This window comes from Pseudogemmobacter sp. TB195, from assembly GCF_058313095.1.
In genome coordinates this window covers 56001-111252 of sequence record NZ_JBZEGG010000009.1, presented here as the reverse complement: position 1 = coordinate 111252, position 55252 = coordinate 56001, and the positions used below count along the sequence as shown (strand labels likewise).

Genomic DNA, 55252 nt, shown 5'->3' with positions numbered 1-55252 from the left:
TTCCTGCGGCGAAATGCGGCGCCATAGCCTGGGGCTCCGGCGCTTCGATATGACTGCCGATCCAGGCCAGAAGCGCCATCCGCCTGAGCATGACAAATGTGTCGATCTCGCGCTCCTCCTCTTCCGACAAGGGCGCGATGTCGCGATACCCCTCCACCCAGGCCGCGCGCAAAGCCGGAACCTGCGGGTGATCCTCCATAAAGCTCACCGCCGCCGCAAAGTCGTAAAGATACCAGCCGAGCCCGGAATCGTCGAAATCAATCAACACGGTACGTGACCCGTCGATCAGCAGATTGGTCAGCCGCATATCGCCATGGATCAGCCCATAGCGCGCCTGCCCCTTGCCCCAGGCCGCCAGCCGCTGGCAGACCATCTGCTCTGCCTCCTCCAGCACATCGCGAATCTCAGGCGTGACATTCGGGCCTGCGCGCCAGTCTCCCCAGGTGGCGCCCTCGCCGAACACTGCTGCCTCATCCCAGACCAGCCGCTCCAGCGGTTGCGCCGATTGCCAGCCCCGCGCATGGATATGGGTTCTGGCCGCAAGCGCCCCGAGGCTGCGAAACGGCGCCACCAGATCATCATCCGGCCCCGGCTGTCGGCCCGGCGCGAATTCGAACATCACCATGTAGCGCCCGCCCGGCTGGCCCGGCGCAGAGCCCGGCACCTGCGCCTCCTGCACCAGTGCGCCATTCACCCCGGCAATCACGGCGGGCGTATCTATCCCGGCGTCGCGCGCCAGCGCCTGGCTCCAGTCCAGTTCCTGGCATATGCCGGTCCGCGTGTGATAGCCTGGCCGATGCACCCGCAGCACCGCACGAAACACCCCCGCCTCCACCAGCCAGGTCAGGTTTTCAGCGATGTTCAGGAGGCTCACTTCCGCTCCAGCCGGCACCGGCCAGAGCGGCAAAGCCGCTTCCACCATCTGGCGGATCACCACCAGCTCGTCTTCCAGCGCCATATTGGTCCTGGCCAAAACCCGTATCCCCCTGCGCGGTCCCACCGTCTCATGCGGCTCTCACGACTCACAGGTTTCGCCGCATGGGCAGCACTCTTCAAGCGCGAATCCCCGGGGCCCATGTGGTTTCCGCCGCGCGCGCGCCGCCTCACCTCGGGCAAAGCCATACCCCACCGCCCTCGCCCGACCGGCACCTCGCTGCGTGCTGGCTGAGAGTGCCCCCAGCTCAGACCGGCCAGAAAATCGCGGCGCCGCAGCTGGTCGGCATTGGTGCCAAAGCCCAAGGACGCGGGATGCACATGGGGAAACCATGAGACAAGTGGTCTCAGCTGATAAGACCTGCCCCTGCCCGCTGCCTGAGGAAGACCTGGAAAAGCCACAGCGGTGCGGGCTCCTGCTGATCTGGCCGGACAGGGACATGGTGCGGGTCGCGCCAGAGCCCGGAGCCAATGGCCGACCGGCGTTATTCAGCGCGGAGGACGATCACAAAACCGTCCGGGCGACTGTTTTCCTGACGACAGCTTGCCAGTTTGGTTTGATGGTGAAGCTTCTGTTCGGGTTGCCATTTCGACAGATCAAGCCAAGGTCCGCCACGGGTTCGGGGCCCCCTGGCGCGGCGGCGGGCTGACGCGTATTCTCTCGATGGCCTGCCCTGCCGCGCGCACCCGCTGCGAGACCCTCAAAGCCACACAGCGCCCGGGACGACTTCGTCGGACTTACTCGGTGCGACTGGCGCCATGCGTCTTTGGCGCCATGTGTCTTTCTCGACCAGGAAAACCCGGTCCGGATATCACGCCCGAAGCAGGATCCGAGTTGCATCAGGTCAGCGGGGAAAGGGGCATGTCCGGCTGGTGGCCGACATCTGCAAAAACGCCCAAAGACCATCCCGATAAGCAGGGCCGCAATCACCGGCCTTCACAGACTTCCGGTCAGGTGGCGGATCGCACAAAACGTCGCCACCCCGACCGGCATGACGCAAATCGTCGTGACAGGCGAGCGCTTCGACAGCCGCGCATTGCCGCAAATGCCGGCCATGCACCCGCTGAGGAGAATCCAGGGCCAGGACGCCAGCCTGTCAAACCCGCAACCAGACCCACAATGCCTAACGCAAAGGTGAAGCCCATTGCCGCCAGCACCGCGCCCGTCACACCCTCCCGCGACGATCCCCCCTGCCCCGGGGATCCGCTTGTGCAACGTCATCAGATGGATCATCGCAAGCCCGATCAGCCCACTACCCGTAAGGCTCGCCCAAAGGCGGAAGCCGGGCTTGCCGGCCTGCCGTCTTTGTCGGGCATGGCGGTCACTCCCAGACGGTTTTGAACAGATCGAGCGGTATTTTCAGATAGCGCGTGCCATTGGCCTCACGCTCCGGCAGGCGGCCTGCATTGGTGTTCACCTGAAGCGCATGCAGGATCAGTTTCGGCATCGGCAGGGTCGCATCGCGCGCCTCGCGAACCGCGACGAAAGCGGCCTCGCCAGGGTATTTCGAGAGATGGATATTCATTGCCCGCTGTTCGGCGACGGTGGATTCCCAGGCCGCCTCGCGCCCGCCCTGGCGGTAATCATGGCCGGTGAAAAGCCGTGTCGCATCGGGAAGTGCCAGGATCTCCTGGATCGAATGCCACAGAACCCTCGCGCTGCCGCCGGGGAAATCGGCCCGCGCCGTGCCGGTATCGGGCATGAAAACCGTGTCATGGATGAAAGCCGCATCGCCGATCACATAGCTGACCGACGCCATTGTGTGACCGGGCGAGAACATCACCCTGGCCGGGATTTCCCCGACCATGAATGTGTCGCCCTCGTCATAAAGCCTGTCCCATTGCGATCCGTCTGCGGCCAGATCGCGGTTGTAAAACCCGTTCCACAGCGCCTGAACCTTTGTCACCTTCGCCCCGATCGCAATGGGCGCGCCGGTCTGTCGTTTCAGGTAATCCGCGGCCGAGAAATGGTCGGCATGGGGATGGGTGTCGAGGATCTGGTCAAGCCGGTATCCCCGCTCTGCGACAAAGGCCAGCAGGCGGTCGGCCTCGATTGTGGCGGTCGCGCCCGACTTCTCGTCATAATCCAGCACCGGGTCGATGATGACACAGGCCTTTGTAGCGGGGTCTGCCACCACATATTGAACCGATCCGGTGCGGGCTTCGTAAAAGCCGGTGACCTCAGGACGGGGTATCATAGCTGCCTCTTCATTCCGGACAAGTACAGGCAGCCTGTCGGCTCAGGCAGAAACATATGTTTTTCCGCAGACAGGAAGTCACGGAAGGGAACAATATTCTACCCGATCAGCTCATACAGGACGCTCTTCCTTTCAGATACAGGAAATCCGGGATCAGATCACGCGATCATTGCCGCCTCAGACAGGAATCTGCGCGCCGGTGGGTCGGGAACAACTGTCATCCACCAGGGCGGCACCGCGCATGCCAAATCCGGGTTTCCGGTCCGGGCTACATGGCTGCGCTACCCCTCGGACAAGCGCGCCCGCCCCGCCGCACGGGACACAAAGCCGCCCAGCCTTGCGACCCCCAGCGGATCGGGGTTGGATCGTGCCTCGGTCAGGGTCGCGAGATTTGCCACGATCCGGGCCTCGGCGGCGCCACAGATCGCAATCATCTGGTCAAAGCTTTGCCGCGCCATCTGGCCCCAGGTGAACACGCCAGGTGGTTCAAGGAGAATCGCGTCAAACCCCGCTATTCCCAAACCGGCCAGCGCTCGCGGATCTGGCGCGCAAGGTCAAAGCCCGATTTAACACTGGGCAGGATCAACGCCCTTGCGCCGCAGGCCTTCTGCGGCGGCGCCAGTTCCAGCCCGGTAAAACCCTTCTCGCCGATCTGTCCCAGGTCGGAACCATAGGCCTTGCGCCAGATCGCCGGCAGCACCGCATAGATCGCGTGCCTCGCCTCCCCATCGGCTATTGCCGCACCATGCAGCACGAGACCCGGATCCTGCCCGAGGTGACGCCTACCACCAGCGTCACTTATGCGGTGCCGGTGCTCGCCCGGGCTGCGGGGGGGTGCCTGATATCGACCTGATCTCGATCGTCGGACGCTGTCACGTCGATATCATCCTGTCGACGACGATCCTGGGCATGGCGATAACTAGCCCCGACGAGCTGGTGATGCGCCCGAAACGGACGATGATGAAATGACATTCCTGCTGGCGGATGCGTCGAAATTCGGCTTTGCCGCGCTGAACTATGTGACTGATCTGACCGAATTCGACCTGATCCTGGTGGCGCGAAACGTGCCGAAGGCCAGCCTTCATCGACAGCGCGACGGCGGGGCAAATGTCGGGCTGGTCTGACAGGCCTTTATCCCGCCAAAGCGCTTGATCCCGAAGCACTTGCCAGGTGTTATTGCGCTGTCCGGAACGGAGAGCGCGATGCAAGACAAACTGATCCCGACCCATTTGCCTGCCGCCCTGCTATGCGGCCTCCTCCTGTCAGCGCCCCTCGCGACCCATGCGGCTGAGATTTCGCTCATTGACCCCGCCTTGCGCGATGCGGCGGGGCTGGTATCGGGCAGCTGCAGCCTCCGCCTGAAAGGCGGGATCGAACCAGGGGATGCCGGCCGGCTTGAGGCCATTCTCGAAGATGACAGCATCGAGCGCGGACGCCCGACCAGTCTGATGTCCGGGACCGGGGCCGAGGGCCAGGTGCTTTGCCTCAACAGCGCCGGAGGCGATGCCTCTGAGGCGCTGGCACTGGCAAAGGTGATCCGCGACAGCGCGCTTACGACCGTGGTACCGGATGGCGCGGAGTGTTTCGGCGCCTGCGCAGTGGCGTTCATGGCCGGGTCAGTTGCCTCCTCGAATTCGGGGGGCGGCGCGCGGATGCCAATGCGGGCGCTCCATACCGGGGGAAGGCTGGGCTTTCTGGCGCCCGATTTGCCCGATGGCAATGCCGTGCTGGACTATATGGCCGGGCTGACCGACCTGTTTTCCGGCATCGACAGCTATACGCCCACCGCCCGGTTCCATCCGCAGCTCATGGTCGGGATGCTCTCGCATCGTGATCCGGCCCATCCCTATATGATCGACACCACCGGCAAGGCCGGGCTCTATGACATCCGCCTTGCCGGCGTGCCGCCCATCGAGACCGATGAGGCCACCTGGATGCGCGCCTGCAACAATCTCTCGCTCCAGGCCAGGGGCTGGCAGGACGCGACTGATCCGGATCTGAGTTCCTGGGCCTGGCAGGTCAATCTGCCCGAAGAGGGCTATGAGCCCGAAGCCCGCCTGCCCCCCGCGACCTGGGACCTGCGGGTCGGTGGCGCGGATGAGACAGCGCCGCCCTTCTTCCGTGAAGTTCTGTCGCGGCATCACCAATGCCTGTTCTACCATGATGCCCCGGCCACGCCGCCCTATACCGCCTGGTTTGAACGGGTGAGCGAAGATTCGGTACCGCAGTACCGGCTGTTCGATCTCTGGCAGACGCTGCCGCATTACACGCCGCTGGCCGAATTGCGCACTATGGCACGGGTGGAGCCCGCCGATTTCCGCACGCTTTACGCCAATCCGCCGGTGGACGCGCCCCATCCTGACCTGCCCGGGGTCGAGGCTTTCGCGCCCGGGCACTCGGTGCTCCTGGAAAGCGAAGAGGGACGTATTGCCTATTGGCTTGGCGAAAATGGCGCCGGCAGGGCCTATGCCTCAGGCGCGCCCGCCGCCGGTTTCCGCTACCGGATTGAGGCGGATCAGTTTTGTGTGACCCGCGAGGCGGCGGCCGAAACCTGTGGCCGGATCGTCAGCGCTGAGGATGGCGGGGCGCTTCTGAGAACCGCGACAGAGGATCTTACGATCCTCTGGATGCGGCCCGGCGATATCGGCCCGCTGCCGGCAAACTGACAGCCAGGCGTCGCGCTTTTCACGACCATCGCAGGTTCAGGGAAAAACCCAGGGGCAGTCACGCCCCCGGGGCAGACTTACGGAGCCGGTGCGTCAGGCGGGGTCACCTCTGCCGGAGCATCCGGTGCCGCAGCTGGCATGTCTTGCCCCTGGCCGGATTTGTCACGTTTAAAACCGGCCCCGCCTTTTTCGCGATCTTTGCCCCGATCCTTGCCATGGGCTTTATGGTGCTCACCGCCCCGGCCCTTTGCATGATCGCGGTCTTTGCCGGGGCCCGCCGCCGGGGTCGCGGCCAGCTTTTCGGCCAGCGGCGTGATCGCCTCGACACAGGCGGCAATTGCGGTCTCGCCACATTGTACGCTGATGGTCCGCCCGGCCCCGAAATCGAGCCGGATCATCGGAGCCCGCGCAAAGCGCGCGCCGTGACCGGAGCCGGGGCCGGCCCCCTGGTCAGCATTTTGCGCCGGGGCCGGCCCTGTAGCCTCCTGGGAAAACGCGCTCAGCGGCATCAGGGCAAGGGCACCGGCCAGCGCGGCCGGAAGAAGCTTAAGTCCTGCCATGGGAGATACTCCTTTTCATGGTCTGTTCGTTCTGGATCACGACTGTTCCACGCCCCGCCCAAGGGTTTCCGTCGGCAAGGCTCCTGCGGGGCGGGAAGCGCCAGGCGGCGATCCGCCGGGCTCCGACGGCAACGCCCCGATCTGCTCCGCAGGTGTGGCGCGCCGCGCGACTTGACGCATGGCCTCTGACCAGGTCATTGCAGGATCATGTCGGACGAGATCGTTGAGCAGCCCGAGGAAAAGAAGCCGGTGGTCCGAAAACCACGGAAAAAACCCGCAGCGGGCGCGACGGGCGCTAAAAGCACGCGGCGGCGCGGGGCGTTTGCGCAGCTCCGGCGTTGGGCGCTGCGGGCGGTTCTTGGGGTCGTAGGCTTCTTCCTTGTGCTGATCATTCTGTTCAGCTTCCTGCCGCCGCCGATCAATATCTATCAGATGCAGGAAAAATGGCGGCTTGGCGCGATTGACCGGCAATGGGTGTCCTGGGACGAGATCGCGCCGGTCATGGGCCGTGCGGCCGTGGCGGCAGAAGATGCGAATTTCTGCAACCACTGGGGCTTTGACATGACCGCGATCCGGGACGCGATCAATTCGGGATCGAACCGGGGCGCGTCCACCATCACGCAGCAGGTGGCGAAGAATGTCTTCCTCTGGCATGACCGCTCATACGCCCGCAAAGCCGCCGAAGCCGCGCTCACCCCGGTGATCGAGCTTTTCTGGTCGAAAGAGCGCATCCTCGAAGTCTATCTGAACGTGGCCGAATTCGACGAAGGCGTGTTCGGGGTCCAGGCGGCGGCGCGGCATTATTTCGGGGTCGATGCGAAAAACCTGTCAGCCTTGCAGGCGGCACGGCTGGCAGCGGTGCTGCCGGATCCGAAAGGCCGCTCGGCCTCGAAACCCTCGGCTTTTGTGCGCAAAAGGACCGCCTCGATCATGTCAGGCGCCGATACGATCCGCGCCGATGGCCGCGCCGGCTGTTTTCAGTAGCGCGCTTTTGCCGCTCTGACCGGTGCCGGGATTGATCGCCAGGCCCGCAGGGTCTAGGACAGGGGGAGTTTGCGGGCAGTAACCAGATGAACCGTCTTTATCACGTCCCCCTTTCCCCCTTTTGTCGCAAGGTGCGGCTGACCTTGGCCGAGAAGAAAATCGAGGTCGAGCTGGTCGAGGAGCGCTATTGGGAACAGGGCCAGGATTTCCTGCGGCGCAATCCGGCGGGGAAAGTGCCGATTCTGCGGCTGAACGGGCGGCTGCTGAGTGAGAGCCAGGCGATTTGCGAATATATCGACGAGACGGTTCTGGTGCCGCCGCTGGTGCCGAGGGATCCCGAACTGCGCTATGAGATGCGCAGGCTCTGTACCTGGTTTGACGACAAGTTCCATCACGAAGTGACGTCCAAGCTGCTTTACGAGCGGGTGAACAAGAAGCTGACGAAAGAGGGCTATCCGGATTCGAAGAATGTGAAATCCGGGTCGAGCAAGATCAAGTATCACCTTGATTATATGGCCTGGCTGCTGGACCGGCGGTCCTGGCTGGCCGGAGATGTGATGACGCTGGCGGATCTGACGGCGGCGGCGCATCTGTCGAGCCTTGACTATATCTCCGATGTCGACTGGCACCGGCATGAGGTGGTCAAGGACTGGTACGCCAAGATCAAGTCGCGCCCGTCCTTCCGGACGCTGCTGGCGGATCAGGTGCCGGGTTTCCCGCCGCCCCGGCAATATACCGATCTGGATTTCTGAAGCTGGCCGGGTGGGGCCAGCCCCCACCCCCCGGAGTATTTGAGCCAGGATGAAAAGCAACCATCCCCTCCCGTTGAAGGAGCGGCTGCGGGAGCGGGCGCTGTCAGAGGGATTCTCGAAAATGGGGATCTGCGCGCCGGATGCGGTGCCGGGAACGGCGGCGCGGCTGAGGGAGTTTCTGGAAGCCGGGCGGCATGGGTCGATGGGCTGGATGGCGGAGCGCGAGCACTGGCGGGGCGCGCCGGGGGCGCTCTGGCCGGAAGCGCGATCGGTGATCATGCTGGCGGAGGTTTACACGCCGGAAGAAGACCCGCGCACTGTGCTGTCACAACGCGACCGTGCGGCGGTCTCGGTCTATGCCCAGGGCAAGGATTATCATGATCTTGTGAAGCGGCGGCTGAAACGGCTGGGGCGCTGGCTGCTGGACCAGACGGCGGGCGAGGAGATCAAGGTTTTCGTCGATACCGCGCCGGTGATGGAGAAGCCTCTGGCCGAGGCGGCCGGCCTCGGCTGGCAAGGGAAACACACGAACCTGCTCAGCCGCGATCTGGGGAACTGGTTCTTTCTCGGCTCGATCTTCACCACGCTTGATCTGCCGAAAGATGCCGCTGAGATTTCGCATTGCGGCTCCTGCCGGGCCTGTCTGACCGCCTGCCCTACCGATGCCTTTCCCGCGCCCTATCAGCTGGATGCGCGGCGCTGCATTTCCTATCTGACCATCGAGCATAAGGGTCCGGTGGACGAAGACTTGCGCGCCCGGATGGGCAACCGGATCTATGGCTGCGATGATTGTCTTGCCGCCTGCCCCTGGAACAAATTCGCGCAGCAGGCGAAAGAGATCGGCTATCAGCCGAAGGTCGGGGCGCCGGAACTCGCCGAGCTTGCGACGCTGGATGATGCCGGATTTCGCGCGCGCTTTGCCGGCAGCCCGATCAAGCGGATCGGCCGCGACCGTTTCATCCGCAACGTGCTTTACGCCATCGGCAACTCGGCAGATGCTGGCCTCGCCAGCGCCGCCGGGGCGCTGTGTGCGGACCCGGATCCGGTCGTTGCCGATGCGGCGAGATGGGCTCTGAACCGGCTGACCAATGCCGGGGCCGGCCGCTGAACAGGCCGGATCCGGCCGGGCCGGGTGATGCTGCCGGAAAACTCCTGATTGCAGGCTTGGGATATAAGGCGGCCTGTGCCAGACTGCCCGCAGTGACGCAGCACATGTGAGGAGGACGTTATGAGCAGGCATCTCGCCGACAAACGCACAGCCACCACCGGCGCGAGGGTCAAGGCCTTTCTGAGCATCGCCCGCAGCAAGGGCGAAACCGGACGCGACACATTCCACAAGCCGCGCGAGGGCGCCGGCCCCGCCCGGATGCAGCAATTCCTGCGGATCGCACGCGGCCGCACAGTCTGAGCCCCATCCGGATGACCAGGCGCCCGGATGCCCCGGACCGGCTATAAGCACCGGGCCATTTCAAAGGAGTGACCATGTCTGTCGACGTGAAATATAAGACTTCGGCCAAAGCCACGGGCGGTGGCCGCAACGGGGTGGCCGGGCTCGACAATGGCCAGCTCACCGTGACCATGGCCAGCCCGAAAGAACTGGGCGGATCGGGTCTCGGGCATAATCCCGAAGAGCTGTTCGCCACCGGCTATGCCGCCTGCTATCTGGGTGCGATGCGCTTTGCAGCCGGGTCCGAAAAGCTGGGCACGGTGCCGGATACGGCAACCGTGAAGGCAGAGGTCGGGATTGGACCGCGTTCGGACGGGGGATTTGGCCTGAAGGTGACGCTGACGGTCAGCCTGCCAGGGGTGGAGCGCGACGTGGCCGAAAAGATCGTCGAGCGCGGGCATTTCATCTGCCCCTATTCCAACGCGACCCGGGGCAATATCGAGGTCGAAACCGTTCTGGCCTGAGCCGGTCGGAACGGATCGGGCCGGATCCGGCTTGACGATGACAGCATCTGCACCTATCTGGGCGGCAGGGTTCCGGTCCCTGCCGCCTGCAGGCTTTTCGCCACGGTGAAACCGGAAAGACCGATCCGCCGCTTCTGTTTCAGGCCGGGTTCGATGGCAATGCAGGCTCCATCCCAGATCTCCCGGCGCTCTGAATAAGGATGCCAAGGCAGATGGAACACAGAGTTTCTGCAATACCAGGCCTCGAAGAGGCAAAGACGCAGGCGAAAGCCCTGCGCAGTGAACTGGCCCGCCAGGGTCAGGAGATCAGCCATTCCGCCGCGCTGGAACTGGTGGCAAAGGCCCATGGCTTTCACGACTGGAACACGCTTCATGCAAGGGCCGGCAACCGGCCACAGCCGCCGGTGCGACTGGGAGACATCACTGCCGGGCGCTATCTGGGTCAGGACTTCCTCGCCGAGGTGATCGGGGTCACGGCGCTGTCCGAGGGCCGCTATGAGGTCGAATTGCAGCTGGATCAGGCAGTCGATGTGGTGACATTCGACAGTTTCTCGAATTTCCGCAGCCGGATCCGCAAAGTGGTCGATGCCTCGGGGCGATCATTTGACCGCACCTCGGACGGAACGCCGCATCTGGTCCTGAGCATGCCATAACTTCGACAGCCTCGGATTGCAGAACGCAGCTCGGGGCGGCAGCTTCACGCGCCCTGAGATGCTGTCGCCCCAATGCGTGCCTCTATGTCTGAAATCCCCCGGTGAAACGCTGACCTTTCGGCGCAAAGCGGTCCCGAACGCGAGGGAAAGGGTATGCTGCGGCTGACCAAACAATAACGGCGGAGCAAATGCTCCGCCGTTATTGATTCCATGATGCCGCAGATTACGCGCGGACGTGGCGCTCATAGGTTTCCGCGATGTCGCGGGCGATAGCGCCGACTTCGAATTTAAAGCCGCCAATCTCACCGACCGGGGTGACCTCGGCGGCGGTGCCGGTCAGCCAGCATTGTTCGAAATCGGCAAGCTCGGTTGGCATGATATGGCGCTCATGCACGGTGAGGCCCTTTTCCTTCAGCAGACCGATCACCGTCTGGCGGGTGATGCCATTCAGGAAGCAATCGGGCAGCGGCGTATGCACTTCGCCATCTTTGACGAAGAAGATATTCGCGCCGGTCGCCTCGGCGACATAGCCGCGGTAATCCATCATCAGCGCGTCCGAGCAGCCCTTGGCCTGGGCTGCGTGTTTCGACATGGTGCAGATCATGTAAAGACCTGCAGCCTTGGCGGCGGAGGGGATCGTCGCCGGATCCGGGCGGCGCCATTTCGAAATGTCGAGCTTCGCGCCCTTCATCTTGGCGTCGCCGTAATAGGCGCCCCATTCCCAGCCCGCGATCACCAGACGCACCGGGTTGCCGACGGCCGAGACACCCATCTCATCGCCCGCGCCCCGGAAGGCAATCGCGCGCACATAGGCATCGGTCCAGCCATTCGCCTTAAGCATTTCGTATTTGGCGGCCTCGATCTCCTGGACCGAATACGGGATCTCCATATCGAGGAGTTCCGCCGATTTGCGCAGCCGCATCGAATGCTCGACACCTTTGAAAATCTTGCCATTATAGCAACGCTCGCCCTCGAAAACCGAGGATGCGTAATGGAGCGCATGGGTCAGGACGTGGACATTCGCCTCACGCCAGGGGACGAGCTTTCCGTCCATCCAGATCCAGCCATCACGATCGTCATATGCCGCCATATCCCGGCCCTCCATTTTTACGAAAGTTGCGCGACACCCATGCTGCAATTGCATTATCTTGCGCCAACCTGTCGACTCGCTACGCTTCATGACTTGGAAAGTCAACAAGGCTGACGTAAGTTGGACCTAAATAGGAGGCTGACCATGTCTCAATTTTCTGGGTCTCAACTCTCTCACACCGCTCCGGGTGGCGGCGGCGAGAACCTGCTCTTCCTGACCGATGAGCAGCTGCGCAAAGGGATCGAGGCGATGTTCTTCGCCTATCGCGGCTTTACCGCCGATCCGGACCGGATCCTCGAGACGATGGATTATGGCCGTGCCCATCACCGGGCGGTGCATTTCATCCATCGCAGCCCGGGGACAACGGTGTCGAACCTGCTGGGGATCCTTGGCGTGACCAAGCAAAGCCTGAACCGGGTGCTGCGCAGCCTGATCGATGACGGCCATGTCCGCAGCGAAAAGGGCCGCCGCGACGGGCGCGAGCGGCATCTTTTCCTGACCGAAAAGGGCGAGGCAATGGAGAAAAGCCTGTCGGATGCGCAACGTGCGCGGATGCGGGCAGCGTACCGCGCGGCGGGGCCGGTGGCAGTACAGGGCTTCCGGCAGGTGCTTGAGGCAATGATGGACCCGGGCCTGCGCGACTATTACAACCGTCTGAGAGATGGCGCCTGAGGCGTTGCAAAGGGAGAGCGACGCATGACTGGTACCGCGCAGCATCTGGCGGATATTCATCTTCTCGTGGTCGATGATGACGAGCGGATCCGGGTTCTGTTGCAGAAATTCCTCGTGCGCAGCGGCTATATGGTCACTGTGGCAAAGGATGCAGCCCAGGCGCGGCGGCTGCTGGCCGGGCTGGAATTCGACATGCTGATCCTTGATGTGATGATGCCGGATGAGGATGGCATCGCGCTGACCCGCGATCTGCGCAAAAAGACCTCGGTGCCGATCCTTTTGCTGACCGCGCGGGGCGAGACGGCGAACCGCATCGAGGGGCTGGAGGCGGGGGCGGATGATTACCTCGCCAAGCCCTTCGAGCCGAAGGAGCTTTTGTTGCGGGTGGCCGCGATCCTGCGCCGGGTGCCGCAGGTGAGCGAGGCCGATCAGCCGCCAAAGATGCTGCATATGGGCCAGGTGCGCTATGATATGGACCGGGGCGAATTGTGGCGCGGGCCCGAGCTGGTGCGGCTGACCGCGACTGAGGCCGCTTTGATGCGGCTCTTTGCGGCAAGCGCGAATGAGGCGATCTCGCGCGAGCGGCTGGTCCTCGACATGGGCCGCGAGGAAGAGGCGCAGGAACGGGCGGTCGATGTGCAGATCACCCGGCTCAGGCGCAAGATCGAGGATGATCCCAAGGTGCCGCGCTATTTGCAGACGGTACGGGGCGAGGGCTATATGCTGGCCCCCGACTGAGGTGGCCGAACGCGGGGGGCCTGCCCCCGCCCCCCCGGAGTATTTAAGTCAGGAGGAAGGAGCATTGATGCTGGTTTTCTCAGATGGTGCTTTCGCGCGGCATCTGGTGCCCGAGGGGCACCCGGAGCGGCCGGAGCGGATGGCCGCTGTCGCGCGGGGCCTTGCCGGGCTTAGGGTGGAGGAGCGGCCTGCGCCTTTGGTGGCTGAGGCGGAGCTTTTGCGCTGTCACCCGGCGGATTATGTCGCAAGGGTGAAGAAGGCCCTGCCTGCAACTGGCCTCAGAGCGATTGATGGCGATACCTGGCTCTCTCCGGGGTCATGGGAGGCCGGGCTTCGTGCCGTGGGTGGCGCCTGTGCAGCGGTGGATGCGGTACTTGGCGGCGAGGCACGGGCGGCTTTTGTGGCGGCGCGCCCTCCGGGCCATCATGCGGAAGAAGCGGTTGCGATGGGGTTCTGCCTTTTCGGCACTGTGGCGATTGCGGCGAAGCGGGCGCTGGATCATCACCGGCTGACCCGCGTCGCGGTGCTGGATTTCGACGTGCATCACGGCAACGGGACGCAGGATCTGTTATGGGATGAGGCGCGGGTGCGCTTTGTCTCTTCGCAGCAGATGCCGCTTTTTCCCGGCACGGGATATGCGGATGAGCGCGGCGCGCATCGGCAGATCACCAATCTGCCGCTTAACCCCGGATCGGACGGGCGGGCGATGTGGGCGGCCTGGGCGCCGGAGCTGGAGCGGCTCCGGGCCTGGCAACCAGAGCTGATCCTGCTCAGCGCCGGGTTTGACGCGCATATCGACGATCCGCTGGGGGGCCTCGGCTGGACAACGGCGGATTTCGCCCGGCTGACGCGCGCAATTGCCGATCTCGCAGCGGGCTGCGGTGCAGGGGTCGTATCCTGCCTCGAAGGGGGCTATGATCCGGGCGCGCTGGAAGATACTGTCCGCGCGCATGTGAGCGAGCTGAGCAGGACCCCCCGATGAGCCAGAAACCCGTTGCGGAAATGAGTTTTGAAGAAGCGATGGCGGCGCTGGAATCTGTTGTCGGCCAGCTGGAGCGCGGCGATGTCGCGCTGGAACAGTCGATCAGCCTTTATGAATTCGGCGACAGCCTGAAAAAGCACTGTGCCGCGAAACTCGCCGAGGCCGAGGCGCGCGTCGAAATGATCCGCGTCCAGGAAGGTCGCGCCACCAGCACCGCTCCGGCGGAGGGGCTGTGAGCTTTCCCGAACTGCTGAAGGCCGATGCCAGCCAGGTGCAGCTCTGGCTGCGTGATATGCTGGCCGGGCGCGCCGAACTGCCGGTGATCGCAGCGATGCGTTACGCACTGAAGGGCGGCAAGGGGTTGCGCGGTTTTCTGGTGCTGGAATCGGCACGGCTTTTCGGGGTCGACCCGAAAGCTGCGCTGCCCGTCGCAGCCGCGGTCGAGGCCCTGCATGCCTATAGTCTGGTCCATGACGATCTGCCGGCGATGGATGATGATGATCTGCGGCGCGGCCTGCCGACCGTACATGTGAAATGGGATGAGGCCACCGCGATCCTGGCCGGTGATGCCCTGCAGACCCTCGCATTTGAGGCGCTGACCGATCCGGTGATCGGAGCAGCAGAGCGGCGAATTGCGCTGGTTCAGGCCCTTGCAAAGGCCTCGGGCGCCGAGGGGATGGTACTGGGTCAGGCGCTGGATATTGCTGCCGAGACCGCCGGTCGCACGCTGTCGCTGGCAGAGATCACCGCGCTCCAGGCAGGCAAGACCGGCGCACTGATCGGTTTTTCGGCCAGTGCCGGGGCGCTGATTGCCGGCGAAGACCCGGCGCCTTTGCGGGCCTATGCGGCGGCGCTTGGCCTTGCGTTCCAGATCCATGACGATGTCCTTGATGTCACGGGCGATGCCGGCATCACCGGCAAGCGCACCGGCAAGGATGAGGGGCGCGGCAAGGCCACTTTCGTCTCGCTTCTGGGGCTTGAACCGGCCCGTGACCGCGCCTCCGGGCTGATCCGCGAGGCCGAAGCCGCGCTTTCCCCCTATGGGGCGCGGGCCGAAAATCTTGTCGCCGCCGCCCGTTTCACCATATCAAGACAGGCCTGACCCCACAGGCCGCGCCGCTTCCCAGGAGCCTCCCCATGGCAGCATCCTCCACCATCCTCGACCGGGTGCATTTCCCGTCAGATATGAAGGCGCTTACTGATACCGAATTGCGCCAGCTGGCCGATGAGGTACGGGCCGAGACGGTTGCAGCGGTCTCGGTGACCGGCGGCCATCTGGGCGCGGGGCTTGGCGTGGTCGAGCTGACCGTGGCACTGCACGCCGTGTTCGACACGCCGAAGGACAAGCTGATCTGGGATGTCGGCCATCAATGCTACCCGCATAAGATCCTGACCGGGCGGCGCGACCGGATCCGCACGCTCCGGACGGAGGGCGGGCTGTCGGGATTCACCAAACGCTCGGAAAGCCCCTATGATCCGTTCGGCGCGGCGCATAGCTCGACCTCGATCTCGGCGGCGCTTGGCTTTGCGATGGCGGCGGATCTCGGCGGTGATGCCGGAGATGCGATTGCGGTCATTGGCGATGGCTCGATGTCGGCAGGCATGGCCTTCGAGGCGATGAACAATGCAGGCGCGCTGAAAAAGCGGCTTTTCGTGGTGCTGAACGACAATGAGATGTCGATCGCGCCGCCGGTCGGTGCGCTCTCGGCCTATCTCAGCAAGCTTTACGCCGAAGCCCCGATGCAGGATCTGAAAGAGGTTGCAAAGGGCTTTGTCTCGCTGCTCCCGGGCCCGCTGCAGGAAGGCGCGAAACGCGCGAAAGAAATGCTCAAGGGCATGGCGGTGGGGGGCACGCTGTTTGAGGCGCTTGGCTTTACCTATGTCGGGCCGATTGACGGCCATGACCTCGATCAGCTGCTGCCCGTCCTCAGAACGCTGAAGGCGCGCTCGCATGGGCCGGTCCTGCTGCATGTGCTGACGAAAAAGGGCAAAGGCTACGGCCCGGCTGAGAATGCGCCGGATCGGGGCCATGCTCGGGCGAAATTCGATCTGGTGACCGGCGAGCAGAAAAAGACGCCCTCCAACGCGCCCTCCTATACGAAAGTCTTCGCCGAAAGCCTGATCCAGGAGGCCGAGCGCGACGAAAAGATCGTCGGCGTGACGGCGGCGATGCCGGACGGGACGGGGCTGGATCTGTTCGGGGCGCGCTTCCCGCGCCGGCTGTTCGATGTGGGGATCGCCGAGCAACATGCGGTCACATTCGCCGCCGGGCTGGCGGCGGGGGGGATGAAGCCTTTCTGCGCGATCTATTCGACCTTCCTGCAACGCGGCTATGACCAGGTGGTGCATGATGTCGCGATCCAGCGGCTGCCGGTGCGCTTTGCCATCGACCGCGCGGGGCTGGTCGGCGCCGATGGCGCGACCCATGCAGGATCTTTCGACGTTGCGTTTTTGGCCAACCTGCCGGGCATGGTGGTCATGGCGGCGGCGGATGAGGCAGAGCTGAAACATATGGTGGCCACGGCCGCGGCCTGGGATGAGAGCCCGATCGCCTTTCGCTATCCGCGGGGCGAGGGCATGGGCGTCGAAATGCCGGCGCGGGGCGAGATGCTCGAGATCGGCCGCGCCCGGCTGCTGCAAGAGGGCAACCGGGTGGCGATCCTTTCCTTCGGGACCCGGCTTGCCGAGGTGCTGAAAGCCGCCGAAGCGCTGAGCGCGCGCGGCCTCGCGCCAACCGTGGTGGATGCGCGCTTTGCCAAGCCGCTGGACCGCGATCTGATCCTGCGGCTGACCCGCAACCATGAAGCGCTGATCACGGTCGAAGAAGGCGCGGTAGGCGGTTTCGGCAGCCATGTGGCGCAGCTGCTGGCAGATGAGGGCGTGTTCGACGGGGGGCTGAAATACCGTTCGATGGTGCTGCCGGATATTTTCATCGACCAGGCCAGCCCCGAGGCAATGTACCGCATCGCCGGTATGGATGCCGCGCGGATCGAGGCGAAAGTGCTCGATGTGCTGGGCATTGCCAGCGCCAGAAACCGGGCCTGAGCCTCGCGCCCTGCACCCGTTTCCTTTCAAGGAAACGGACAAATTCCTGCAGAGGAATTTTGCCGAAATCTTTAAAGATTTCGGGTCACAGGCCCAGGGGTTTCAGCAACCCGTCAAACGGCGTCCAGTCGTCGATCTCCAGCCGCACCACCAGTGTCAGGACTTTCAGGCGGAAGGCCGGGGGCAGCCGCGCCGCATCCTTCTCGGTCGTGACCAGCTGTGCGCCGAGCAGCATCGCCTCGGCCTCCAGCCGCGCGATCAGCGCGGGCGAGAGCTTCTGGTGATCATCCAGCGCCTCGGCCCTGACCAGCTCGGCCCCTTCGGCCCTGAGCGTCGCGAAGAATTTCTCCGGATTGCCGATGCCCGCAAAGGCGAGCACCCGCTCCTGCCGCCAGTCCATCCCCATCTGCAGCGGCACGAGCCGGCCCGACAGCCTTGGGATGCCACCCAGGGCCCGCCCCCAGATCAGATTGAGCCGCGTCTGGGCCGCCGTGTCACCGATCGCAAGCACCGCATCTGCCCGCGCCAGACCCGCCGCCACCGGCTCGCGCAATGGCCCCGCCGGGATGCAGAGCCCATTGCCAAAGCCCTGGCCCGCATCCACCACCACCAGTGACAGATCCTTCACCACCGCAGGGTTCTGATGCCCGTCGTCGAGCAAGATCACTCCGGCACCATCTGCGACCGCAGCCTTCACCCCTTCGGCGCGGTCCTTCGCCACCCAGACCGGCGCGAAAGGCGCGATCAGCAGCGGCTCGTCACCGGTCAGATCGGCGGCATGCCGGGTCACATCGACCCGCAAGGGGCCATTGGCTGATCCGCCATAGCCGCGGGTGACCACCTGGACCTGATGCCCCCGCGCAGTCAGATGCGCGATCAGGGCCATGACGGTCGGGGTCTTGCCGACGCCGCCCGCGTTCAGATTGCCGACGCAAATCACCGGCACCGGCGCGCGGTATCCGCCCGCCTGCCGCAGCCGCCGCGCGGTTGCCGCCGCATAAATTCCGCCCAAAGGCTGCAGGAGCCGCGCCTTCAGTCCCGGCGCGTCCGGCGGGTTGTCCCAGAACCCCGGTGCGCGCATCAGATCCGCCCCTGCGCTTTCGCCGCCGCCAGCGCCTTGCGCAGATCGGCGAGCACGGCCTCGGTCACCTCGGCCCCGTCCGAGACCACGCCCCAGGCGGCCTGCGCCAGACGCGCGGTGCGGTCGGGCGCCAGAAGATCGCCAAGCGCCTCGCTCAGATCGCGGATCGAGGCCACCGCGCGCGCTGCCCGCGCCGCACCAAGCCGCCCGATCTGCGGACCAAACCCCCCCGGTCGCGGCCCGTGCAGGATCGCCGAGCCAAGCGCCGCCGGTTCCAGCGGGCTGGTCAAAAGCCCGGTGCCCGACAGGCCGCCGCCCAGATAGCTGACCGGCGCCAGCCTGTACCACAGACCAAGCTCGGCGGCATCATTCACGATATAGATCGCGGTCTCGGTCTCGGGCTCTTCTTCGTCACTGCGCGAGGCGGTGACCCAGCCCTGTTCTGCAAGTTCCCGCGCCAGCGGCGCGGCCCGTGCGGGATCTTCCGGCATAACGATCAGCAACAGGCGGTGCGCCAGCTGCATCGCATATTGCTGTGCCGCCAGCACCGCGCCCTCCTCAGAGCGCGGCACCCGCGCGCCGAACCAGACCGGCCGCGTCATCATCGCGGTCGCCAGATATTCCCGCTCTGCCTCGAGGCAGGGAAGCGCAAGCGAGCTTTCCTCCATCCGGCCCGCGCTGACCACCCGCGCAGGCGGGATGCCGGCGCGCCGCCAGGCCCGCATCGCCGCCTGGTCAATCGCATAGACCTGGGACAAGGCCGAAACCGAGCGCCGCATCGCGCCCGGGATCCAGCTTTCATGCCCGCGCAGAAACCAGGGATCGCTGGCATCCGCCATGATCAGCATCAGCTGCCGCTCGGCACATTCATGCAAAAGCGCCGGCCGGATCTCGCCTTCGGAAAACACAACCGCATCGGGGCGCCAATGGTCGAGAAAGTCGCGCACCGTCTGCGCAGCGTCTTCCGGGGCCTGGTCAAAGATCACACCCTTCGCCCGCGGGCCGCCGCTTTCGCCGGTCATCAGCACGGCGACGCCATCTTCTTCGATCAGCCGCCGCGCCAGCTCGCGCATAGCCGAAAGCGATGCCTGGCCCGGCACATGCAGCCAGATCAGCCCGCCCAGCGGGCGGGCCGGACGCTCTGCATGGCTGTGTCTCCGGCGACCCGTTGCCGGCCACCAGCCTCTCGACGGCGCGGTCGCCATGGGTCAGCCGGCCTGAGCCGCCGGCGCGGTCAGCTCTTCGTCCCGCAGACGATGAAGATGCGCGATGAAATATCGGGTATGGGCATCATCGACCGTGCGCTGCGCCTCGGCCTTCCAGGCGACATAGGCGCTGTCATAATCGGGGAACATGCCGACAATATGGATCTTGTCCGCATCGCGGAACTGGGTCGAGTCCGGCGAGACCAGCTCGCCGCCAAACACCAGATGAAGTCTCTGCGCCATGGTATTCCTTCCCGTCAGCGGGCCCGTCAGCGGGGCGGTCCTTCAGCAGCGCCGGACCGCAGTCACCGGCCGGATGCCGGGCGCAGTCTACAGTGCCACGACTGCGGGGAAAAGACGGCGGGCGGTCCTGAGGAAACTCTTACCTTGATATGAACGCCTTCGCCGATCACAATGCGCGCAAATGCCCGTAATCGGGCCGTTCCAGGAGAATTAATGATGGATCTTAGTAATATTTCAGGCACAAACGCCGTCCTGGTGGCGATTGCCGTCTTTGTCATCCTCTGCATTTTTCTGGGCGTCCGCATCGTTCCGCAATCGGAAAAACATGTGGTCGAACGCTTTGGCCGGCTGAAATCCGTATTGGGGCCGGGGATCAATTTCGTTGTGCCCTTCCTGGACCGCATCGCCCATCGCGTTTCGGTGCTGGAGCGTCAGTTGCCCACCGCCAGCCAGGACGCCATCACCGCCGATAACGTGCTGGTCAAGGTGGAAACCTCGGTCTTCTACCGCGTGACCGAGCCGGAAAAGACCGTCTACCGGATTCGCGATATCGACGGCGCCATCGCCACCACCGTCGCCGGCATCGTGCGTTCTGAAATCGGCAAGCTGGAACTGGACCAGGTGCAATCGAACCGCAGCCAGCTGATCGAGCGGGTGCGCGAGCAGGTTGCCGCCATGGTCGATGACTGGGGCGTCGAAGTGACCCGGGCCGAGATCCTTGATGTCAATCTCGATGACGCGACGCGCTCGGCGATGTTGCAACAGCTGAACGCGGAACGCGCGCGCCGTGCCCAGGTGACCGAGGCCGAGGGCAAGAAACGCGCGGTCGAGTTGCAGGCCGATGCCGAGCTTTACCAGGCGGAACAGCAGGCGAAAGCCAAGCGCGTCACCGCCGAGGCAGAGGCCTTCGCGACCTCTGTGATCGCCGCCGCCATCGCCGAGAATGGCATCTCTGCGGCGCAGTATCAGGTGGCGCTGAAACAGGTCGAGGCGCTGGAAGCCGTGGCCAAAGGCCAGGGCAAGCAGACCATCCTGATCCCCGCTCAGGCGCTTGAGGCCTTCGGGAATGCGTTCAACATGCTTAAGGCCAGGTGATGGATCAGATCTGGAGCACCTGGTGGAGCTGGATCGTGCTGGGCCTGGCGCTCGGCATGGTCGAAGTGATCGTGCCGGGCTATATTTTCGTAGGCTTCGCGGTCGGCGCGGCGCTGACCGGGCTGGTCGTGCTGGTTGGGATCCCCGCAGGGCTGCCGATGCTCCTTGCGATCTTTGCGGTGCTGTCGCTGATTTCCTGGCTGATGATCCGCCGGCTGCTGGGCACCCGCGATGGCCAGGTGAAGACCTGGGACCGCGACATCAACGACAATCCGTAAGCCGGTCATGGCCGGGTTCAACGGCGCCAAAGCCGCGTTTTTCCACCTGAACGGTGGTGAAGCGCGGCTTTTGACTTATCTGCGCGACGACTTTCCGCATCTGCCCTGGCCGGGCCACTGGGATCTGCCCGGCGGCGGGCGCGAAGGCGAGGAGACCGCCGAGGCCTGTCTGCTGCGCGAGCTTTGGGAGGAATTCGGCCTTACCCTCCCCGCCACGCGACTGCTGCACCGGGCTGAATTTCCGCCCATGACCGGCGGCGCACTGCCGGGGGTCTTTTTCGCAGCAGTGATCACCACAACGGAAATCGCCGCGATCCGCTTCGGCAGCGAAGGCCAGTGCTGGGAGATGATGCGGCTCACCGACTATCTCAGCCACCCCCGCGCCATCCCGGCACTATGCGCGCGGCTGCGCCATGTCGCGCCGCTGTTTGGCATAAGGCCTTAGCAGAGCCGTCAGACGCCAAGCCCGCGCATGAAGCCATGATGCAAGGCAGGTGGTGCTGCGACAACGCCATCGCTTTGCGGCACCCTGCGGTTGAACACCAGATCCGCACCGTGGCGGTCGGTAACCCTGCAGCCCGCCGCCGCCGCGATCAGGCTTCCCGCCGCCGCATCCCATTCCCAGGTCTGGCGCAGCGTCAGCATGGCATCCGCCCGCCCCTCGGCCGCCAGGCAGAGCCGGTAGGCCAGTGACGAGCGGAACACCCGATTCACATCCGGGATGCCGCCCGGCCATTGCTCCGGGTCAAGATTGACGCGGTTGGTCATCACGCTGGCCCCGGTGAGATCCTTGCGCGAAGACGCCCGGATCTCGCGGCCATTGCACAAAGCCGGCCCGCCAAGCCGCGCGCTATAGGTCAGATCGCGGGCCGGCAGATGCACCACCCCCGCCACGACGATCCCGCTCCGTACAAGCGCCAGCGACAGCGCGAATTCCTTTTCTCCGGCGAGAAAGGCACGGGTGCCGTCAATCGGGTCAACGATAAAGACATCCTCATGCCCCAGCCTTTCGAGGTCATCCGGGGTTTCCTCAGAGAGCCAGCCGTAAGAGGGTCGCGCCGCCATCAGCGTCTCGCGCAGGCTGCGGTCAACCGCGAGATCAGCCTCGGAAACCGGGCCGGCATTATCGGGCTTTTCCCAGGCTTCGGGCGCGCGCCGCCAGTAGATCAGCGCAATCGGCCCCGCCGCCCGGGCGGCGCGCTCCAGCAGATCGAGATCTTCGGCATCCCGAGCAGGCCCCAGATCACGCACCGGATCACGCACCGGCAATGGTCATTCCGTCGATCAGGATCGAAGGCACCCGGATCGCCAGATGCGGGCGCGCATCATTGGCCTGGACGATCCGCCGCAGCATGTCGCGCAGATTGCCCGCGATGGTGCATTCATGGACCGGATGCGAGAGGCGGCCCTTCTCGACCCACCAGCCCGACGCCCCGCGCGAGTAATCGCCCGTGGTCGGGTTGATGGTCGAGCCGATCAGCGAGGTGACCAGCAGCCCCGTCCCCATCTGCGCGATCAGATCGTCGCGGCTGGCGGTGCCCGGCGTCAGCTCCAGATTGGTCGTGCCCGGCGAGGGGGGCGCCGAAGGCCCGCGCATCGCATTGGCGGTCGGGCGCAGTTTCAGCCGCCGTGCAGTGGCGAGGTCGAGCACCCAGCTTGTCAGCACCCCATCCGCCACGAAATCCTTTGCCGAGGTCGCCAGCCCTTCGGCGTCAAAAATCCGCGAGGATGATCCGCGTTTGCGCAGCGGGTCTTCGCGCAGGCTGACCCCCGCCGGCAGCACCGGCTGATCCAGCAGATCGCGCGCCCAGGAGGCGCCGCGCGCCACTGCCTCGCCATTGATCGCGCCCAGCAGATGTCCGATCAGCGAAGAGGCGATCCGCTCGTCATACAGAACCGGAAAAGTGCCCGTCGGCGGTTTGACCGCGCCGAGCCGTTGCAGCGCCCGTTCTGCCGCGAGCCTGCCGATCCCGGCGCCATCGGGCAGATCAGTGGCCCAGGGCCGCGCTTCACCGGCGTAATCCCGTTCCATCGCGGTGCCAGAGCCGCAAAAGGCCACGACCGACCGGCTGTGACCGCTGCGCCCGTAGCCACCGGCAAAGCCGTTCGACTGCGCAAGATGCAGGGCGCGGCGCGAAAAGGTGGCCGAGGCTTCGGCCTGGGTGATGCCGTCGGCCTCGAGCGCTGCCGCTTCGAGCCCGCGCGCCGCCACTTCCAGCGCCGCCGCATCCGGGTCGGCACCGCCATCCTCCAGCTCCAGCCACGAGGACTCGCGCAGCTGCGCCAGATCGGCGGGGTCAGCCAGACCGATCGCCGCATCCTCTGGCGCCTCGCGTGCCATCGCAACGGCGCGTTCCGCCAGCGCTGCAATCGTCACTGCGGAAATATCAGAGGCCGACACGCAGGCCTGGCGCTGGCCGATCAGCACCCGAAGCCCGATATCGGTGCCTTCGGCGCGTTCGGCCTGTTCCAGCTGGCCCTGACGGATATCGACCGAAAGCGCCGTGCCGCGCACCGCAAGCGCATCGGCCTGGTCGGCCCCGGCGGCGCGGGCGGCTTTCAGAAGATCATGGGTCAGTTCGGCAAGATCGGGCGCAGACATGCGTTATCCTTTGTGGGGCAAGGCAGAGGTAGTCTGCCCCGCCCCCTGGCGCAAGGGCTGGCCCCGGCGCGGCGGCAGGGCAAACTCCGGCGGTTTCAGCGGATTTTGATCCCGTTGAGGAACAGGCCCTTCTCGCGAAACTCGACCTCGGTATTCAGCGTATCCGGCGCTTCACCGGCGCGCCCCACCATCATAAGTGCTGCCCGTGCGCCCTGGACATCTTCGGCGCTGATCTGACCGGCCTTCGCCATCAGGTCGATCAGCCCATAAGCGCCTGTGGTCAGGATCGAGACACGGCCCGAAGGCAGCGGCAATCCGTCAAAAGTCACCAGATCCGAGAAATCAAAGCCCAGCCCGCCCTGGCCGGTCGAGAGAACCCCAAGGCCCGCGAGTTTCATCTCGTTGATCTTAAAGCTGAACTCGGTAAAGGGCTGACCCGCATCGACCGGCGTCCAGCCGGGTTTCAGCATCGCTGGCTGCACCCCGTAACGGCCGCCCAGATCCAGCGCGAGGGTCAGCGGCTCATGCGGCAGCTCGGTGCCATTGCTGATCAGATGCCACATCTCATCCGACATGGTGATGTCACGCATCACATAGGCCGCCGACCAGTCCTGGGGTTTGGTCAGGCCGTTCAGCCCTGCCTCGAGACCGATCCGGTATTCGCCGATCCCGTAGCTCATGCTGTCCGCCGGGAAATCGGGAATATCGCCGGTCAGCAGGAACTGCGTCCCCTTCAGCACCGTGGAATAGCCGATCTTCGTCGCATCAACCCCAAGCGCGAGATCCAGCGTGGCAAAGCCGATATCCCAGGTCGTCGGCGTGGTCGCGGTTCCGGCGGTGATTTCCGTTACGTCACCGGTGAATTCCGCATCCCCCAGCGAAAGGCTGACCTTGCCGCGCATCCCGGCATCAAGCAGCGCGAGCCAGGCCGCGACCGGGAAATCCCCGCCCGCCATCGCCGCCTCAGCCTCCTGGAGCGCTGGCGAATTGACCGGCATTGCGCCGGAAAAGCCCGCCGAGGATTTCCCCAGCCGGGCCGCCATCTCAGCACTGCCCGAGGCGTTTTTGCCGACCGCAACCCGGGCATTCAGCGTGTCAAAAGATACCGCCGCATCAATCAGCGGCACATCCGTCGCAAGATCCTGCAGATAGCGCAGGACAAAGCTGTCCAGCACGACACTGGCGGTCACCGCGCCTTTTTCGGGCGGGATCGCCGGCACGAACCGGTCAAGTGTCAGCGTCATCGTCGGTGCCGCCGCCTGGAATTCTGCGCGTTCGCCCAGCCCCTGCACCGCAAGGTTCAGATCCGGTGCATCGACGGTGATGAACACCTTCTCTGGCCCGTTCTCTGGCCCGGAGTCCGCCCCGGGCGCATCGGCAGGCGCGTCGGGCAGCTCGAACATCAGCGGGAAGCGGTCGGGAAGGATCACCGCCACCGACCCATCGGCCTGGTTGACCAGCTTCATCACCTCAAGCTGCAACATCCCCGCCTCATCGCCCATATCGAGCCGAAGATCCTGGAGCACGAGCTGGTTGCCCTCGCGGCTTTCGCTGGCGCTGAGCGTGCCGCCCGCCAGAGCGACACCATCCTGCCAGGCCGCCCACAACTCCTGAGCGGTCACGCCCTGGGCCCAGGCCGCCGGCGGAAGGGCGGTCATCACGACCAGGGAACCGGCAAGGGCGGCAGAGTTGCGCAACAAAGAGGACATGTCAGGAGATTCCAAAAGACGAAGAGAGTGTTCCGGAGGACGGGCCCCCGGGCGGCGGAACGGGTTACAAAAGCTGCTGGCCGTTGACGAAGAGGCCCTTGTTGCGGAACTCGATTTCAGTCGTCAGCTGATCGGGGCCCGCGCCCGGGCGGGTGAACATGGCCATCCCCATGCGGATGCCCGTCAGGTCATTGGCGCTGACAATCCCCAGGGCCACCAGCTTGTCGAGAAGCGCTGACACGCCCGCCAGATTGACCGTGATCCTGCCATCGGGTGCCGGAAAGCCCTGGAAGGTCGTGGTATCGGTATTGTCGAAGCTCAGCGCGCCCGCGGCGTCAAGCTGCGCGCCAAGCAGCTTTGCCAGCCCCTGTTTCAGGTCGATCTGGTCGATGCGGGCCGGCGACACGCTGGCGGAAGGATCCGCCGTCAGGTCCGGCGCGAAGATATCCTGCAACCAGGCCCCCTTGCCGGTCAGGTCCACGATCAGCGTCGCCGGGTCGCGCGACAGTTGCGAGGTGGGATCCGCGAAACCCCAGACGTTATCCGAGACCGTCACATCGACGAGACGGGTCAGAAAGCTGAAATCGCGGGACAGCCCGTCATGCGCAAGCGGCATCCCCATCCGCAGCGTCACCTCGGCAAAAGCCCCGCCCAGACCCGTCATATCAAAGGAGGGTGCCTCCATCCGGACATCGCCGCCCAACAGCGAAAACCCGTAATCAAAGCGCGCCGCATCGAAAAGCACGCCCAGATCGCCGCCCTCGAGTTTTGCGGTAAAGCTTCCTTTGCCTTCAGGGGTATCGTCGAACTGCGCCGTCAGCGCTCCGAATTCAATCCTGCTGTCAAAGGCCAGCCCCCCGGACAAAGCCGTCCTGATATCGACCAGCTTATCGGCAGGCAGCAAGGCACCGCTGAAGGTTGATTTCAGGCTTGCAAGGGTGGCTGTGCCTGTGAACCCGGCAGTGCCCTCTTCCGCCTCTTTCCCCGAGACGGTCAGCACCATCGGCCCCAGAACCATTTCAGACCTGACCCTGGCCGCCCCGCCGGTCTGTTGCACCAGCTGATAGGTGCCGGACATCTGTTCACCAGTCAGCAGCGCCTGAACATCGTGCAGATTGACGGCTTCATCGCGCAATTCGGTCAGCTTCGCCTCGAACCCGGCGATGGTATAATCATAGGTGATCGCATCCACCGTGCCCGACGCGATCGTTTCGGCCCCGGTCTGGCGGATCTCGGCCGTAAGAACCGGGCCGTCTGCCGCGCTGTCTTTCACCATATATTCAACGCGGATCACATCTGACATGGTCACCGCAACGGTGCCGTCACTGCGCCCGGTCAGGGTCAGCCGGTCAGCCTGCATCTGTACATGTGCAAGCCCCCCGGGATCGCCCGCGCGGGTCTCGAGGCCGGTGATCACCAGCGCATCGCCCTCACGGGCCTCAGAGGTGGCGGTGACAGACCCGCCCCCCACCGCGACGCTGGCTTTCCAGCTGTCCCAGACCTCTTCGGGGGTCAGCGCCCAGGCCGCCTGAGACGGAAGAACAAGCGCCAGCACAGTTGCCGCAGAAATAGTCCAGCGCTTCATCCTCAACCCCGATGTGGAAAATCACTGCCATATCGTCGGTCCTGGCCCGGGGCGCGTCAAGTGGAGGTTGACATAGCTTGACTGCGATTCGATTGACATTTTCGACAGTCAGGCAAAGCAGACAGCCAGGGATAAGCGTGATGATTGCAACCGAAGACCAGGGCGCGCTGCGGATCATCCGCCTGAGCCGCGCCGACAAGGCCAATGCACTGACCCGTGAGATGCTGGACGCCGTGGCGCTGGCCGCAGAAACCGCCTGGGCGGCGGGTGTGAAAGCCCTCGTCCTGACCGGCGAGGGGCGGGTCTTTTCTGCCGGTGCCGATCTTGAGGCGATGGGCCAGGGGCTGGGGCGTGATCCGGCCTGGGAGCGGGCTTCGGGCGCGATTGCCGCCTTCCCCGGCCTGTCAGTTGCGGCGCTGAACGGCACGCTGGCGGGCGGCGCCTTTGGCATTACGCTGGCCTGTGATCTGCGCATTGCCGTGCCTGGGGCGAATTTCTTCTACCCGGTGATGCGGCTTGGCCATCTGCCGCAGCCCTCAGACCCCGGGCGCCTGATCGCGCTGATCGGCCCGGCCCGGGCGCGGATGATCCTGATGGCCGGGGCGAAAATCGGCGCGGAAGAGGCGCTGTCCTGGGGGCTGATCGACCGCATCACCCCGGCGGAACACCTGATGGAGACAGCCGCTGACCTTGCGAAAGACGCGCTTGCCGCACCGGCCAGCCATCTTGAGACCATCACCCGTATGACGCGCTGAAAAGGCTCACCGCCCCTCGGCCCGATCGGTCACCTCAGACGGATAGGGCACGCTGGTGATCTCGCCAAGGATCGCCAGCGCCCCGGTGATCAGAGCCCGGATGCCGTCACGGTGTTCGGGATCGATCCCTTCCGCGCCCTCGGCCCCGGAGCTGCCAGGCTGCAGCCGGTCAGACTGAAGGCGCCCAGACTGAAGGCGCTCAGCCGGAGAGCCACGCGCGGGCAGAACCGTATCGGCCACCGCCACGCAGTGAAAAGCGATGGTCAGCATCAGCCAGCGCGCCTGGGCAAAGCTCAGCCCGCGCGACCCGGCCAGCTCCTCCTGATGCGCCACGATCTTTTCTGTCATCTCGCGCGTGATCATATCGCCCCGCAAAAGCCAGGGCGCGATTCCGGGATGGGCCTCGACCAGGCCCCAGATCGAGGTCGCGAAATCCCAAAGCCATGAGGCCAGCGGCACCTCGGGACCCGGGCGTGGAAATTCCCATCGCAGAAAGGCGGCCTCGGCCACAAGGCTGCGCAGATCCGCAAGGCCCCGCACATGTTTATACAGCCCCATATGGCTGACCCCGAGCCGCGCTGCGACCCCCACGACCGTCAGATCATTCAACCCGATGGCGATGCCGGCATCGGCGATCCTGTCGCGGGTGATGGTTGCCGGTCGGCCCCTGGCGGGCGGGGACGGGCTGAGACTCATGGCTTTCCCTTTTGCAGCGGATCGGGCTTCCGGCTGTGCTGAAGCTTTGAAAGCGTAACGCATAATCATAATTTATCCAATATATTCTATAGCTTGTCGCAAGGTGTCGCGAGAAGTTGACGGTTTTGGTCAATTAGATTATAGGGCTGCAACCAGTTTTAGTTTAGCATCATGCAACTAAATCCCGCAGGGACAATGATCATGAACCAGCCTGACCCGCATTCTGACGTGCATTCCCGGTCCATCGGGCGCTTCGTCCCCCTTTCTCCGCTCCACCGCCGGGGCAGCAGATCGTTGCTGCTGACGTCGATGCTGGCCGGGTTCGCGCTTTTGCCGGTCTCTGGCCTGCCTGCCGCCGCCCAGGCCGTGACCGAAGACGAAGAGGCCGCAAAGCAAGACGGCGCAGTCGCGCTTGGCACCATCATCCTGCAAGGCGGCGGCACGCCGGCGCCCTATGCCGGAGGTCAGGTGGCCACCGGCAGCGCGGTGGGCCTTCTGGGCAATAAGGACGTGCTCGATACGCCTTACAGCACGGTCGCCTATACCGAAGACTTTGTGCAGAACCGCGAGGCCCAGGATGTCGGCGCGGTGATTGGCGCGACCGACCCTTCGGTCTATGTCCCCAACAAACGCAATATTTTCGAGACCTATACGATCCGGGGTTTTTCCGGATCGGCCGATGATCTGACCTTCGGCGGGCTGATCGGCATGGCCCCGAATATGCGCGGCACGACCGAGATGGCCGAGCGGGTGGAAGTGCTGAAAGGTCCTTCGACCTTCCTTTATGGCATGCCCCCGGGCGGCAGTGTCGGCGGCGCGGTGGCGTTGCAACCCAAACGCGCGGGTGATGAGCCCCTGACCCGCCTCACCTCGACCTACAGCTCTGACAGCCTTTACGGCATTCATGCCGATATCGGCCGCCGCTTTGGCGCGAATAAGGAATGGGGCGTAAGGGTCAATGCGGTCTCGCGCGATGGCGACACGGCTGTCGATGGCGAGAAGCACGGGATGAATATGGGCGCGCTCGCGCTGGACTGGCGTGGCGACCGCGCCCGGGTCTCGCTGGATTATTACAATATCCGCGAGAAGATGCGGGGCATCAACTATTTCGGCGTCTCGGCCGGGGCCGCCGTCACCGTGCTGCCCGAGCCGCGCGACGGGTCGAACACCCTCGCCGCGCCCTGGTCGTTCAACACCAATTCGACCGAGACCGTCCTGCTGCGCAGCGAGATCGATCTGACGGACAGCATCACCGCCTGGGCAGCCTATGGCCATAAATCGGGCGGCTATGACGCGCTGATCACCTCGAGCCAGATCACCAGCAATGCCGGCGCGCTTTCGGTCAGCGGTGTGCGGTCGCAACGCCAGGGCAGCCAGGATTCCGGCGAGGCCGGGATCCGCGGCAGCTTTGTCACCGGATCGGTCGGCCATGACTGGGTCGTGACCGCAACCAGCTACGATTCCTCGAACACATTCAAGGATCGGCGTTTCGCGGTCAGTTCGGTCACCAATATCCAGAACCCCGACTGGGGTCCCGCGCCGGATCTGACCGCCTATAATGCCAGCGGCCCGACATCGATCATGGATCTGAAGCTGACCAGCCTCGGCCTGTCGGATACGCTGAAATTCATGGATGACCGGCTGCAGGTGACGCTGGGTCTGCGCTATCAGACGGTGAAAAGCGCAAGCACCGCGATCAGCGCCACGGGCGTCCATACTCCGGGTGCACGCTACGATTCCAGCAAGACCTCGCCCGCCATCGCCTTTGTCTGGAAGGCCAGCGAGCAGCTGTCTTTCTACGGCAATTATATCGAGGGCCTGAGCGCCGGTCAGGCCGCGCCTGCCACCGCCGTGAATGCGGGCGAGGTGCTGCCGCCCTACCAGACCAGACAGGTTGAGATCGGCGCGAAATGGGATCTGGGCCGCCTGACCACCACAGTCGCACTGTTCCAGATCGAAAAGCCCAGCGCCTATCTTGATCCGGTGACACTGGTCTATGGCACTTTTGGCGAGCAGCGCAATCGCGGGATCGAGCTGAATGCGTTTGGCGAGGTCCAGGACGGGCTGCGGCTCATCGGTGGGGTATCCTACACCGATGCCAAGGTGACGAAGGCCAGCACCGCGGCCACCACCGGCAAGACTGCGGCGGGCACGCCTGCGGTCATGGCCAAGCTCGGGGTGGAATATGACCTGCCGTCGCTTCCCGGCCTGGCGCTGAACGCCAATGTGAACCATACCGGCAAGCGATATGCCAATAATACCAACACGCTGTCGCTGCCGTCGTTCACAGTGCTCGATATCGGCGCGCGCTATGAGACCGAAGTCCGTGGCAACCCGCTGACGCTGCGCGCCACGGTGCAAAACGTCACAAACGAGGCCTATTGGGCCGGCGGCAGCCTCGCGGGCGGCTATGGCGCGCCGCGCACGGTGCTGCTGTCGGCGTCGGTCGATTTCTGACCGGACCTTCGCTGACCAGTCCCCCCGCAACCGCCTCCGGGCAGTGCGGGGGGCTTTCCATTCCGTTCCCGCATCGGCCTGACCAGATGACGCGCCTTGCGCTGCCCCTGATATTCCTTGCGCTCTGCCTCGCCTCAATCCTGACCGGGGTGAGCCGCATGAGCCTGGCCTCCCTCTGGTCGTTCGAGACCGGGGCCTGGCTTACCCTGACGGCAAGCCGGTTGCCGCGTCTTGCGGCGGTGGTGCTCAGCGGCGCCGGGCTGGCGGTTTGTGGCATCATCCTGCAGCAGATCCTCAGAAACCGCTTTGTCGAACCCGCCACCACCGGCGGGCTGGAGGCGGCGAAACTCGGGATCCTCGTCGCGATCACCCTGGCGCCGGGGCTGGGTCAGGTCAGCCGCATGGTGCTGGCGATGATGTTCTGCCTGGCCGCGAGCCTGATCTTCGTCGCGATCATCAGCCGCATCCGGTTTCGCGACACGGTTTTCGTGCCGGTTGCCGGCCTGATCTACGGCGCCGTGCTGGGGGCCATAGCCGAATTCTACGCCTGGTCGCATAACATCCTGCAAGACATGCAGGGCTGGATGCTGGGCGATTTCTCGCGGATCGTGCAGGGCAATTACGAGATCATCTGGCTGATCCTGCCGGTCGTCGTGGTGACCTATGCCTTTGCCCGCCGCTTCACCCTGCTGGGGATGGGCGAGGAAACGGCGACCAGCCTCGGGCTCAGCTATGGCACCATCGTGGCGCTTGGCCTTTTGCTGGTTTCAGCCACGGTGGCGGCGACGGTGATCGCGGCCGGGACCATTCCCTTTGTCGGACTGGTGATCCCGAACCTTGTGCGGCTGACCCATGGCGACAATCTCGCGCGGACCCTGCCGCTTGTCGCAACCGGCGGCGCCACATTGCTGCTGGCCTGCGACCTGATCGGGCGCGTGGTGATCTGGCCCTATGAGGTGCCGGTCGGGCTGACCGTCGGTGGGATCGGCGGGCTGATCTTCCTTGCGCTGATCCTGCGGAGGGGGAGATGAGCCGCCCCCTTGCGATCACCGCCGCGCTGATTGCTTTGGCCACGGTCTATGTGCTGACCGGATCTGGTATGGATTTCGGCTATGTCATCCCGCGCCGCCTGATCAAACTTGCCGCGATGGTGACCGGCGGCGTCGCGGTTGCGCTGGCCTCGATCACCTTCCAGACCCTTGCCGGCAACCGCATCCTGACCCCCGCCGTCATGGGCTATGAGGCGGTCTGCCTGATGATGCAGGCGCTGCTGGTTCTGATCCTCGGCACCGGAAGCCTGATACTCTGGGGCGGTCAGGGGTCGATCCTGATCACGCTGGCGGCCATGCTGGCCTGGTCTTTCCTGCTGCATCACTGGCTGTTTCGCCGCGCGCGGGGCGATATCTGGTTCCTGATGCTGGTGGGGATCGTGCTGACCATGGTGATTTCCACCTTCACCCAGTTCATCCAGCTGCGGATCAGCCCGGGCGAGTTCGCGGTCTTCCAGGGCTTTGCCCAGGTCTCGTTCGAAAGGGTCGAGACCACGCGTCTGATCATCTCTGCCCTCGCCCTGACCCTGGTCGCGGCGCTGATCTGGCGGCGCGTGCCGGTGCTGGATGTGATGGCGCTTGGCCGCGACCAGGCGATCTCACTGGGCGTCGACCACGCGCGCGAGACCCGCCATCTTCTGGCGCTGATCGCGGTCCTGGTGGCAGTATCCGTCAGCCTGATCGGCCCCACCGCGTTCATTGGGATCTTCGTTGCCAATGCCGCCCGCGCCATGGCGCGCGGTCCCGGCCACCGCCAGACGCTGCCTGTTGGAGCGGCCGTGGCCATCGGGCTTTTCCTGCTGGCCGAGCTGGCAGCAGCCCAGGTCTTCGACCACCGCACCACGGTCGGCATCCTGATCAACCTCACCTGCGGCGCCTGGTTCCTGCTGTTGATGCTGCGCCGCCGGAGCTTTGCATGACCCCGGACACCGCCATGATCACCACCACTGACCTCTCGATGAAACATGGCAGCCGCCTTGTGCTGTCAGGCCTGACGACAGCTTTCCCCCAGGGACGGCTGAGTGCGATCATCGGCCCGAACGGCGCCGGGAAGTCGACGCTTCTGATGCTGATGGCCCGCCTCGCGAACCCTTCCAGCGGCAGGGTCACCGTCGCGGGGCAGGATATCGCCACGATCCCACCTGCAGCTTTCGCCCGCCAGGTCGCGACCCTGCGCCAGTCGCCCGGCGTCGATCTGCGCCTGACGGTCGGGGATCTGGTCGCCTTTGGCCGCTTTCCCTATAGCCGGGGCCGCCTTGATGCCGCCGACCGCCGCGCGATAGACGAGGCCATTGCACGGCTCGCGCTCGACCCGTTGCGCGACACGCTGATCGACGAGCTGAGCGGCGGCCAGCGCCAGATGGCTTTTCTCGCCATGACCATCGCCCAGGACACGCCCTGCCTTTTGCTCGACGAGCCGCTGAACAATCTCGATATCCGTCATGCCGCCGGCATCATGCGCGCGCTGCGTGACCTTTGCGCGGATCGTGGTCGCAGCGTGATCGCGGTGATCCATGACATCAATTTCGCCGCCAACAGCGCCGACCATATCCTCGCCTTGAAATCCGGGCGGCTGCATTCCGCAGGCCCGGTCGATCAGGTCATCACCGAGGCCAATCTGCAAGACCTCTACGGTCTCGATTTCCGGATCCTGCCACGACCACAGGGGCGGATCTGCGACTATTTCACCCCGAAAGGAGAACCGGCATGACCCGTTCCAATCCGCTCAGCCGCTGGCTTGTCCTGCTGGCGGCCAGCTGCCTGCTTGCGCCCTCCGCCGCGCCCGCCGAAACCAAACCGCAGCAGGTTCTGCCGGTGACGATTGAGCACGCGCTTGGAACCACCGTGATTGAGAGCCGCCCCGGACGTGTGGTGGCGCTGGATATGAACGAGCTGGATTTCCTCGACCGGCTTGACGTGCCGGTTGTTGGCACCGCCAAGGATTTCGTGCCGCATTTCCTGGCGAAGTACCGCGATGACCCTGCGGTGGCCGATGTGGGCATGATCGTGCAGCCCAATGTCGAAAAGGTCCATGCCCTGCACCCCGACCTGATCCTGATGACCTCGCTCCAGGCCGCGCATTACCCCGAGATGAGCAGCTTTGCCCCGGTGATCCATTATGATGTCGATTACCGCGACAGCAGCTCGGGCCATATCCAGGTGGTCGAGGACCATTTCCTGACACTGGCACGGATCTTTGGCAAAGAGGATCTGGCGAAGGATGAGATCGCCGCGCTGGAAGCCAGGATCGCTGCGCTTCGCGGCCTGACCGAAGGCCGACCGGAGCGCGCATTGCTGGTCTTGCATAACAATGGCGGCTTTTCGGCCTTTGGACTGAAATCGCGCTATGGCTTTGTTTTCGATGCCTTTGGGGTAAAGGCGGCCAATGAGGCGGCCGAGACCGGGCTGCATGGCCAGCCCGTCACCAGCGAATTCATTCAGGCCACCAATCCCGACATTATCTATGTGATCGACCGCACCGCCGTGATGGAACACCGCCCGGTGCTGGATGCCGCCACCATCGAAAACCCGCTTTTGCGCGAGACCGCGGCCTGGAAGGCGGGCAAGGTGATCTTTGTCGACCCCGAGGCCTGGTATACCACGGCGGCCAGCATCACCCCGCTTGAGATCATCATCGACGATATCCGCAAGGGCTATGAGTAACGGCCAGCCCCGCGCAGACCGCACCCGGGCGCGCGTGGTCCTTGCCATACCTGCCCCGGGCTGCGAAACCCCTGACGTCGCTTTCCCTGCGAAAAGGAACCGGTTCGATGCTGCAAAAACCCGTCGCACAGGGCCTCTACGAAATCGTCCACTCAGCCCGCCAGGGCGCGGTATTTGTCGCCTCTGCCGGGGGGCGCGGCGAGGCCGGCCCGCCGGCGCAGATCCTGAAACTCGACCCCGGAACCCTGGAGCCACTGGCCCGGATCACTCTGCCGGGCAAAGGCTTTGGCCTTGCGCTCGATGATGCGGCGGACCGGCTTTACATCACCGACGCGACCGATGCCTCGGTCACCGTGGTCGATACCGCGACGGGCACGGTGACGGGCCAGGTACGGCTGGCCGAGAAGACCACCGATGACGAGGGGCGCACGGGCTTTCCCTTCCATTGTCGTGAACTGGCGCTGGATACGATCGCGGGAAAGCTCTACGCGCCCTGCCATTCGATGCAGGACAGTGTGCTATGTATTATCGACGCCGCCCGGCTTGAGGTCGAGGCCCGGCTGACCGGGTTCGGCTTTGTCGCGACCGGCATCGCGACCGACCCGTCGCGCCAGCGGCTCTTCATTTCGAATGCCGAGGGCCAGGTGATCACCGTCGCGACCGACACAGGACAGATCACCAGGACTGTGGCGACAGCGGGGGATCAGCTGATGAACATCGCGCTGGACCCGGCGGGAGGCAGGGTTTTCGCGACCGATCAGGGGCATGAGTTCTTTGAAACGCTCTGGGCGCGGCACCTGCCGGGCTACAGCCGCAAAGGGTCAGGGAACCAGCTTCTGGTTCTCGATGCCGAGACCGGTGCGACGATCCGCCAGATCCCGACCGGCGCCGGCCCGCTTGCGGTGCTTTATGACGCAGGCCGGCAGCTCATCTGCGTCACCGAGCGCAGCGGCGCGGCAGTCAGCCTCTTCGACAGCGAAAGCTACGCGCTGAAAGACCGGATCACGCTTGAGGGGCACCCGAACAGCCTCGCCCTCGATGACCGGAACGGCATTCTTTACGTGACGGCCAAACAGGGCGAGACCGGCAGGCCGGATGCCCCCGACCTGTTGGCACGCATCGCGCTGTAACTCCACCCTGCCCTTGCCCGCTCCGGTCTTCGCAGGCAAGAAAGGGCAAGGTTGCACGGGGCGGACAAGATGGATCACGACACAGACGCCCTGGTGATCGGGGCCGGCCCCGCCGGGCTGATGGCGGCGGAGGAGCTCGCGCGGGCCGGGCGCCGCGTGGTGATCTGCGAGGCAAAGCCGAGCCCCGCGCGCAAATTCCTGATGGCGGGGAAATCCGGGCTGAACCTGACCAAAGACGAGCCGCTGGACGCGTTCACCGCATATTACAGCCCACCCGACTGGCTGGCGCCGATGCTTGCCGCATTCGGGCCCGGCGAGGTGATGGAGTTCGCGCGCGGCCTGGACCAGGAGGTGTTTACCGGATCTTCCGGCCGGGTCTTTCCGGTGGTGATGAAGGGCTCGCCATTGCTGCGCGCATGGCTTGCACGGCTGGCATCCCTCGGGGCAGAACTGCGGCCCCGCTGGCGCTGGAACGGGTTTGAGGGTGGGTGCTGTGCCTTTGATTCCCCGGAGGGCCGCCGGGTGCTGAAGCCCCGCGTCACCGTGCTGGCTTTGGGCGGCGCCAGCTGGGCGCGACTTGGGTCGGACGGCGCCTGGACGCCCTGGCTGGCCGCACAAGGCGTAGAGATTGCGCCCTGGCAGCCCGCAAATATGGGGCTGTCGGTCGGCTGGTCGGCCCATATGGAACGCCATTTCGGCCAGCCGGTCAAAGGCGTGCCCCTGAGCGCCGGTGGCGTGACCAGCCGCGGCGAATTCGTGGTCTCGGCGCGGGGTCTCGAAGGGGGCGGCCTTTATGCGCTGTCACGCCCCTTGCGGGAGGGCGCAGATCTTGTGCTGGATCTGCTGCCCGCGCTGTCAGAGCCTGAGATTGCGGCGCGGCTGGCGAAGATGCGGCCCGGCGAAACGCTGGTGAACCGGTTGCGCAAGCTGGGCCTTGCGCCGGTGCTGGTGGCACTGGTGATGGAATTCGCGCGCGATGCTCCGCTCGCGGCGCTGAAACGGCTGGTGATCCGCCATAACGGCCCGCGCCCACTGGATGAGGCAATCTCGGTCGCGGGCGGTATCACCCGATCCGCACTGAGCCCGGATCTGGAGCTGACCGCCCTGCCCGGGGTCTTTGCCTGTGGCGAGATGCTGGACTGGGAAGCGCCGACCGGGGGCTATCTGCTGACAGGCTGCCTTGCTACGGGCCGATGGGCGGGGCAGGCGGCGGCGCGCTTTGGCTGTGAGGGTACCCCCCCGCAGAGAATTTGAGTCAGGAGGAGCGCATATGGTCGCAGAACCTATGATGGCGGTCATCCGGTGACCTTCCACCTCGCGCTCTCTTGCGAGACGGTGCGGGCGAAGGTGCCAGGGGCAGGCTTCGCCAGGCCGCTTTACTGCAACGGGACCTGATAACGCTCAGATCCGGTCTTTGCGTGCGGCGGTGGCGGCATCACCGGTATTGGGCGTGCCCGCCGGCTCGATCAGCAGGATCGAGGCCTCTTCCGCCGCCATCGGGCAATGTTCGACACCTTTCGGAACGACGTAAAGCTCGCCCGGATTCAGCGTGACATTGCCATCCCTGAGCTGGATCGTGACCTGGCCGTCAAGCACCAGGAAGAAATCATCAGTATCGGGATGCGCATGCCAGGTGAACTCGCCTTTGATCTTCACCAGCATGATGTCATGGCCATTGAAATCGCCGATGATCTTCGGCGACCAATGGTCCTGGAACAGCGCAAGTTTGTCGCGCAGGTTGATCGCGACAGGCGCTTTGCTCACCGGCTCAGCCCGCCCGGCAGGTTCGGCAGGTCAAGCGCGCCAAAGCCGTAATGTTTCAGCCAGCGCAGGTCGGATTCAAAGAAGGCGCGCAGATCGGGGATACCGTATTTCAGCATCGCAATCCGGTCGATCCCCATGCCGAAGGCAAAGCCCTGCCATTTATCGGGGTCGATGCCGCCGGCCGCCAGAACCTTCGGGTGCATCATGCCGGAGCCGAGGATCTCCATCCATTTGTCACCCTCGCCGATGCGGAGCTGGCCGCCCACATTGGAATAGCGGATATCGACCTCAGCCGAAGGTTCGGTGAAGGGGAAATGCGAGGCGCGGAACCGCAGTTCCACCTTATCGACCTCGAAAAAGGCGCGGCAGAATTCTTCGAGCACCCATTTCAGATTGGCCATCGAGATGTCGCGGTCGATGGCCATGCCTTCGACCTGGTGGAACATCGGCGTATGGGTCTGGTCCATATCCATGCGGTAGACGCGGCCCGGGGCAATGACGCGGATCGGTGCGCCCTGGTCAAGTGCTGCCCGGATCTGCACGGGGCTGGTATGGGTGCGCAGCACATGCGGCGGGCGGTTGTCGCCTTCGGCGCGATGCATGAAGAACGTGTCATGCTCCTGGCGCGCGGGATGTTCCGGCGGGATGTTCAGCGCGTCGAAATTGTACCAGTCGCTTTCGACCTGCGGGCCTTCGGCGACGGAAAAGCCCATATCGGCGAAGATCGCGGTCAGCTCGTCCATCACCTGAGAAACCGGATGGATGGTGCCCTGACGGCGCGGGCGGCCCGGCAGCGTGACATCAAGCCATTCGGATTTCAGCCGCTCGTCCAGCGCCGCATCGGAAAGCGCGGATTTGCGGGCGCGAAGGGCGGTGTCGATCTCGGTCTTCAGCTCGTTCAGATGTGCGCCGGCGGCCTTGCGTTCCTCCGGGTCCATCTTGCCCAGACCCGCCATCAGCGCGGAAATCTCGCCCTTCTTGCCAAGCGCGGCAAGGCGCACCTCTTCCAGTGCAGCCTCATCGGCGGCACCGGCCACGGCTCCGATATATTTGCCACGGATTTCGGTCAGATCCATCGGAGCCTCCGGGTTAGATACGGCTGAATTGCGGCTCTGGGACTAGCCGGGCGGGGCCGCGATTGCAAGGGTCGCAGGGTCCGGGATTTGTGGTTCAAAAGGTCCGGCGCCGCGCTCAGTCGCCATAGGGGGGCGGCAGTTCGGAGGAGGGGCAGAAACTGTATTCCAGATCCATAAGCCCGTCGAAGATGTGAAATGCCTGCTGATTGCGGATCTCGATCACGCCTTCGTTCAGGCTTTCAAGGCCGGTCTCCGCCTCGGCGCAGGTCACGGCATAGCTGTAGCGCGCGCCGCCCTCAGAGGTGAGGCCTTCGAAACTGCACATCCCGTAGCGATTGTTGAAACCGCCCGCATGAAGGTAGATGAGCGTCGCGTCATTGCCGCTGCCACATTCCTCGCCGGCCTCGACATAATAGCCCTCCTGCAGCGGCAGACCACCCCCGGCGACAGCGGGAAATGACAGCAGCGGGCCGAGGATCAGGGCGGCGACAGCGGGGGCAAGACGGTGAGACAAGGTTTCTTCCTTCGCAAACTCTTGCCCCATCCCTGACGCCGGATGCGAGGAATGACAAATGACATTGGCTGTCATGAGGGTATGAACGGCAGGAAACGGCGCAAAAGAAAACCCGCGCCAAAGCGCGGGTTTCCGGATCGTTTCGCTTTTCGTCAGGCCGGATCAGGCCAGAGCAGCGCGGGCCTTGTCGGCGATGGCGTTGAACGCCTCCGGCTCATGCACGGCGAGATCGGCGAGGACTTTGCGGTCCACTTCGATCCCGGCTTTCGCCAGACCGTCAATCAGGCGCGAATAGGTGAAGGCCGGGTCGAACAGGCGGACAGCAGCGTTGATACGCTGGATCCACAGCGCGCGGAACTGCCGCTTGCGGACCTTACGGTCGCGGGTGGCGTATTGCTGCGCCTTGTCAACGGCTTGCGTTGCAGTGCGGAAATTCGTCGAACGGGCGGCATAGTAGCCCGAAGCCGCCTTGATCACCTTGCGGTGGCGGGCGTGGGTCACCTTACCGGATTTAACGCGGGACATCTTTGTCTCTCCTTACCGGTTATAGGGCATGTATTTTTTGACGATCTTCGCGTCGGAATCGTCCAGGATCATGGTCCCGGTCGCCTGACGGATGAAGGTCGTCGAACGTTTGATCATGCCGTGGCGCTTACCGGCCACACCGGCCTTCACACGCCCCGAGGCAGTGAAGGAGAACCGCTTTTTAGCAGCGGATTTCGTCTTCATTTTGGGCATTTTACACTCCAGTGTTTTCACGCGCGACGCGGCATGCCACTTCCGCCGGTCTCGCGGTTCTTCCGAAGCCGTCCCTATAGGGGGTTCCGTCTCGCGGGGCAAGGGCCAATCGGCCCCGCCCGTCAGGGCATCTGCCGCTGGTCCGTCAGGGCATCTGCGCAGCCGCCCGTCAGGGCAAATAGCGGGCGACGACGGTGAGCATGACACCGGGAATTTCCGCCGGCCGGTAGCCGCCGGGCTTTTGCGTCCAGGCCACAATCAAAAGCGCCGCCGAGAGGACCACCATAAGCGTTCCCATCCGCGGCGCCCTTCCGTCGACCCAGCCTGCAAGCATCGTGGGGATGGTAAGAACCGCCATCACGATTCCCACCGTCAGCAACAGATCCGAATCCACGTTGCCCCCGCCCAAAAACCTTTGTTCGGGTTCAGGTTAGCCGGGATCGACGCGCGAAATCAATCTTTCATCACAGGGCGCAACCCTGAGAATATTGGTCGAACCGGGCACGTTGAACGGCACGCCCGCCGTGACCACGATCTGATCTTTCTCATCGGCGAAGCCAGCCGAGCGCGCGGCGCGGATCGCGGACAGCACCGCGCCCTTGAAGCGCTCCTGTTCCGGTACGATCACGCAATGCACCCCCCAGGTCAGCGCAAGGCGGCGCGCGGTCGAGACCAGCGGCGTCAGCGCGATCACCGGCACATGCGGCCGCTCGCGTGCGACAAGGCTCACGGTCTGGCCGGACTGGCTGAAGCAGGTGATGGCCTTGATATCGGTGGCCTCGGCGATCTCACGCGCGGCGGCAACGATCCCATCGGCCACGGTCTCGCGCTTGACCACGCGGCTGGCGTCGATGATCGAAAGATAGGTCGGATCGGCCTCGACCGAACGCGCCACATTGTCCATCGTGGTGACGGCCTCGATGGGGAACTTGCCGGCCGCCGATTCCGCCGAGAGCATCACCGCATCGGCGCCCTCATAGATCGCGGTCGCCACATCCGAGACTTCGGCGCGGGTCGGCATCGGGTTTTCGATCATCGATTCGAGCATCTGGGTCGCAACGATCACCGGCTTGGCCGCCGCGCGCGCCTTGCGGACAAGACGTTTCTGGATCGGCGGCACCGAATAGACCGGCAGCTCGACACCAAGATCGCCGCGCGCCACCATGATCCCGTCAGAAACCGCGAGGATTTCTTCATAGGCCTTCACCGCCGCCGGCTTTTCGATCTTCGAGAGGATCGCGGCACGGCCTTTGGCAAGGGCGCGGGCTTCAAGCACGTCTTCGGCGCGCTGCACGAAGGAAAGCGCCAGCCAGTCGACACCCAGCTCACAGACGAATTCCAGATCCTTGCGGTCTTTTTCGGACAGAGCCGCCAGCGGCAGCACCACGTCCGGCACGTTCACGCCCTTGCGGTTCGAGATCACGCCGCCGACCTCGACCACGCAATCGGCGAAATCCTTACCGCATTCGGCGACTTTCAGCCGGATCTTGCCATCGTTGACCAGCAGTGACGCGCCTGGCTCCAGGGCTGCAAAAATCTCGGGATGCGGCAATTGCACCCGGGTCGCATCGCCCGGCGTCGCGTCGAGATCGAGGCGGAATTTCGCGCCATCGGCGAGGTCATAGCCGCCATCCGTGGCAAAGGCGCCAACCCGCAGTTTCGGCCCCTGAAGATCGGCCAGAATGCCGATCGGGCGGCCAAGATCATGTTCGACCTGGCGAATGATGGTATGACGTTCACGGATGTCGTCATGGGTGCCATGGCTCATATTCAGGCGGAACACATCGGCTCCGGCAGTGAACAGCTGGCAGATCATGTCATAAGTGCTGGAAGCCGGGCCCAGCGTTGCCACAATCTTCACGTTACGGTGACGGCGCATATGCCATCCTCCTGTCTCGGGTTTCGCGTTACGATGTGGGCCAACCGCGTTATGGCGCAGAATGTTAGCGCCCGCAACAGAACGATTTGTGACGCGGGACCTTTCCTTCCCCTGGCGCTCGACCAGGGCGTGGGGTTAGAATAGCCCGGTGAAATATCGGGCAGATTAACAGGCGGGATCAGCAGACCAATGCAGCATGAGGCGTTCCGGATCGAGGGCGAGGACCGCCCCGGCCCCTGGCTGGTGACCTGTGACCATGCGACAAACCGGGTGCCGGACTGGGTCGCCGGCGGCAGTCTCGGCCTTCCTGCCGCTGACATGGCGCGCCATATCGCCTTTGACCCCGGCGCGCTCGGCCTGTCGCGCGCTTTGGGCGCGGCGCTGGACAGCCCGGTGATTTCCTCGGATTTCTCGCGGCTGGTGATCGACCCGAACCGGGGCGAGGATGATCCGACGCTGGTGATGCGGCTTTATGACGGATCGGTCGTTCCGGCGAACCGCCGCATCGGCCAGGACGGGATCACCGAACGGCTCAACCGGCTTTACCGCCCCTATCATGCCGCGCTGGAGCGGCTGGCGGCGGCCCCCGCGTCTTCACTCTCACCTTCCGGTCCACGCGCCATTGTCGCGATCCATTCCTTCACGCCCTGCCTGCGCGGCCGCCCGCCCCGGCCCTGGCATGTCGGCGTGCTGCATTCCCATCGCGACAGCCGGCTCTCGGCGGCGCTGCTGGCAGAACTGGCCTTTGAGACCGATCTCTGCATTGGTGACAACGAGCCCTATTCCGGCCATCTGCCCGGCGATTCCATCGACCGCCACGCCCTTGACCATGGGCGCCACAATACTTTGATCGAATTGCGCAACGACCTGATCGAAACGCAACCGCAACAGGCGGCCTGGGCCGCAAGGCTCGCCCCGATCCTGTCCCGCGCCCTGAGCCGCGCCCTTACGGAGACCAGCCATGTCTGACACCCCGACCATCGACGACCAGACCCGGACCGAACTGGAGGCCGCCACCTTCCGCGCCCTGATGCATCACCTGCTTGAGGCGCGGCCCGATGTGCAGAATATCGACCTGATGACGCTGGCCGGATTTTGCCGCAACTGCCTGAGCCGCTGGTATCAGGAGGCCGCCGCTGAAAAGGGCATCGCCCTGACAAAAGATGCCGCGCGCGAACAGGTTTACGGGATGCCCTATGCGGATTGGGTGGCCGCGAATCAGACAGAAGCCGGGCCAGAGAAGCAGGCCGCCTTTCGCGACGCCTTTGCGCAGAACGTCCCCGGAAAGAGCTAAGCTTCGCCCCGTCGGCGTTGCAACAATCGCACCCCGGGCGGTCCGCCGTTTCTATTCGAAGAACAGTCAGACAACCATTCGCTGATCCGCTTGACTCGCGGTTACACTCTGCGCATCGCTTTTCAAATTATGTCATTTTTTGGGCAGTGGGGGCTGTTGTTATGGAATTGCTGTTTCTTCTTCCGGTTCTTTTGGTTGGCGGGATCTTTGTCGCACTTGACGACAATGATGACGACGATGATCGCGACGCGCCGGACCATCCGCATGTCCAGGAGGGGACCGAAGGGAATGATACCCTGACCGGCAGCGGTGAGAATGACATCCTGCGCGGCCATGGCGGCATGGATTTGCTTTATGGCGGCGACGGCGCTGACCGGCTTGAAGGCGGCGAGGGCGATGACGCGCTTTATGGCGGCACCGGCAATGACACATTGCTGGGCGGCGACGGCAATGACCGGTTGTTCGGCGAGCTTGGCGACGATACCATCTATGGTGGCGAGGGCGATGATTACGCCGAGATCCTGGCCGGCCAGGGCAATGATCACCTCTTTGGTGGCGCAGGAAGCGATACGCTGAACGCCTCGCAGTCGGATGGGGACATTCTTGCCCGTGGCGGCGCCGGGCGCGACATCATGCATACCGGCAGCGGTGACGACACGCTTTACGGCGATGCCGGCAATGATGCGCTGCGTTCGCTGGCCGGGTCGGATGTCTTCTATGGCGGCGTGGGCAATGACTATATCCGCTCGGTCGACCTGAACCCGGATTTCATCGGCAATGACCAGCTTTTCGGCGGGGACGGCAATGACCGGCTGACCGCCGATGGCGGTGATACGCTGACCGGCGGCGCGGGCCAGGATATCTTTGAGCTTGACCATCGCGGGCTGGGCGAAGGCGTGATGACGGTCACCGATTACGACCCTGCCGAAGATCAGCTGCATATCCATGTGCTTGCAGGGCCGGAGCTGCCGGACGTCGCACTTCGCGCCAGCGAGTCGGGCACCGGCACCATCGTGACTGTGAACGGCGTGGATGAGGTGCTGCTGGAAAACATCGCACCTGGTGATGTGAACAGCGATGATTTCTTCATAACCCGCCATGACACGCCGGTTCCGGTTCCGACCCCGGTCGCCGCAGGCGAGCCGCTGATTTCAGTCAACTGACCCTGGGATCACGACAGTCCGGCATAACAAAGGGCCGCCCCGTCACCAGGGCGGCCCTTATCCTTGCGGCGCGTTTCCGGCGCGCTGCGGTCCGTCAGACTGCCGCCTTGTTCATCTCGTCCAGATAGATCTCACGCATCCGCGCCGCGACCTTCCCGGGCTTGCCACCGCCAATCGCTGCGCCATCCAGCTCGACCACCGGCATCACAAAGGCCGAAGCCGAGGTGATGAAGGCCTCATCCGCCGCCTTGGCCTCTTCGACCGTGAAAAGCCGCTCTTCGATCTCGAACTGCGCCTCTTTGGCGAAGCGCAGCACCGCCGCGCGGGTGATCCCGTGCAAAATATCCGACGACAGCGGCCGGGTGATGATCTTATTCCCTTTGACGATATAGGCGTTGTTCGAGGTGCCCTCGGTCACATGGCCATCCTCGGTGAACCAGGCATCATCGACCCCCGCCTTTTTCGCCATCATCTTGCCCATCGACGGGTACAAAAGCTGCACCGTCTTGATGTCGCGCCGGCCCCAACGGATATCGGGTATCGAAATGACCTTCAGCCCGGTCTTCGCCTGCGGATTGTCGGCAAGGCCCGTCTTCGACTGCGTGAACAGCACCACGGTCGGCGCCACCCCCGGCCCCCAGGCGAAATCGCGATCCCCGGGATTGCCACGGGTGACCTGAAGGTAAACCATCCCCTCGGTGATATTATTCACCTTCACCAGCTCGCGATGCACCGCGAGCCAGTCTTCGGCGCTCAGCGGATTGTCCATCTCCAGCTCGTCCAGCGAGCGCTGGAGCCGCGCGATATGGCCGCCGAAGTCGATCAGCTTGCCATTCAGCACCGAGGTCACTTCGTAAACCCCGTCCGCCATCAGGAAACCGCGGTCGAAAATGGAAACCGTGGCCTCGGTTTCGGGCAGATACTGGCCATTCACATAGACGGTGCGGGTCATGAGACTATCCCCAGAGTTGGCGTTCGGGCGGATGAAGCTGCGACAGATCGTAACGCAGCGGGTGGGGCCGGTCTTCTGCCAGCAAAAGCGGCCCGTCAAGGTCTACATAAGCCGCGCCCTGCGCCAGCAACACCGCGGGCGCCATCGCAAGCGAGGATCCGACCATACAGCCAACCATAATGCCAAAGCCCTGCGCCTGCGCCGCTGCGCGCAAGGCCAGCGCCTCGGTCAGCCCGCCGGTTTTGTCGAGCTTGATATTGATCACATCATAGCGGCCTCGCAGCGCGGCCAGGCTTTCGCGGTCATGGCAGCTTTCATCGGCACAGACCGGCAGCGGGCGCGCCATTTCCGCCAGCGCCTCATCCTGCCCCGCCGGGAGCGGCTGTTCGACCAGCACGACCCCCATTTCCACGAGACGCGGCGCAAGATCCTGATAGACCTCCGGCGTCCAGCCCTCATTCGCGTCGATGATCAGCTTTGCTGCGGGTGCACCGCGCCGCACCGCCTCAAGCCGGGGCATGTCATCAGCCGTGCCGAGCTTGATCTTGAGCACCGGCCGGTCTGACGCCGCCCGCGCCGCAGCCTCCATCGCGGCGGGCTCCGCCAGCGAAAGCGTGAAGGCCGTCGTCACCGGGGAGGGCTCCGGCAGTCCCGCCAGCTCCCAGGCCCGGCGCCCGGAGGCCTTCGCCTCCAGATCCCAGAGCGCAGAGTCCACCGCATTGCGCGCAGCCCCCGCCGGCAGCGCCTGTTGCAGCCCGGCCCGCGTGATTCCGGGCGGCAGGTCCGCAATCTCAGCCAGCACCGAGTCGAGGCTTTCGCCATAGCGCGCATAGGGCACGCATTCACCCTGCCCGGTGGCGCCCCCCCGCGTCACCTGGACCGTTACCACCTGGGCCTCGGTTTTCGAGCCACGGCTGATGGTGAACACCTGCGCGAGGCGAAAACGGGCGGTCGTGGCGGTGAGCATCGCGGGGGTCTCCTGTCCCGGCGACACTTTCCGCGCCGCCGGAAAAGGGCAAGTGAAAAACTGCGCCGCTTTGCGGCATGGGTTTTCTGCGCACGCAAATTCTCCTTGCAAGCGCAAAAGCAACATTATAACCAAACCATCAAGCATAACGTAATATGATTGCCAAAGGATGCGCCCATGAGCTTTCGCCTCCAGCCCCCCGCCCCCGCCCGTCCCAATCGCTGCCAGCTTTTTGGTCCGGGCTCACGGCCGGCGCTGTTTGAGAAGATGGCGGCCTCGGCGGCGGATGTGATCAACCTTGATCTCGAGGATTCGGTGGCGCCGCAGGACAAGGATCAGGCGCGGCAGAATATCATCGAGGCGGTGAATACCATCGACTGGGGGAAAAAGACGCTCTCGGTCAGAATCAACGGGCTGGACACGCCCTGGTGGTATCGCGATGTCGTCGAGTTGCTGGAACAGGCGGGCGCGCGGCTGGATCAGATCATGATCCCGAAGGTCGGTTGCGCCGCCGATGTCTATGCGGTGGACGCGCTGGTCACCGCAGTTGAACGCGCCAAGGGCCGCAAAAAGCCGATCAGCTTTGAAGTGATTATCGAAACCGCCGCCGGCATCGCCCATGTCGAAGAAATCGCAGCCTCTTCCCCCCGCCTGCAGGCCATGAGCCTCGGCGCCGCCGATTTCGCGGCCTCGATGGGGATGCAGACCACCGGCATCGGCGGCACCCAGGAAAACTACTATATGCATCGCGAGGGTGCGAAATACTGGTCCGACCCCTGGCATTGGGCCCAGGCCGCCATCGTCGCCGCCTGCCGCACGCATGGTGTGTTGCCGGTCGATGGTCCCTTCGGCGACTTCTCGGATGATGAGGGGTTCCGCGCTCAGGCTCTGCGTTCGGCCACTCTGGGGATGGTTGGGAAATGGGCGATCCACCCGAAACAGGTGGCGCTCGCCAATGAGGTTTTCACGCCATCCGAGGCCGCCGTAACCGAGGCGCGCGAGATCCTCACTGCGATGGAGACCGCCAAAGCTGCAGGCCAGGGCGCCGCGACTTACAAAGGCCGGCTGATCGACATCGCCTCAATGCGCCAGGCCGAAGTGATCGTTCGGCAGACCGAAATCATTGCCGGGACGTGAAGAGAATCCGTTGACACACTGCTTTTACAATGTGCAACATCACCTCATCCAGGCCCGTCCCTGAGGCGGATTGGAAATGAACACCCGCGCCGCGACCACAGGGAGAGGAGGCCCTGCGCGGCAAATGGGAGGAAGCGCACCCCGTGGCGAAAGCTGCGGGGTGTTGCCATTTCCGGCGCCCCGTTTTTGGCGCCCCGTTTTTGGCGCCCCATTTTTGGCGCCGCGCCTCTGGCAGGCTGCGGAAGCCTCCGGCGGGGATATTTAAGGACAGATGAAATCGGCATGCTCTCTTCGCCTTTTCATCTGTCCTTAAATATCCCGGGGGTGAGCGGCACAGCCGCGAGGGGGCTGGCCCCCTCTGCTTCTCGGCCTGCCACGCGCGGCGTCAGTTGCACTTTGCGCCCGCCCCCTCCATATAGGAGGCGATCAGAATAAGGGTCCAGCGCATGATCTATCTCGATTTCGAAAAGCCCCTGGCCGAGATCGAAGGCAAAGCCGAGGAATTGCGGGCGCTTGCCCGGAAGGACTCGGCGATGGATGTCACGCGGGAAGCCGAAGCGCTTGACCGCAAGGCCGAGACCGCTTTGCGCGATCTCTACAAGAATCTCTCTGCCTGGCAGAAATGCCAGGTGGCGCGCCACCCGGACCGGCCGCATTGCCAGTCCTATATCGACGCGCTCTTTACCGAATATACCCCGCTCGCCGGGGATCGGGCCTTTGCCGACGACCATGCAGTCATGGGCGGTATTGCGCGGTTCAATGACCGGCCGGTGATGGTGATCGGGCATGAAAAGGGCCATGATACCAAGACCCGGATCGAACATAATTTCGGCATGGCCCGCCCCGAAGGCTATCGCAAGGCGATCCGGCTTATGGATCTTGCCGACCGCTTCAGCCTGCCGGTGGTCACGCTTGTCGACACGCCCGGCGCCTATCCGGGCAAGGGCGCGGAAGAGCGCGGCCAGTCCGAGGCCATTGCGCGTTCGACCGAGAAATGTCTCTCGCTCGGCGTTCCGCTGATCTCGGTGATCATCGGTGAGGGTGGCTCGGGCGGCGCCGTAGCCTTTGCGACCGCGAATCGCGTCGCAATGCTCGAGCATTCGGTCTATTCGGTCATCTCGCCGGAAGGCTGCGCCTCGATCCTGTGGAAGGATGCCGAGAAGATGCGCGAAGCGGCCGAAGCACTGCGCCTGACCGCCCAGGATCTGCAAAAGCTCGGCATTGTGGACCGCATCATCAAAGAGCCGGTCGGCGGCGCGCAGCGCGCGCCCTCGGAGGCGGTCGATGCGGTTGGCAAGGCGATTGCCGCGATGCTGGCAGAACTGACCGACAAAAAGCCGGCAGCCCTGCGCAAAGACCGCCGGCAGAAATTCCTCGACATGGGATCTCGCGGCCTGGCGGCCTGAGCACAGGCCCGCCGCGCCCCTCTCCACCAGAACTGCACCTGCTGATCAGGTGGCCCTTGGTCGTCCGGAAATGCCGGCGACCAGGTTTTGCCACATGTGACCCATATTAATACCTCACTCTTTATGAAAATTCGATCAGAACGCTCCGGAAGGGTCTGATTGTGCCAGTAACGAATCTCATTGTGAACGGAACCTTTGATCAGGGCAGCACCGGCTGGTCCGGCACCGATCTGGAGACCGGTTACAATGAGGGCACCTATCTCGGGAACGGGTCGCCGAACCGTGTTGCCGAGATGGATGGCGCCAGCAACCAGATCACGGTGATGTATCAGGTGGTGCATATCGACCATGCCGGCTCCGTCCCGCTGGAATTCCGCACCGCGCTGCGCGAGGGCCAGCCGCTCGCCAACAAGGAAGGCTTCCGCGTCGATATTGTCGACTCAAACGGCAAGGTCATCTTTACGAAATCGATCTATCCCCAGGGTCAGAGCTGGGAACATTACAGTCTCAATATCGACTTCCCGAGCGCCGGAGATTACCGCGTCAGCTTTACCGAGCTTGGGGTGAACAACAGCTACGGCGCGATCATTGATGACATCTCGATGCTGGTCTGTTTTGTGGCCGGGACGCTGATCGCGACACCTGATGGCCAACGCCCCGTCGAGGATCTGCGCCCCGGTGACCTGGTCTTCAATGCCGAGGGCGATGCGCTGCCGGTGATCTGGACAGGGGCGCGCAGGGTCTCGATGGAAGACCAGATTGTCGATGAAAGCCTGCGCCCGGTCGTGTTCGAGCCCGGTTCGCTGGGCAAGGGTCTGCCGGAGCGGCGGCTTGCGGTTTCGCCGCAGCACCGGATGATGGTCTCGGGCTGGAAGGCCGAGCTTTGGTTCGCGGAATCGGAAGTGCTGGTGCCGGCGATCTCGCTGGTGAATGGCGATACCATTCGCCAGACCACCGCCGATGAGGATGTGACCTATGTGCATTTCCTCTTTGAGGGTCACGAGATCGTCCTCGCCGAAGGGTGCCCGAGCGAGAGTTTCCATCCTGGCGACCATTCGCTGAACGGGCTGGACCGCGCCGCGCGCGACGAGGTCCTCGCATTGTTCCCCGAATTGAATACCACGCCGGTCATCGCTGCGCGTCAGGTCATTCGCCGCAAGCTGGCCTCGGTTCTCGCGAACTGAACGGGCGCGCTTTCGGGGTCAGTCCTGCGGCGCAGAAGGTGGCGCTGAGGGCGGCGAGACCGGCGTCAGGCGAAAACCGGCCTCGGCCATCAGCCTGTTGGAATTGCTTTCGATCTCGCCCTCGATACGCGCAAGAAACTCGGGAAGGGGGAGCCCCGGCGCGATGCGTGGCAGGAATTCAATCACCGCAACGCCCGGTTTGCGCAGGATGCTGCGCTTTGGCCAGAAGACCCCAACATTGGTTGCCACTGGCACACAGGGCTGGCCAAGCTGTTGATAAAGCAGGCCGGATCCGGCTTTATATGGCTTGATCACCCCCGGCGCGACGCGGGTGCCCTGCGGGTAGATCACCAGCTGCCCCGGATCCGCGCTTCCCTTCGCCACATCCGCTTTCATCTTCGCGATCGCCGCACCACGCCGGCCGCGATCAACCGGGATACAGCCGATCCTGAGCGCATATTGCCCGAGGAAAGGCGTATAAATCAGCTCGCGTTTCATGATGAATTTCGGGCGCGGCAACGTGCCGAAAATCACAAGAATGTCGAAAAAGCTCTGATGTTTTGCAGCGACGATCACCTCATCCTGCGGCACTTCACCACGGATCTCGGTGCGCAGGCCGCACAGGATCCGCACCGAGGCGATCACCCAGCGGGCGTAGAAATGGCAGGCGGCAAAGGCGCCGTCACGCGACATCAGCGCCCAGGGTGCGAAGAGCACCGCGACCACGGCCAGCATGACATACATCTGGATCACGAAAATCAGCGACAACAGCCAGCGAAACACGATCATCTGAATTCCCTCAGCTTGCGCAGGGCGGCATAGCGGGTCGAGAAAAAGGCCACGAGCCCGACCAGCGGCGGCAGGATAAAGGGCAAAAGCCAGCCGGCGCCGGTAAAGCCAAGACCGGTCAGGAAGGCGCCGGCAGTATCGGCGCCAGGCAGGAACAGCATGCCGATCACCCCGGCCACTGCACCGGCACAGGCGCCGGCAAAGGCCCGCAGCGTGAAACGCCGCACGAAAGCGCGGGCAATATACTGGTCACGGGCGCCCACCAGCCGCAAGACGCGCACAACCTGGGCATTGGCCTCAAGCGAGGCACTTGCCGCCAGTGTCACCATTGCGGCCATAGCGGTACCGATCAGCACGATCGACAACAGGCCCAGCAGCCGCAGCTTCGAGGCGGCCTCGGCCAGCGGACGGCGCCAGCGGGTATGGTCATCGAGCACCGCACCTGGCGCCTCGGCGCTGAGCCTCTGGCGCAGCCCCTCGGCATCATACCCGGGATCGGCCTCGGTCACCTCGATCAGGCGCGGCAGCGGCAGCTCCTCGACCGGCAGCTCGGCCCCAAACCAGGGCTCCAGCAAAGCGCGGTTTTCCGCATCGGTGAGGGCGCGGGCGGCTTCGACCCCCGGCGTCGCGGCCAAAAGCGTCAGGATCGCCGCCGTCTGCTGCTCCATCTGCGCGGGGGGCGCCGAAAGGCGGATCGTCGAGGTCCGCGCCAGTGCATCCGACCAGCGCCCGGCCAGCCGGTCTGATGCCAGCGACAGCGCCATCGCGAAAACACAGAGAAAGGTCATCGCGGCGGCGGTGAACGAGGTCAGCCAGGCGGTGTGGCCCGAAGGCGGCACCACGCGGTCAGATCGTGCATCCGGCGACATCAGGGCAAGGGCGCGGGAAATCGGTCTGGGCAGTTTCACAGATCTGCCCCCGCCAGCTGAATCCGCCGCTTTGAGATTCGCAGCACCCGGGTCGGGATCTGGTTCTTGGCCTGGCGGATCAGGTTCAGATCATGGGTCGCGATCAGGATCGTCTTGCCCATCCGGTTCAGTTCGACCAGCAGCGTCAGCAGCCTGAGCGACATTTCCCAGTCGACATTGCCCGTGGGCTCATCGGCCAGAATGATATCGGGGCCCATGATGATCGCCCGTGCCAGGGCCGCGCGTTGGCGTTCGCCGCCGGAAAGCGAGGGCGGCAGCGCATCGGCCAGATGCGACAGGCCGACCCATTTCAAAAGCTCGTCCAGATCGCCGCTTTCGCTGCGCCGCCCCGCCACCGTCAGTGGCAATTGCACATTGGCGGCAAGCGGCAGATGGTCGAGAAACTGCACATCCTGATGCACCACCCCGATCCGCCGGCGCAGGTTCGCCACATCGTCACGCGGCAGCGATTTCACCTCGCGGTCAAACAGGGTGACATGACCAGACGTGGGAAGAAGCTCGGCATAGGCAAGCTTGAGGAATGTCGTCTTGCCCGACCCCGAGGGGCCGGTCAGAAAGTGAAACGACCCCGGCGCCAGCTTCAGCGTCACATCCGACAGAAGCTCGCCCCCGCCGTAATTATAGGCTGCACTTTCAAAGGCAATCACTGCCCGATCCCCCTGCGATGCCTCCGCGACACCCCTGCGATACCACCGCGCGCCCGAGCTTTATGCGCGCTCACTCTGACAAACCATGACTTAATTCGCACGGCTCTCAGGGATTGTTCAAGTCCGGGACACATAGTCTTGGACGATTGCAGGATTATTGTTAGAAGAGAAAAGGGCTTAGCTTGGGGCGGGGTTTTTCATGTTACTGGCATGTCCAAATTGTGACGCCAGATACGATGTGCCGGATAGTGCGATCCCGGAGGCCGGGCGCGACGTTCAGTGCTCGAATTGCGGCCATGCCTGGTTCCAATTGCCGGCTGAGTCGGTCTCAGACGGTATGGCTGATGCCTTTGCGGAAGCTCTGACAGGTGCTGATTTCGCCGACACCTCCGGCGGCGAAGGCAATACTGATGAAAGATCAGCAAAAAATTACGAAGCCGCCGCTGTTTCAAGAGGGCCCGATGTCGTCGCGGGTATCTCAGATGCGCCGGAGGCGGAGGCCTCGCAACAACGCGCAGCACCCGTGCACAGCGCCGACCTGACTGGCACCGATGCGCTGAAAGCCGCACTGGCCGGCAAGGCTGCGGCCACGCCGGTCGCCCCCCCGGCCCCTGCGCCAGAGCCGGTGCGCCGTGACCTGGACGAAGCCGTGCTGGAAATCCTGCGCGAAGAAGCCGAACGCGAGGCCAGCGCCCGCAAAGCCGAAGCGCAGCGCAACACAAATCGCCGGGCCGAGGCCGATACCGGGCTGCAATCGCAGCCTGAGCTGTCGATACCCGCGCCAACGCCGGAAATGACTGCCCAGCAAAAGCGCCTCGCCATGCTGCGCGGAGAAGATCTCGACGATCCGGATCCCGAACCCGCCCGCCCGACGGCGCGGCGCGATCTCTTGCCCGATGTCGAGGAAATCAATTCCACATTGCAGCCCGACGACAACCGCTTCGATCCCGAAGCCGAGGTGGATTCACTGCCGGATCTGACCCGGGGCAGTTTCCGCACCGGCTTCCTTCTGGCCATTCTGGTGCTGGTGATCGCAGCGCTGCTCTATGTTTTTTCCGACCGTATCGTTGTGGCGGTGCCGGCGCTGGAAAGCGCATTGCAGGCCTATGTGAGCTTTGTCGACAACCTGCGTAACTGGCTCAATTCGCTGATGGATGATGCGACTCAGGCCCTGACTGGCGATCCGCAGACAGGCGGCTGAGGCCCTATCCCGCTTCCGCCAAGGCCAATACCCTGAATAAAACCGCGCCGATGTGTCCGGCGCGGTTTTTCTATGCAGGTTTTCGCCGCCGGTCGTCAGAACAGATCGAGCAGGCGCTTGAGATAGTCGAGTTCGGCATCCGGGCGCCCCGCCTCGCCCGACCGGCGGCGAATCTCGTCCAGCAGCTCCTGCGCGCGCTGATCGGGATTGTTCTGCACCATATTGCGGTCCGACCCGATCCGGGCCGAATCGCCCGGCTCGCGCCCCAGCGGATCGACCGCATTCGGGTCAACACGGCGGGCGTCGCGCGGCTCCTGGGTGCCGCCTTCGGCCCCGGGTTCGCGTTCCAGATCGGCCAGCGCATCGCCGAAATCGCGCATGCCCTGACGCAGCCGCTCCATCGCTTCGGCCTGTTTGTCGAGCGCGCCGGCAAGATCACCCTGACGCAGCGCCTCTTCGGCCTCGCGCATCGCGCGTTCGGCCTCGCCCAGCCGCTCACGCCCCTCTTCGCCCTTTTCCGAGCCGTCGCCCGGCAGCTTGCCGTTCTGCATCTCGTTGAGCTTGTCGCGCAGCTCGCGCTGACGATCCGCCAGCTCGCCCGGATCGGTGCCCGGCTGACCATTCCGGCCGCGCTGCATGTCGCGGTAGGCGTCATCCGAGAGCCCCTGCTGGTCTTTCAGCGTCTCGCCAAGGTCTTTCATCGTGCCCTGGCCCTGGCCTTCACCGCCCTGTCCCTGGCCCTGCCCCTGCTGCACCTGGAGGTTCTCCATCAGCTGGCGCAGCTCTTCCATCAGCGCCATCGCCTCGGCGGTTTTGCCCTCTTTCATCAGCCGCTCGATCTCGTCGAGCATCTGTTGCAACTGGTCCTGGGTGATGGTCTGGCCACCCTGCTGGGCGCCCTCTCCATCCTGGCGGTCGCCATTCTGCTGCGCCTGCTGGCCCAGTTCCTTGAGATATTCGCGCATCGCCTGCTGCATCTCTTTCATCAGCTGGTCGATTTCCTCGGGTGACGCGCCATTGCGCATCGCCTCTTCCAGCTGGTCCTGGGCGCGCTGCAGCCGCTCGAAAGCATTCCCCAGATCGCCCTCTTCGAACATGAAGGCGATATGCCAAAGCTCTTTCACCACCTCGTCACGCTGCCCATCGGTCAGCGGCAGCGCCATCGCATCGGCCTGGCGCACCAGCACCCTGAGCCGTTTCGCGGCATTCTGCGAACGCGTCAGTTCCTCGGGCCGGTTGCCAATGGCTTTCAAGAGCTCCAGCGCGCGCGGCAGGTTTTCGCGGTTCCAAAGAATATCGCGCCGCATCTCGATCACCGCATTGGCCATCGGATCGAAAAAGCGCTTGCCGGGCAGCGTCACCTCATATGGCGCGGCGCTGCCCTCGTTCCCGGCAGCGTCAAGCGCGGTGAACACCATGCTGACCGGCATATTCGAGAACACATGTTCCGAAAGATCATCGACCAGCATCTGGGTGATCTCGGTCCGGTTGCCCTTCATCGGCATCGGCAGGTCCAGCGTGACCGGCGCTGCAGGCTCCGGATCGATCTCCAGCCCGTAGCGGCGGATGACCTTTTCCGGTTGCAGGCTGATGGTGACACGCCCGGCGGTGACGCCGTAATCGTCGCTGGCCTTGAATTCCTGCTTGAACCGGCCATCCGCCTCGCGGCCCATCTCGCCCGAAACGGCGATGGTGGGCGCGGTGTCGGGCGTGGCGATGACCTGCCATTCGCGCCCGCCCGGGCCGCCGATGGCAAGGCGGCCAGACTGGCTGACCACCAGCTCTGTCAGGCCTTTCAGCCCTTCCGGGATCGCGCTCGCGGCCTCGCCTTCCGGAGCGGGCGGCGCGACCCGGGCAATGGTCTGCTCGATCTGCGCCT

The 55252-nt window shown here is 64.3% G+C and carries 60 protein-coding genes (2 of these 60 only partly in view); 33 read left to right on the top strand and 27 right to left on the bottom strand.

What is annotated here, in order from left to right; all coding sequences use genetic code 11:
- The 4 genes from AC4FS3_RS11140 to AC4FS3_RS11125 all read right to left on the bottom strand — a co-directional run.
- Positions 1-973, bottom strand: the 5' portion of a protein-coding gene (locus AC4FS3_RS11140) for a phosphotransferase enzyme family protein (RefSeq protein WP_491020618.1). 47 nt of this gene lie to the left of the window's left edge; only the first 973 of its 1020 coding nucleotides appear in the window; the start codon lies at positions 971-973; its stop codon lies beyond the left edge, outside the window.
- A gap of 1282 nt (positions 974-2255) precedes the next feature.
- The gene (locus tag AC4FS3_RS11135) at positions 2256-3131 is read right to left on the bottom strand and encodes an MBL fold metallo-hydrolase (protein ID WP_491020617.1); all 876 of its coding nucleotides are present in this window, start codon (positions 3129-3131) and stop codon (positions 2256-2258) included.
- Positions 3132-3412: 281 nt separating this feature from the next.
- Positions 3413-3607 carry a hypothetical protein gene (locus tag AC4FS3_RS11130; RefSeq protein ID WP_491020616.1) on the bottom strand — a complete coding sequence of 65 codons (195 nt, stop codon included), beginning with the start codon at positions 3605-3607 and terminating at the stop codon, positions 3413-3415.
- A gap of 35 nt (positions 3608-3642) precedes the next feature.
- Positions 3643-3885, bottom strand: a complete 243-nt coding sequence (locus AC4FS3_RS11125; RefSeq protein ID WP_491020615.1) for a hypothetical protein — start codon at positions 3883-3885, stop codon at positions 3643-3645.
- Between the two features lie 80 nt (positions 3886-3965).
- Here AC4FS3_RS11125 and AC4FS3_RS11120 point away from each other — a divergent pair, with 80 nt between their 5' ends.
- The 3 genes from AC4FS3_RS11120 (at position 3966) to AC4FS3_RS11110 (ending at position 5797) form a co-directional block, all read left to right on the top strand.
- On the top strand, positions 3966-4100 hold the full coding sequence (locus AC4FS3_RS11120; protein ID WP_491020614.1) for a hypothetical protein: 135 nt from the start codon (positions 3966-3968) through the stop codon (positions 4098-4100).
- A complete protein-coding gene (locus AC4FS3_RS11115) occupies positions 4097-4255 on the top strand; it encodes a hypothetical protein (RefSeq protein WP_491020613.1) in 159 nt (52 codons plus the stop codon). Before AC4FS3_RS11120 ends, AC4FS3_RS11115 begins: the two co-directional genes overlap by 4 nt.
- Before the next feature lie 78 nt (positions 4256-4333).
- Entirely contained in the window at positions 4334-5797 is a 1464-nt protein-coding gene (locus AC4FS3_RS11110) for a hypothetical protein (RefSeq protein WP_491020612.1), read from the top strand.
- A 77-nt stretch (positions 5798-5874) separates the two neighbouring features.
- On the opposite strand, the gene AC4FS3_RS11105 is transcribed toward AC4FS3_RS11110, so the two are convergent.
- The gene (locus AC4FS3_RS11105) at positions 5875-6357 is read right to left on the bottom strand and encodes a hypothetical protein (protein ID WP_491020611.1); all 483 of its coding nucleotides are present in this window, start codon (positions 6355-6357) and stop codon (positions 5875-5877) included.
- 207 nt (positions 6358-6564) lie between these two features.
- On the opposite strand from AC4FS3_RS11105, the gene mtgA reads away from it, so the two are divergent.
- The 6 genes from mtgA to AC4FS3_RS11075 all read left to right on the top strand — a co-directional run bounded on the left by mtgA (position 6565) and on the right by AC4FS3_RS11075 (position 10657).
- Positions 6565-7341 (top strand): monofunctional biosynthetic peptidoglycan transglycosylase, encoded by a 777-nt coding sequence (mtgA, locus tag AC4FS3_RS11100; RefSeq protein WP_491020610.1) that lies wholly within the window; start codon positions 6565-6567, stop codon positions 7339-7341.
- Positions 7342-7427: 86 nt separating this feature from the next.
- Positions 7428-8093, top strand: coding sequence for an FtsZ-binding protein FzlA (fzlA, locus tag AC4FS3_RS11095; RefSeq protein ID WP_092899762.1), 666 nt, complete (start codon positions 7428-7430; stop codon positions 8091-8093).
- A gap of 49 nt (positions 8094-8142) precedes the next feature.
- The gene (gene queG / locus AC4FS3_RS11090; protein WP_491020609.1) at positions 8143-9201 is read left to right on the top strand and encodes a tRNA epoxyqueuosine(34) reductase QueG; all 1059 of its coding nucleotides are present in this window, start codon (positions 8143-8145) and stop codon (positions 9199-9201) included.
- 120 nt (positions 9202-9321) lie between these two features.
- Positions 9322-9501: a hypothetical protein gene (locus AC4FS3_RS11085; protein WP_491020608.1), complete on the top strand. Its 180-nt coding sequence runs from the start codon at positions 9322-9324 to the stop codon at positions 9499-9501.
- 74 nt (positions 9502-9575) lie between these two features.
- Entirely contained in the window at positions 9576-10004 is a 429-nt protein-coding gene (locus AC4FS3_RS11080) for an organic hydroperoxide resistance protein (RefSeq protein ID WP_491020607.1), read from the top strand.
- A 212-nt stretch (positions 10005-10216) separates the two neighbouring features.
- Positions 10217-10657, top strand: coding sequence for a glyoxalase superfamily protein (locus tag AC4FS3_RS11075; protein WP_491020606.1), 441 nt, complete (start codon positions 10217-10219; stop codon positions 10655-10657).
- A 223-nt stretch (positions 10658-10880) separates the two neighbouring features.
- On the opposite strand, the gene AC4FS3_RS11070 is transcribed toward AC4FS3_RS11075, so the two are convergent.
- Positions 10881-11747: a branched-chain amino acid aminotransferase gene (locus AC4FS3_RS11070; protein ID WP_198837760.1), complete on the bottom strand. Its 867-nt coding sequence runs from the start codon at positions 11745-11747 to the stop codon at positions 10881-10883.
- Positions 11748-11891: 144 nt separating this feature from the next.
- Here AC4FS3_RS11070 and AC4FS3_RS11065 point away from each other — a divergent pair, with 144 nt between their 5' ends.
- The 6 genes from AC4FS3_RS11065 (at position 11892) to dxs (ending at position 17184) form a co-directional block, all read left to right on the top strand.
- Positions 11892-12419, top strand: a complete 528-nt coding sequence (locus tag AC4FS3_RS11065) for a MarR family winged helix-turn-helix transcriptional regulator (protein WP_491020605.1) — start codon at positions 11892-11894, stop codon at positions 12417-12419.
- Positions 12420-12443: 24 nt separating this feature from the next.
- Positions 12444-13157, top strand: a complete 714-nt coding sequence (locus AC4FS3_RS11060; RefSeq protein ID WP_198837759.1) for a response regulator — start codon at positions 12444-12446, stop codon at positions 13155-13157.
- A 67-nt stretch (positions 13158-13224) separates the two neighbouring features.
- Positions 13225-14139 (top strand): histone deacetylase family protein, encoded by a 915-nt coding sequence (locus tag AC4FS3_RS11055; protein WP_491020604.1) that lies wholly within the window; start codon positions 13225-13227, stop codon positions 14137-14139.
- Positions 14136-14375, top strand: coding sequence for an exodeoxyribonuclease VII small subunit (locus AC4FS3_RS11050; protein ID WP_491020603.1), 240 nt, complete (start codon positions 14136-14138; stop codon positions 14373-14375). Before AC4FS3_RS11055 ends, AC4FS3_RS11050 begins: the two co-directional genes overlap by 4 nt.
- The gene (locus AC4FS3_RS11045) at positions 14372-15241 is read left to right on the top strand and encodes a polyprenyl synthetase family protein (protein ID WP_491020602.1); all 870 of its coding nucleotides are present in this window, start codon (positions 14372-14374) and stop codon (positions 15239-15241) included. The genes AC4FS3_RS11050 and AC4FS3_RS11045 overlap by 4 nt, the downstream gene beginning before the upstream one ends.
- A gap of 35 nt (positions 15242-15276) precedes the next feature.
- Positions 15277-17184, top strand: coding sequence for a 1-deoxy-D-xylulose-5-phosphate synthase (gene dxs, locus AC4FS3_RS11040; RefSeq protein WP_491020601.1), 1908 nt, complete (start codon positions 15277-15279; stop codon positions 17182-17184).
- An 85-nt stretch (positions 17185-17269) separates the two neighbouring features.
- Here the strand turns inward: dxs and lpxK are convergent, their stop codons facing one another.
- The 3 genes from lpxK to AC4FS3_RS11025 are packed head-to-tail and all read right to left on the bottom strand — an operon-like array spanning position 17270 to position 19713.
- A complete protein-coding gene (gene lpxK, locus AC4FS3_RS11035) occupies positions 17270-18265 on the bottom strand; it encodes a tetraacyldisaccharide 4'-kinase (protein WP_491020600.1) in 996 nt (331 codons plus the stop codon).
- The gene (locus AC4FS3_RS11030) at positions 18265-19470 is read right to left on the bottom strand and encodes a 3-deoxy-D-manno-octulosonic acid transferase (protein ID WP_491020599.1); all 1206 of its coding nucleotides are present in this window, start codon (positions 19468-19470) and stop codon (positions 18265-18267) included. Before AC4FS3_RS11030 ends, lpxK begins: the two co-directional genes overlap by 1 nt.
- A 3-nt stretch (positions 19471-19473) precedes the next feature.
- Positions 19474-19713 (bottom strand): DUF4170 domain-containing protein, encoded by a 240-nt coding sequence (locus AC4FS3_RS11025; protein WP_092899785.1) that lies wholly within the window; start codon positions 19711-19713, stop codon positions 19474-19476.
- A gap of 216 nt (positions 19714-19929) precedes the next feature.
- On the opposite strand from AC4FS3_RS11025, the gene AC4FS3_RS11020 reads away from it, so the two are divergent.
- The 3 genes from AC4FS3_RS11020 to AC4FS3_RS11010 are packed head-to-tail and all read left to right on the top strand — an operon-like array spanning position 19930 to position 21531.
- Positions 19930-20808 (top strand): SPFH domain-containing protein, encoded by an 879-nt coding sequence (locus AC4FS3_RS11020; protein ID WP_198839236.1) that lies wholly within the window; start codon positions 19930-19932, stop codon positions 20806-20808.
- Entirely contained in the window at positions 20808-21086 is a 279-nt protein-coding gene (locus AC4FS3_RS11015; RefSeq protein WP_491020598.1) for an NfeD family protein, read from the top strand. The genes AC4FS3_RS11020 and AC4FS3_RS11015 overlap by 1 nt, the downstream gene beginning before the upstream one ends.
- Positions 21087-21093: 7 nt before the next feature.
- Positions 21094-21531, top strand: coding sequence for an NUDIX domain-containing protein (locus AC4FS3_RS11010; protein ID WP_491020597.1), 438 nt, complete (start codon positions 21094-21096; stop codon positions 21529-21531).
- A gap of 8 nt (positions 21532-21539) precedes the next feature.
- Here AC4FS3_RS11010 and AC4FS3_RS11005 read toward each other — a convergent pair whose 3' ends face one another.
- The 4 genes from AC4FS3_RS11005 to AC4FS3_RS10990 form a co-directional block, all read right to left on the bottom strand.
- Complete coding sequence (locus AC4FS3_RS11005; protein ID WP_491020596.1) at positions 21540-22355, bottom strand: 3'(2'),5'-bisphosphate nucleotidase CysQ; 816 nt, start codon at positions 22353-22355, stop codon at positions 21540-21542.
- The gene (locus AC4FS3_RS11000; protein ID WP_491020595.1) at positions 22342-23688 is read right to left on the bottom strand and encodes a TldD/PmbA family protein; all 1347 of its coding nucleotides are present in this window, start codon (positions 23686-23688) and stop codon (positions 22342-22344) included. Before AC4FS3_RS11000 ends, AC4FS3_RS11005 begins: the two co-directional genes overlap by 14 nt.
- A gap of 95 nt (positions 23689-23783) precedes the next feature.
- The gene (locus tag AC4FS3_RS10995; protein ID WP_491020594.1) at positions 23784-25397 is read right to left on the bottom strand and encodes a DUF2125 domain-containing protein; all 1614 of its coding nucleotides are present in this window, start codon (positions 25395-25397) and stop codon (positions 23784-23786) included.
- 64 nt (positions 25398-25461) lie between these two features.
- Entirely contained in the window at positions 25462-26982 is a 1521-nt protein-coding gene (locus AC4FS3_RS10990; RefSeq protein ID WP_491020593.1) for a hypothetical protein, read from the bottom strand.
- Positions 26983-27122: 140 nt separating this feature from the next.
- Between AC4FS3_RS10990 and AC4FS3_RS10985 the strand changes: the two genes are divergently transcribed.
- A complete protein-coding gene (locus tag AC4FS3_RS10985; RefSeq protein ID WP_491020592.1) occupies positions 27123-27737 on the top strand; it encodes an enoyl-CoA hydratase/isomerase family protein in 615 nt (204 codons plus the stop codon).
- A gap of 6 nt (positions 27738-27743) precedes the next feature.
- Here AC4FS3_RS10985 and AC4FS3_RS10980 read toward each other — a convergent pair whose 3' ends face one another.
- Positions 27744-28433 carry a TetR/AcrR family transcriptional regulator gene (locus tag AC4FS3_RS10980; protein ID WP_491020591.1) on the bottom strand — a complete coding sequence of 230 codons (690 nt, stop codon included), beginning with the start codon at positions 28431-28433 and terminating at the stop codon, positions 27744-27746.
- Between the two features lie 201 nt (positions 28434-28634).
- On the opposite strand from AC4FS3_RS10980, the gene AC4FS3_RS10975 reads away from it, so the two are divergent.
- The 7 genes from AC4FS3_RS10975 (at position 28635) to AC4FS3_RS10945 (ending at position 36987) form a co-directional block, all read left to right on the top strand.
- Positions 28635-30890 (top strand): TonB-dependent receptor, encoded by a 2256-nt coding sequence (locus AC4FS3_RS10975; protein WP_491020590.1) that lies wholly within the window; start codon positions 28635-28637, stop codon positions 30888-30890.
- Between the two features lie 86 nt (positions 30891-30976).
- Complete coding sequence (locus tag AC4FS3_RS10970; protein WP_491020589.1) at positions 30977-31921, top strand: ABC transporter permease; 945 nt, start codon at positions 30977-30979, stop codon at positions 31919-31921.
- A complete protein-coding gene (locus AC4FS3_RS10965; protein ID WP_491020588.1) occupies positions 31918-32859 on the top strand; it encodes an iron chelate uptake ABC transporter family permease subunit in 942 nt (313 codons plus the stop codon). The genes AC4FS3_RS10970 and AC4FS3_RS10965 overlap by 4 nt, the downstream gene beginning before the upstream one ends.
- Entirely contained in the window at positions 32856-33650 is a 795-nt protein-coding gene (locus AC4FS3_RS10960) for an iron ABC transporter ATP-binding protein (RefSeq protein ID WP_491020587.1), read from the top strand. The genes AC4FS3_RS10965 and AC4FS3_RS10960 overlap by 4 nt, the downstream gene beginning before the upstream one ends.
- Positions 33647-34603 (top strand): siderophore ABC transporter substrate-binding protein, encoded by a 957-nt coding sequence (locus tag AC4FS3_RS10955; RefSeq protein WP_491020586.1) that lies wholly within the window; start codon positions 33647-33649, stop codon positions 34601-34603. The genes AC4FS3_RS10960 and AC4FS3_RS10955 overlap by 4 nt, the downstream gene beginning before the upstream one ends.
- Positions 34604-34710: 107 nt before the next feature.
- Positions 34711-35733 (top strand): YncE family protein, encoded by a 1023-nt coding sequence (locus AC4FS3_RS10950; protein WP_491020585.1) that lies wholly within the window; start codon positions 34711-34713, stop codon positions 35731-35733.
- A gap of 69 nt (positions 35734-35802) precedes the next feature.
- Entirely contained in the window at positions 35803-36987 is a 1185-nt protein-coding gene (locus tag AC4FS3_RS10945) for a BaiN/RdsA family NAD(P)/FAD-dependent oxidoreductase (RefSeq protein ID WP_491020584.1), read from the top strand.
- A gap of 147 nt (positions 36988-37134) precedes the next feature.
- Here AC4FS3_RS10945 and AC4FS3_RS10940 read toward each other — a convergent pair whose 3' ends face one another.
- From AC4FS3_RS10940 to pyk, 7 genes are all read right to left on the bottom strand, one after another.
- Positions 37135-37497: a cupin domain-containing protein gene (locus AC4FS3_RS10940; RefSeq protein WP_491020583.1), complete on the bottom strand. Its 363-nt coding sequence runs from the start codon at positions 37495-37497 to the stop codon at positions 37135-37137.
- Positions 37494-38573 (bottom strand): phenylalanine--tRNA ligase subunit alpha, encoded by a 1080-nt coding sequence (pheS, locus tag AC4FS3_RS10935; RefSeq protein WP_491020582.1) that lies wholly within the window; start codon positions 38571-38573, stop codon positions 37494-37496. Before pheS ends, AC4FS3_RS10940 begins: the two co-directional genes overlap by 4 nt.
- Positions 38574-38688: 115 nt before the next feature.
- Complete coding sequence (locus tag AC4FS3_RS10930) at positions 38689-39087, bottom strand: hypothetical protein (protein WP_491020581.1); 399 nt, start codon at positions 39085-39087, stop codon at positions 38689-38691.
- Positions 39088-39249: 162 nt separating this feature from the next.
- A complete protein-coding gene (gene rplT / locus AC4FS3_RS10925) occupies positions 39250-39612 on the bottom strand; it encodes a 50S ribosomal protein L20 (RefSeq protein ID WP_092899821.1) in 363 nt (120 codons plus the stop codon).
- Positions 39613-39624: 12 nt separating this feature from the next.
- Entirely contained in the window at positions 39625-39825 is a 201-nt protein-coding gene (rpmI, locus tag AC4FS3_RS10920; RefSeq protein WP_092899823.1) for a 50S ribosomal protein L35, read from the bottom strand.
- 169 nt (positions 39826-39994) lie between these two features.
- Positions 39995-40219: a hypothetical protein gene (locus AC4FS3_RS10915; protein ID WP_283176340.1), complete on the bottom strand. Its 225-nt coding sequence runs from the start codon at positions 40217-40219 to the stop codon at positions 39995-39997.
- A gap of 36 nt (positions 40220-40255) precedes the next feature.
- Positions 40256-41704: a pyruvate kinase gene (gene pyk, locus AC4FS3_RS10910; RefSeq protein ID WP_198837941.1), complete on the bottom strand. Its 1449-nt coding sequence runs from the start codon at positions 41702-41704 to the stop codon at positions 40256-40258.
- 189 nt (positions 41705-41893) lie between these two features.
- Between pyk and AC4FS3_RS10905 the strand changes: the two genes are divergently transcribed.
- The 3 genes from AC4FS3_RS10905 (at position 41894) to AC4FS3_RS10895 (ending at position 44161) form a co-directional block, all read left to right on the top strand.
- The gene (locus AC4FS3_RS10905) at positions 41894-42673 is read left to right on the top strand and encodes an N-formylglutamate amidohydrolase (protein ID WP_491020580.1); all 780 of its coding nucleotides are present in this window, start codon (positions 41894-41896) and stop codon (positions 42671-42673) included.
- Positions 42666-42998, top strand: coding sequence for a DUF1244 domain-containing protein (locus AC4FS3_RS10900; protein ID WP_491020579.1), 333 nt, complete (start codon positions 42666-42668; stop codon positions 42996-42998). The genes AC4FS3_RS10905 and AC4FS3_RS10900 overlap by 8 nt, the downstream gene beginning before the upstream one ends.
- 161 nt (positions 42999-43159) lie before the next feature.
- Positions 43160-44161 carry a calcium-binding protein gene (locus AC4FS3_RS10895; protein ID WP_491020578.1) on the top strand — a complete coding sequence of 334 codons (1002 nt, stop codon included), beginning with the start codon at positions 43160-43162 and terminating at the stop codon, positions 44159-44161.
- Positions 44162-44255: 94 nt separating this feature from the next.
- Here the strand turns inward: AC4FS3_RS10895 and AC4FS3_RS10890 are convergent, their stop codons facing one another.
- Both AC4FS3_RS10890 and dgcA read right to left on the bottom strand, forming a co-directional pair.
- Positions 44256-45113, bottom strand: a complete 858-nt coding sequence (locus AC4FS3_RS10890) for a D-amino-acid transaminase (protein WP_491020577.1) — start codon at positions 45111-45113, stop codon at positions 44256-44258.
- A gap of 4 nt (positions 45114-45117) precedes the next feature.
- Positions 45118-46080 (bottom strand): N-acetyl-D-Glu racemase DgcA, encoded by a 963-nt coding sequence (gene dgcA, locus AC4FS3_RS10885; RefSeq protein ID WP_491020576.1) that lies wholly within the window; start codon positions 46078-46080, stop codon positions 45118-45120.
- Between the two features lie 177 nt (positions 46081-46257).
- On the opposite strand from dgcA, the gene AC4FS3_RS10880 reads away from it, so the two are divergent.
- The 3 genes from AC4FS3_RS10880 (at position 46258) to AC4FS3_RS10870 (ending at position 49807) form a co-directional block, all read left to right on the top strand.
- The gene (locus tag AC4FS3_RS10880) at positions 46258-47217 is read left to right on the top strand and encodes an L-malyl-CoA/beta-methylmalyl-CoA lyase (RefSeq protein ID WP_491020575.1); all 960 of its coding nucleotides are present in this window, start codon (positions 46258-46260) and stop codon (positions 47215-47217) included.
- Positions 47218-47663: 446 nt separating this feature from the next.
- Complete coding sequence (locus AC4FS3_RS10875) at positions 47664-48623, top strand: acetyl-CoA carboxylase carboxyltransferase subunit alpha (RefSeq protein WP_198837935.1); 960 nt, start codon at positions 47664-47666, stop codon at positions 48621-48623.
- Between the two features lie 182 nt (positions 48624-48805).
- A complete protein-coding gene (locus AC4FS3_RS10870; RefSeq protein WP_491020574.1) occupies positions 48806-49807 on the top strand; it encodes a Hint domain-containing protein in 1002 nt (333 codons plus the stop codon).
- A gap of 18 nt (positions 49808-49825) precedes the next feature.
- Here the strand turns inward: AC4FS3_RS10870 and AC4FS3_RS10865 are convergent, their stop codons facing one another.
- From AC4FS3_RS10865 to AC4FS3_RS10855, 3 genes are read right to left on the bottom strand one after another with little or no spacing between them, the layout of a single operon-like run.
- On the bottom strand, positions 49826-50596 hold the full coding sequence (locus AC4FS3_RS10865) for a lysophospholipid acyltransferase family protein (RefSeq protein WP_491020573.1): 771 nt from the start codon (positions 50594-50596) through the stop codon (positions 49826-49828).
- Complete coding sequence (locus tag AC4FS3_RS10860) at positions 50593-51465, bottom strand: cell division protein FtsX (protein WP_198837962.1); 873 nt, start codon at positions 51463-51465, stop codon at positions 50593-50595. Before AC4FS3_RS10860 ends, AC4FS3_RS10865 begins: the two co-directional genes overlap by 4 nt.
- Positions 51466-51500: 35 nt before the next feature.
- Positions 51501-52172 (bottom strand): cell division ATP-binding protein FtsE, encoded by a 672-nt coding sequence (locus tag AC4FS3_RS10855; protein WP_198837932.1) that lies wholly within the window; start codon positions 52170-52172, stop codon positions 51501-51503.
- Between the two features lie 199 nt (positions 52173-52371).
- On the opposite strand from AC4FS3_RS10855, the gene AC4FS3_RS10850 reads away from it, so the two are divergent.
- On the top strand, positions 52372-53373 hold the full coding sequence (locus AC4FS3_RS10850) for a zinc-ribbon domain-containing protein (protein WP_491020572.1): 1002 nt from the start codon (positions 52372-52374) through the stop codon (positions 53371-53373).
- 95 nt (positions 53374-53468) lie between these two features.
- Here AC4FS3_RS10850 and AC4FS3_RS10845 read toward each other — a convergent pair whose 3' ends face one another.
- Positions 53469-55252, bottom strand: the 3' portion of a protein-coding gene (locus tag AC4FS3_RS10845) for a DUF4175 domain-containing protein (RefSeq protein WP_491020571.1). 733 nt of this gene lie beyond the right edge of the window; 1784 of the gene's 2517 nt are visible here — the last part of the coding sequence; its start codon lies off the right edge, out of view; it ends in the stop codon at positions 53469-53471.

Coding starts and splice junctions, on each gene's coding strand:
- AC4FS3_RS10980 (WP_491020591.1), bottom strand. CDS start 28,433: ATGAGTCTCAGCCCGTCCCCGCCCGCCAGGGGCCGACCGGCAACCATC.
- AC4FS3_RS11115 (WP_491020613.1), top strand. CDS start 4,097: ATGACATTCCTGCTGGCGGATGCGTCGAAATTCGGCTTTGCCGCGCTG.
- AC4FS3_RS10965 (WP_491020588.1), top strand. CDS start 31,918: ATGAGCCGCCCCCTTGCGATCACCGCCGCGCTGATTGCTTTGGCCACG.
- AC4FS3_RS10895 (WP_491020578.1), top strand. CDS start 43,160: ATGGAATTGCTGTTTCTTCTTCCGGTTCTTTTGGTTGGCGGGATCTTT.
- AC4FS3_RS11010 (WP_491020597.1), top strand. CDS start 21,094: ATGGCCGGGTTCAACGGCGCCAAAGCCGCGTTTTTCCACCTGAACGGT.
- mtgA (WP_491020610.1), top strand. CDS start 6,565: ATGTCGGACGAGATCGTTGAGCAGCCCGAGGAAAAGAAGCCGGTGGTC.
- pheS (WP_491020582.1), bottom strand. CDS start 38,573: ATGGATCTGACCGAAATCCGTGGCAAATATATCGGAGCCGTGGCCGGT.
- AC4FS3_RS11085 (WP_491020608.1), top strand. CDS start 9,322: ATGAGCAGGCATCTCGCCGACAAACGCACAGCCACCACCGGCGCGAGG.
- AC4FS3_RS10850 (WP_491020572.1), top strand. CDS start 52,372: ATGTTACTGGCATGTCCAAATTGTGACGCCAGATACGATGTGCCGGAT.
- AC4FS3_RS11060 (WP_198837759.1), top strand. CDS start 12,444: ATGACTGGTACCGCGCAGCATCTGGCGGATATTCATCTTCTCGTGGTC.
- AC4FS3_RS11080 (WP_491020607.1), top strand. CDS start 9,576: ATGTCTGTCGACGTGAAATATAAGACTTCGGCCAAAGCCACGGGCGGT.
- AC4FS3_RS10985 (WP_491020592.1), top strand. CDS start 27,123: ATGATTGCAACCGAAGACCAGGGCGCGCTGCGGATCATCCGCCTGAGC.
- AC4FS3_RS10905 (WP_491020580.1), top strand. CDS start 41,894: ATGCAGCATGAGGCGTTCCGGATCGAGGGCGAGGACCGCCCCGGCCCC.
- AC4FS3_RS11135 (WP_491020617.1), bottom strand. CDS start 3,131: ATGATACCCCGTCCTGAGGTCACCGGCTTTTACGAAGCCCGCACCGGA.
- AC4FS3_RS10960 (WP_491020587.1), top strand. CDS start 32,856: ATGACCCCGGACACCGCCATGATCACCACCACTGACCTCTCGATGAAA.
- queG (WP_491020609.1), top strand. CDS start 8,143: ATGAAAAGCAACCATCCCCTCCCGTTGAAGGAGCGGCTGCGGGAGCGG.
- AC4FS3_RS10990 (WP_491020593.1), bottom strand. CDS start 26,982: ATGAAGCGCTGGACTATTTCTGCGGCAACTGTGCTGGCGCTTGTTCTT.
- AC4FS3_RS11030 (WP_491020599.1), bottom strand. CDS start 19,470: ATGGCGACCGCGCCGTCGAGAGGCTGGTGGCCGGCAACGGGTCGCCGG.
- AC4FS3_RS11065 (WP_491020605.1), top strand. CDS start 11,892: ATGTCTCAATTTTCTGGGTCTCAACTCTCTCACACCGCTCCGGGTGGC.
- lpxK (WP_491020600.1), bottom strand. CDS start 18,265: ATGCGCGCACCGGGGTTCTGGGACAACCCGCCGGACGCGCCGGGACTG.
- AC4FS3_RS11020 (WP_198839236.1), top strand. CDS start 19,930: ATGGATCTTAGTAATATTTCAGGCACAAACGCCGTCCTGGTGGCGATT.
- fzlA (WP_092899762.1), top strand. CDS start 7,428: ATGAACCGTCTTTATCACGTCCCCCTTTCCCCCTTTTGTCGCAAGGTG.
- AC4FS3_RS10860 (WP_198837962.1), bottom strand. CDS start 51,465: ATGTCGCCGGATGCACGATCTGACCGCGTGGTGCCGCCTTCGGGCCAC.
- AC4FS3_RS11025 (WP_092899785.1), bottom strand. CDS start 19,713: ATGGCGCAGAGACTTCATCTGGTGTTTGGCGGCGAGCTGGTCTCGCCG.
- rplT (WP_092899821.1), bottom strand. CDS start 39,612: ATGTCCCGCGTTAAATCCGGTAAGGTGACCCACGCCCGCCACCGCAAG.
- AC4FS3_RS10875 (WP_198837935.1), top strand. CDS start 47,664: ATGATCTATCTCGATTTCGAAAAGCCCCTGGCCGAGATCGAAGGCAAA.
- AC4FS3_RS11070 (WP_198837760.1), bottom strand. CDS start 11,747: ATGGCGGCATATGACGATCGTGATGGCTGGATCTGGATGGACGGAAAG.
- AC4FS3_RS10900 (WP_491020579.1), top strand. CDS start 42,666: ATGTCTGACACCCCGACCATCGACGACCAGACCCGGACCGAACTGGAG.
- rpmI (WP_092899823.1), bottom strand. CDS start 39,825: ATGCCCAAAATGAAGACGAAATCCGCTGCTAAAAAGCGGTTCTCCTTC.
- AC4FS3_RS10955 (WP_491020586.1), top strand. CDS start 33,647: ATGACCCGTTCCAATCCGCTCAGCCGCTGGCTTGTCCTGCTGGCGGCC.
- AC4FS3_RS11110 (WP_491020612.1), top strand. CDS start 4,334: ATGCAAGACAAACTGATCCCGACCCATTTGCCTGCCGCCCTGCTATGC.
- AC4FS3_RS10970 (WP_491020589.1), top strand. CDS start 30,977: ATGACGCGCCTTGCGCTGCCCCTGATATTCCTTGCGCTCTGCCTCGCC.
- AC4FS3_RS10880 (WP_491020575.1), top strand. CDS start 46,258: ATGAGCTTTCGCCTCCAGCCCCCCGCCCCCGCCCGTCCCAATCGCTGC.
- pyk (WP_198837941.1), bottom strand. CDS start 41,704: ATGCGCCGTCACCGTAACGTGAAGATTGTGGCAACGCTGGGCCCGGCT.
- dgcA (WP_491020576.1), bottom strand. CDS start 46,080: ATGCTCACCGCCACGACCGCCCGTTTTCGCCTCGCGCAGGTGTTCACC.
- AC4FS3_RS10865 (WP_491020573.1), bottom strand. CDS start 50,596: ATGATCGTGTTTCGCTGGCTGTTGTCGCTGATTTTCGTGATCCAGATG.
- AC4FS3_RS11000 (WP_491020595.1), bottom strand. CDS start 23,688: ATGTCTGCGCCCGATCTTGCCGAACTGACCCATGATCTTCTGAAAGCC.
- AC4FS3_RS11075 (WP_491020606.1), top strand. CDS start 10,217: ATGGAACACAGAGTTTCTGCAATACCAGGCCTCGAAGAGGCAAAGACG.
- AC4FS3_RS10995 (WP_491020594.1), bottom strand. CDS start 25,397: ATGTCCTCTTTGTTGCGCAACTCTGCCGCCCTTGCCGGTTCCCTGGTC.
- AC4FS3_RS11105 (WP_491020611.1), bottom strand. CDS start 6,357: ATGGCAGGACTTAAGCTTCTTCCGGCCGCGCTGGCCGGTGCCCTTGCC.
- AC4FS3_RS11015 (WP_491020598.1), top strand. CDS start 20,808: ATGGATCAGATCTGGAGCACCTGGTGGAGCTGGATCGTGCTGGGCCTG.
- AC4FS3_RS11050 (WP_491020603.1), top strand. CDS start 14,136: ATGAGCCAGAAACCCGTTGCGGAAATGAGTTTTGAAGAAGCGATGGCG.
- AC4FS3_RS10890 (WP_491020577.1), bottom strand. CDS start 45,113: ATGACCCGCACCGTCTATGTGAATGGCCAGTATCTGCCCGAAACCGAG.
- AC4FS3_RS10950 (WP_491020585.1), top strand. CDS start 34,711: ATGCTGCAAAAACCCGTCGCACAGGGCCTCTACGAAATCGTCCACTCA.
- AC4FS3_RS10975 (WP_491020590.1), top strand. CDS start 28,635: ATGAACCAGCCTGACCCGCATTCTGACGTGCATTCCCGGTCCATCGGG.
- dxs (WP_491020601.1), top strand. CDS start 15,277: ATGGCAGCATCCTCCACCATCCTCGACCGGGTGCATTTCCCGTCAGAT.
- AC4FS3_RS11055 (WP_491020604.1), top strand. CDS start 13,225: ATGCTGGTTTTCTCAGATGGTGCTTTCGCGCGGCATCTGGTGCCCGAG.
- AC4FS3_RS10945 (WP_491020584.1), top strand. CDS start 35,803: ATGGATCACGACACAGACGCCCTGGTGATCGGGGCCGGCCCCGCCGGG.